Origin of the sequence: Leucobacter luti, assembly GCF_004217175.1 — a bacterium.
Lineage (GTDB): Bacteria > Actinomycetota > Actinomycetes > Actinomycetales > Microbacteriaceae > Leucobacter > Leucobacter luti.
Window position 1 is genome coordinate 243,342 of sequence record NZ_SHKI01000003.1, and the last position, 54,564, is coordinate 297,905.

Below are 54,564 nucleotides of genomic sequence, written 5' to 3' on the forward strand. Positions count from 1 at the left end.
CCCGAACCACCGGCGATCCCGCGCACCCGGTCGACGGCGTCGGGATCGCTGCCGAGCACCGTGTCGGTCGCCCCGAGCTGGCGAGCGATCTCGAGCCGGTCCTCGGACAGGTCCACGGCAATGATCTTGCTCGCGCCGGCGAGCTTCAGCCCCAGAATGATCGCCTGGCCCACGCCACCGGCGCCCACCACGACCGCGGTCTGCCCGGCGCGCACGTCGGCGGTGTTGAGCACGGCGCCGATCCCGGTGGCGATCGAGCACCCGATGAGCGCGGCGACCGGCGCCGGGACCTCGCTGGGCACCTTGACCACCGCTGCGCGCGGCACTAGGGCATACTCAGAGAACGTACCGACGCCGAGGTACGGGCGCACCTCTTCGCCGTCGTCGGCGGTCAGCGGGGTGGTGCCGTCGGGCAAGCCGTTGCCGATCGCGCCGCTCTCCGCGCACAGCCAGCTCTTCCCATCGACGCAGGCCTCGCACCGCCCGCAGGGCGCGTACCAGGAGAGCACCACCTGATCGCCGACGGCGAGGTCCACGTTCTCACCCACGGCGGCCACGATGCCCGCGCCCTCGTGCCCGAGTGCGATCCGGTGATCGAACGGCCAGTCACCATTGAGTACGTGCAGGTCCGAGTGGCAGACGCCTGCGGCGGTCATGCGCACGAGCACCTCCCCCGCGCGGGGATCGCGCACCTGAATCGGCGCGATGTGGGGTTCTGCGTCGCCGCCGGCGAACAGGATTGCGTGTGCAGCGGTAGTCATATGCTCTCTCCTCATTGAAATCGTGTGCGGTGGGTGCGGCTCGTCAGCGTGCGTGCGCGCTCATCACGTGCTTGATGCGGGTGTAGTCCTCGTAGCCGTAGATCGACAGGTCCTTGCCGAGCCCCGACGCCTTGTAGCCGCCGTGCGGCATCTCGGCGGGGATCACCTGATGGCAGTTGATCCACACCGTGCCGAACTCGAGGGCGCCAGAGAGCTCGGTCGCGCGGCCGTGGTTGCGCGTCCAGAGGCTGGCCGCGAGCGCAAGGTCGACCCCGTTCGCAAGCTCGATCGCCTCGTCCTCGGTGTGAAACTCCTGCACGGTGAGGATCGGGGCGAACAGTTCAGACTGCACCACCTCGTCGTCCTGGCGCACGCCTGAGAGCACGGTTGGTTTCAGGAAGAATCCCGGCTCGGTCCAGTACCCGCCTGCCTCAACGACCACGTGGGCCGGCAGGCGCCCCAGCACCCCCTGCACCCGCTCAAACTGGGCGGCGCTGTTGAGGGGTCCGTGGAAGGCGTCCATAGTGTCGGGTCCGCCGGTGCGGAGCGTCGCGGTGTGCGCTTTGAGTCGCGCAAGGAACTCTGTCGCGACCGATGCCTCGACGAGGATCCGGGTCGCCGCGGTGCAGTCCTGGCCCGCGTTGAAGAATCCGGCCGCTGCGATGCCGCGCACGGCGAGGTCGAGATCCGCGTCGGCAAAGACGATTGCCGGGGCCTTCCCTCCGAGTTCGAGGTGCACGCGAGTGATGTTGCGGGATGCCGCGGCCATGACCTCCGCGCCGGCACGCACGCTCCCCGTGATCGCGACCATATCGGCGGCGCGGTGCTCGGAGAGCAGTCGACCGGTCGCGCGACCGCCAACCACCACGTTGAAGACGCCCGGCGGCAGCACCTCGGCGGCAATGCGCGCGAGCGCGACCGTGCTGCTCGGGGTCGTCTCCGCCGGTTTCAGGACCACGGTGTTCCCGGCGGCGAGCGCCGGCCCAATCTTCCAAATCGCCATCATGAGCGGGTAGTTCCACGGCGTCACCTGGGCGATCACGCCGACGGGCTCGCGCCGGATGAGTGAGCTGAAGCCCTCGGCGTACTCGGTCTGCGCGAGGCCCTGCGGTGCGCGTCCGAGGCCGGCGAAGAACCGCAGCTGATCGGCGGAGCGGAGCACCTCGAGTTCCCGTGTCACGGCGAGTGGTTTTCCGGTCTCGGTGATTTCAAGCCGCAGGAGCTCTTCGGCGTGGGCTTCGATCGCGTCGGCGAACCGCAGGAGCACCGCCTGGCGCTCACGCGGCGTGATCCGCTTCCAAGCGGGAAACGCCGCGTGGGCCACTGCAAACGCGCGCGTAACCTCGGCCTCTGACGCGGCACGGTACGTCTCGATCGCTTCTCCGGTGGCGGGGTTCACCGTGGTGAAGCGCTCGCCGGTCCCCGGGACCGCGACGGAACCGATACGGTTCACGATCGTTTCGCTCACGTTCCCTGCCCCCTCGACCCGGTGATGTGTGCAGCTCCAGGCGGGGCTCGAACGAGGCGCCGCTGCGACTGCATTTAACGTTAGGTCGGGATTCGGGATCAGTCCCGAGGCAATGGCACCGGGATCAGCGCGGCAGCTTGTGCGATTGCATAATTGCTCGCGCCGGTTCTGGGGCGAGCGCGACCGTAATCCACGCGGCGTCGCGCGGAACGGTCGGGTCGAAGCCGGTGAGCTCAGCGAATGCACGCAGGCGATTGATCACGGTGTTTCGGTGGCAGAAGAGGCGCTCGGCCGTTTCCTTCACCGATCCGGTAGCGAGGTAGGAGCCGACCGCCTCGAGCAGCCGACCACGCTCGTGCTCGGACACCGTGCGCAGTGCCGCATCGATCGCCTCCGTGTAGCGGGGGAAGACGCCAGCGAGGTGGGCGCGCGCCACGGTTGGCCAGACCTCCTCTTCGGTGGCGAGCACGAGCGGCACCCTGGGTGCGTGGCGCGCGACCTCGCGTGCAACGCGGGCGGCTCCGGGGACCCCAGCGAGCCCCTGAACGTCGCCGACGTACCCGCCGATGCCGGGAGCGTCCCTGCGCCAACCGTCGGTTGCTCGCTGCTCACGGAAGAGGATGAGGTCGCTCGCGCTCTCCGAAATCCCCACCCCCCGGTCAGCTCCGTAGCGCGCGATCATGGCGGCGGTTGCTTCCCCCATCACGGCCACCACCTCAAAGGTCGCGTCGGAGCGCATCCGGAGCCGCGTCGCCACGAGCTCGATATCGTCGGCCACGAGCGGGGTCTCGCCGAAGAGTCGCAGGATCATGCGCTGCCGCTGCGCGGCGTCTGTGCGGTCGATGCGCGAAGCCTCGGCGCGATACGCCTCGCGGAGCGCGTCGACGTAACCGTCGACCGTGTCGAGGAGGCGCATGGCGTTGGCGGCGAGCACCGCGCTACCGTCTTCGCCGGCGATGCGCTGGACGCGCAGCCACATCACCCGGAAGTCGATGCGCACCGCGCGCAAGAACGTGGAGAGCGGCACTCCCTGCTGAGCCCGGCGGGCTGCTAAGCGCTCGATCAGGCCCGCCGTGCCCGGTGGGTCGGGTTCGCTGCGCAGCCGGCGGATGAGGACCTCAAAGGTGTGCTTCGCGGTGTCGGCGATGTCCTGCTGATCTACTTGATCCCCGGGGTATGGTTCGGTTGCCCGAAACTCCCGCAAGAAATCCTCAACGAGATCCGGGAGCTCGTGGGTGAGCTGGCCCAGGATCCAGTCCCACGTAATGGGCCCGTTCGTCTCACGCTCGGCCCGATCAATCCCCCCGGAGTGCATACGCACAATGTTACCCGCGAGAGTGAGGGGCTTTGCCCAGCAGTGGGCCTGACGGCGGCCGCGATGATGGAGGCAGCAGGGCCGCGCGACCCGCGCGGATCGAATCCAGTCAAGGGAGCCACGTTCATGCAGATTGCCGACGCCGGGAACGATCACGACCTGGTCATTCTGAACGCGAACGTACTGACGCAGGATCCTGCTCAGCCGCACGCGTCGTCGATCCACCTGCGCGGCACCCGGATCGTGGCGGTCTCTGAGGCGCCAATCAAGGTTCCAGGCGCACGAACGATCGACGCCGGCGGCGCGACCGTCGCGCCCGGATTTAATGATGTGCACGCGCACAGTGTGTGGTTCGGGCTGACCCAGATTGAGCTCGATCTCAGCGCAGCGACCACGCTCGCAGAGTTTTACGAGCTCATCGCCGCATACGCGGACGGTATGGGCGCTGACGAGTGGGTCATCGCGGCGGGATTCAGTCACATCCGGCTCGGCGAGCAGTACCCGGATCGCGACGCGCTCGACGCCGCTGCTGGCGGGCGGCCCGTGTGGTTGAAACACAACTCGGGGCACGCGGCGTTCGTCAACGGGGTCGCGCTGCAGCTCATTGCCGCGGAGCGCAGCCTCACCGATCCCATCGAGGGCGGACTGGTGGTGCTCGACGAAGCGGGTCGGCCAACGGGCTTGCTCGAAGAGAACGCCATGTCGCTCGTGCAGAACCTCCTGCTGCCCTACCCGGTGGAGACGCTCGTGCGGGCGCTTGAACTGGCCACCGAGCAGTACGTGCGCGAGGGGATCACGAGCGTGACGGACGCCGGGATCGCAGGCGGCTGGATCGGCTACTCCCCGCGCGAGTTCGCCGCGTATCAGCTCGCACACTCGCGCGGTCTGCTCCACACGCGCATGCAGCCGATGTTCATCATCGACGCGCTGCACCCGGTCCCGGGGCACGGGGAGGAGCCCGCAGTACTCACACTCGACGGCGGAATCCACACCGGGTTCGGCGACGATCGGCTCCAGCTCGGCCCCGTGAAGATCTTCAGCGACGGCTCGCTGCTCGGCTCAACCGCCTCCGTGACCGAGCACTACATCGGCTGCCCGGGCAATCACGGCTACCTCCAGGAGAGCGCCGCCTCGCTGCGGGAGCGCGCACTCGCTGCCTACGCCGCGGGGTGGTCGATCGCCATGCACGCTATCGGCGACGCCGCCGTCGATCAGGCGATCGCTGTGATCGGTGAGGCCCAGGAGCGCTACGGCCGGCGCGCGATTCCGAACCGCATTGAGCACGCGGGCATCGTACGAGACGATCAGCTCGACCTCCTCGCTGACCTCGGCGTCGCGGTCACCCCGCAGCCGTATTTCCTGCACGAGTTCGGCGATGCAATGGTCGACCGGATCGGGGCGCACCGGGAGCCGCAGCTCTACCGCGCGAAATCGTTCGTTGACCGCGGGATCATGCTCCCCGGGTCCTCGGATCGCCCCGTCGCGCCCGGCAAGCCGCTCGCGGGCATCCAGTCGTTTGTCGAGCGGCGATCCGCGGCCGGCACCGTGATTGGCGCGGCAGAGCGACTCACCGCTGCAGAGGCACTCGCCGCGTACACGATCGGCTCTGCCCGGGCCACGGGTCAGGCCGCGAATCGCGGGTCGATCGAGCCCGGCAAGTATGCTGACCTCGTGTTCCTGAGCGAGGATCCCCTCGTGGTCCCGAGCGAGCGAATCAGCGAGATCGAGGTCGTCGCGACCGTGGTCGGCGGGGTCGTGGTGCACGGCGCGGACCGACTGGCGTAGGCGTACCGCGGCCGCCGCACCCCAGCCGCACCCCAGCCGCACCCCAGCCGTGAATCTGCCCCCAGAACCGGGGCTGAGCGCTTGCGGGCAGGGCCCGCACCCTACGCTTGAGAGCATGAACTGCCCCACGGACGGAACGACCCTGCTCATGAGTGAGCGTCAGGGGATCGAGATCGATTATTGCCCCCAGTGCCGCGGTATTTGGCTCGATCGCGGAGAGCTCGACAAGATGCTTGAGCGCGCGCAGTCGGAGGCGGAGGCGTTCGCCGCGCAGCAGCAGGCCGCGCAGCCGGTGGCCGCCCCGCAGCCCGTGCAGCAGGTGCAGGCCGCCCCGCAGCAGCAGTACCAGCAGCCGGTGCCGCAGCAGTACATGGACCCTCGACACGGCCAGCGCGGCGGCGACGATCGCCGCCGCGACGGCTACTCCGGCGACGGTCGCTACGGCGACCCGCGCTACAAGAAAAAGAAGAGCCCGTTCGACTTCCTCGGCGACATCTTCGAGTAGCCCCGCACCGGGCTCACGAGCGCGGCCCTCTGAATCGTCAGGGGGCCGTTGCTGTGCGCGCGATCGACTCGAGGATCGCGGTGATCCCCGCGCGGTACACGGTGAGGCCGTCGATGGCGAGCAGCTCGTCGCGGTGCGCGCGCACGTGCGGGAACGACGCGAGGTCGACCGAACCGAACGTGCTGATCCACGGGATCGAACCGTCACGAGCGGTGTCCCGGCGCACGAGCGCCTCCTGCGCGAGCGCGGCGCTCTGCGCGAGCGTGAATCCCGAGACCGCCGCGTACGCCGTGATCAGGTCGCGACCGGTCAGACCCGCCGTTGAGAGCATCTCGAGGATGAACTCGTCGGAGGCGACATCGCCCGGCCCGACCGGATCCACCATCGCCCACTCCGCGCCGATCGCGGGGTGCTCGAGGCTCAGCTCTGCCATGCGCGACACGAATCGCTCAAGCCTGCCGTGCCAATCGCCGGTGCTCGCCCGAGCGTCGGCGGTGGCGATCCCCGCGAGTCGGTCGAGCGCCGCGCGCGTCAGCTCGTCCTTGTTGCGGAAGTGCCGGTACATGGCGGTCGCGTCCACCCCGAGCGCCTCGCCGAGGCGTTTAAACGTGATCCGGGCCTGCGGTTCGCTGCTCGCGAGCTCAAGCACCGCGTCGACGATGGTGCGCTGGTCAAGGCGGCCTCGCTTCATGTGTGCCACCTCCGTGTGCTCGCGAGTGCGCCGCGAATGTGGCGCAACAGGGTCCCAGACAGTCTAGTCCGACCGCCCCGCCGGGACCTTCGTGGCACACACCGCCCGCACCGGGCGGGAATCTCGCGCCGCGCGTGGTCAAATAGACCCATGACCCAGCTCCTCGCGCCATCCTCCGCCCCGCGACTCGGCGCGTTCGCCGAGGGAGCGCTCACCTTCCGGCTCCTCGCGCTCGGGTTCCGGATCATCGCGTTCGCCGTGATCCTGACCGGGATCGTGCGGATCACCGGCGCCTTCACCGCAGACCCCTCCTGGGGTGCGCTGCGGTTCTACACGGTGTTGAGCAATCTGCTCTGCCTCGTTTGGGTCGCGCTACTCATCGTGCGCACGGTGCGCGACATCGCGGCGACCGGCCCACGCGGGCACTCGACCCCGTCGGCGCGCTGGAGCGGTGCGATCATGATGGCGATCACGGTGACGTTTCTCGTCTACCTCATCGTGCTGGTCCCCGCGACGTTCACGCAGGACAGCGACTACGCACCGTTCTCGCTCACCGACAACCTGATCCACATCATCACGCCGATCCTGCTGATCCTCGACTGGCTGGTGTTCGTGCCGAAGGGGCGGCTGCGCTGGTTCGACCCGCTGCTCTGGGCGCTCATCCCCTACGCGTACCTCGTGTTTGCGCTCGTGTACGGCGGTCTCGGCGGCGAGTTCGCGCCGGGTCTGCGATACCCGTACCCGTTCCTCAATGTCGATGCGCACGGGGTCGGCGGCGTCGCGCTGTGGATCCTGGCGCTGTCGGTGGCCCTGATCGGCGTCGGCTACGTCTACGTCTGTATCGACCGACTGCTCGCGCGGGCGGTGCGAGCGCTGAGCTCGCGCGGGTAGCGCCCACGGGCAGCGCCCATTGACTACACGTGAAGCGCAGAATAGTCTCACAGGTGTTGTGTGTGGGCGAGGGGGCCCCGCCACTGCCCGGTATCTCGCTCCCGCGCTGCGCACCGCAGCATCGGGGGATGACGTGGGATCGAAGCTGTACGCAATCGGGGTGGGCGGGCTCGCCGCACTCCTCGCACTCTCGGCCGCGGCACCGGCGGGCGCGGAGCCGCGCGTCGCCGCGGCCCCAGCGGTCGGCGACTTCCCGCCACCCGCCATCCCCGATGCCGGGTGCACCGCGGGCACCGTGTTTACTGTCTCGGCGGCGGAGGGCACGGGCGAGGGCTCCTTCTACCAGGCCGTCTGGGCAGCGAACGAAAACCCGGGCATCGACAGCGTTGTGATCCCCGCCGGCATGACCGTGGTCGCCGACTACACCGTCCCGCTCACCGAATCGGTTCGCGTGTGCGGCGCCGACGCGGCCACGTCGAAGATCCTCCTCGCGAGCCCGGATCCCGAGCACCGCCTCGAGACGCCGCCCGCAGACGCGCTCACTCCCCGGTTCAACGATCCCGAGTGGATCCCTGACTACTACGGCAGCCTGCTGGACGCCACACTGCTCGTCGACCGCCCGATCTCGGCAAGCATGTCGTCACTCACCATCGATGGCCAGCTCGACCCAGACGGCAGCTTCTTCGAGGCCGTCTTCGTCTCGAGCAGCACCGACCGCGACGTGCCGCTCGTGTACCGCGATCTGACACTCTCGGGCCTCGGGAGCCTCGCCAAGGTGCGCGCCGACAGCGGCTCGATCTACGCGGACGGGCTGCGCGTTGACTCGACGATCTCCGGAAACCACACCTCACTCATCGACACCCAGACCCTGCACGGCGAGCTCTCGCTCACGAACAGCACGCTTACCGGGCTCGACACGGCGGCAGTGACCGTCTGGGACGGGTACCTCGGCGACGATCAGCGCATCACGCTCGACCACGTCACCCTCAGCGACGGAAACGCCAGCAACACGCTCAACCAGGCCTCGCTCATCGCCGTGCCCGGCGTGCTCGGCCGCGGCGAGCTTGCGGCCGATATGCCGAGCGCCACTGATCCGCTCCTCGTGCTCAACGAGGTCACTGTGACGAACGTGTTCCCCGAGCCGGATCTGCCCGCCGCGCAGCCCTCGGTCGTCGCGCTGCGGCAGGTCTACGGCGACGTCCTCGTGGCGAACACGAGCATCTCTCAGCCCGCGCAGGATCGCGCCCACGGCTACGGCCAGGCCGCGATCGCGCTGCAGGGCGTCTCGGGGCGTCTCGCAGTGGTGGACTCGTCGCTCACGGACCTGCTCGGATCGGCGATCGACTACCAGGCGACCGGCCGGTGGGAGCAGAGCGACCGCATCGGGCTCACGATTGAACGCAGCGACGTCGCGCGCGTGGGGCGCCTCGACGACGGATCGACCCCGGCGGTCACCGCCCACATCGCCACGAGCGATCCGCTCACCGAGCCCGTGCTGCAGCTCACCGACTCGCAGTTCGTCGAGCTGAGCACCAGCGAGGGCCCCGGCGGCGTCATGGTGAACTTCAGTGCTGCGGTGCCCGCGCGGGCCGCGGTCGCCCGCGTCGCGTCGGAGACCGTCCCCGCGGTGAAGGTGAGCGGCACCACGTTCGCGAACAACGGGGGGCGCGAGGCAAACGACCTCGTGGCCGGCGTGTTTGGCGACTGGGACGCCGACGCCGCCGCGGTGGAGATCGAAAACTCCACGTTCTCCGGCACGCAGGGCGGCGAGGGCTACGCCGAGCAGGCCGTGCAGGTCTACTCCGCGGCGGGCGCCCTGCGGCTCACCGAGGTCACGATGCACGGCCTCGGCGTGGCACAGGCGGGCATGGGCGAGGACAACGTGACCATGCAGGTCGCAAACTCCGCGATCCAGACCGGCGACGGCCTGAGCGCCATGCGCGCGGAAGACGCTGCCGTCCCCGTAGCGACGAGCACCACGGTCACCGACGCGAGCGGCGCGGCGCTGGGCGCCGACGCGGCAACGGCGGCCGCGATGGGCCTCTGGGAGCTCGCCGAAAACGGAGGCCAGGCATTCCGCGATGGCAGCACGATCCTCACCCACCTCCCCGCGACGTCCTCCGTGCTCGTGGACAGCGCGGCGGCCGCGGCGGCAACCGCCACCGACCAGCGCGGCGTCGCCCGCCCGCAGGGGCCAGCGCCCGATCGCGGGGCGGTGGAGGTGGTGCTGAATGAGGTCTCCGCGATGCTGGGGCTCGACGGATCCGCTCGGGTGACCGCCGGAAAGCCGGCCACGCTCACCGCGTCGCGCACCGGTTCTAGCGCGGGCGAGGTCTCCGCGACCGTGCGTCTCTCAGGCGGAGCCGCAGCGCGCGCCGCCGACGGCGCCGCGATCGCCGGGACCGACTACGTGGACGACACCATCGTGGTGCGCTGGGCCGACGGGGAAACCGCGGACCAGACGTTCACCATCAAGACCCTCGCACGCGGGGAGGCCGGAACGCGCACCCTCACCGCCACGCTCGAGGACCCGAGCGGAAACGCCGTGCTGGGGGATGACACGAGCGCGACGGTCACCATCGTTGAGCGCGCCGCGGCGAGCACTGACCCGGCCGAGCCCACCGACCCGAGCGAGCCGGGCACGGCCCAGCCGCCCGCCGGCGGAACCGACGGGCTCGCGACCACCGGTGGCGAATCGCCCGCCGCCTGGTTCGCACTCGCGGCCGCGCTCGCCGCGGCCGGCGGCGCAACCCTCGTCGCCTCCCGCCGGAGCGCACGCTCCAGGGTGTAGTTCCGTACACGCAGTGGGCCGGGAGTCACCCTGTGACTCCCGGCCCACTGCGTGTAAGGTCTACTCGACCTCGGGGGCGCGCACCGCGTGGCGGTCAGCGACGAGTGCATCGCGCACGCGTCGGCGCAGCACCTTGCCGATGAGCGACTTGGGGAGTTCCTCCCACACGATGTACGTGCTCGGGCGCTTGAACTCGGCGAGCTGCTCGCGCGCCGCGGCGCGCACGGCCTCCTCGTCGAACACGGCCCCGGGCTCGAGGATCACCGCGGCCGTCACCACCTCGGCGCCGCCGCCGCGCGGCACACCCACCACTGCGGACTCGGCGATGCCGGGGACGCCGTTGATCACGCGCTCCACCTCGCTCGGCGAGACGTTGAAGCCGCCCGTGATGATGAGCTCCTTCTTCCGGTCGACCACGGTAACAAAGCCGTCGTCGTCCTGCACCACGAGGTCGCCGGTGCGCAGCCAGATCCCGTCGTGCATCGCTGCGGCGGACTCCTCCGGGCGGTTCCAGTACCCGTGGAACACCTGCGGGCCGGCGATCAGCAGCTCCCCCACCTCTCCGAGTGCGACCTGCCGGCTCGGATCCTCCGGGTCGACGACGCGGATGTCGGTCGAGGGGAACGGGATCCCGATCGCGCCGATCCGCCGCGACTCGGTGAACGGGTTGGCCAGCGCGACCGGGCTCGTCTCGGTGAGCCCGTAGCCTTCGTTGAGCATGCTGCCGGCGAGCGCCTCCCAGCGGTCGACGATCGCGGGGGTGAGCGTCATTGCGCCCGAGATCGCGTACACGACGCCGCTGAGGTCGAGCTTCCCGTCGCGGGCCACCCGCGCCAGCCGGTCGAACATCGGGGGCACGGCCGGCACGAAGGTTGGCGGGAAGCGCTTCGCGGCCTGCGACACGAGCTCGGGGTCGAAGGTGGGAAACAGGACCGCGCGCGAGCCGGTCTCCACCGAGTAGATCACCGAGAGCAGCACGCCGAACGAGTGGAACATCGGGAGCAACCCGTAGATGCTGCCCTCGCCGCGCGTGAAGTCGGGCATCCACGCGGCCCCCTGGCGGGCGTTCGCCCACAGGTTGCCGTGCGAGATCATCGCGCCCTTCGGCGTGCCCGTGGTTCCGGAGGTGTACTGCAGGCAGGCGATGTCGTCGCGGCCGGGGCGCGGGTGGCTGGCGGGCAGCGGCCGGGCGCGCTCGAGCTGCGCGAACGGCACCGTGCCCGTCGTCTGGGTGGTGAGCTTTGCGCGCGACTCGCGCGCCTTGCTGATCGGGAGCCGGAGGGCCGCACGAGTGGCGAACGGCATGGCGCGGGTGACGTCGAGCGACACGATCGTCTCGATTCCCAGCTCGGCGGGCAGCGCCTGCACGCTGGCGACCACGTTGCTCCACGCGACCACCACGGTGGCCCGGTGGTCGCGGAACTGCACCTCGAGCTCGTCGCGGGTGTAAAGCGGGTTGTGCTCCACGACGACGGCGCCGAGCCGCAGCACCGCGTAGAACGCGATGACGTGCTGCGGAGCGTTCGGCATGATGAGCGCGACGCGGTCGCCGGCCTTCACCCCGAGGTCGGCGAGACCCTGGGCCACGCGCGCCACGCGGTCGCCCAGGTCGCGGTAGCTGACCGTCCGGCCGAAGAAGCTGATCGCGTCGCGGTCCGCCCACTGCGTGCAGCGCTCCTCGAGCAGATCAACGAGGGAGCCGGTGACCGGCTCGACATCGACCGGGGTGCCGGGAGCGTAGAACCGGTTCCACGCGCGAGTTTCGTTCAGGTGCATGCCTCAAGGGTAACGGGCACCCGAGTAGGGTGTGCGCGCCGCCGAGCCGCGCCCACAAAAACCCGCGGGGCTCGGCTCGCGCTCAGCCGAGCCCCGCGGGGCAATTCGCGGATCGCCTGATCCGCTGGGTGGGGCTAGAAGTCCCAGTCCTCGTCTTCGGTGGCCTCAGCCTTGCCGATGACGTAGGAGGAGCCCGATCCCGAGAAGAAGTCGTGGTTCTAAAGGCCCCTTATGGGGAGGGGTGAGTTTGGCTTAAATAAAGGGATCCCGCCCCGTAGCTTCCCACTGATTCCGGGCCGTGCCCACAAAAATGTGGGCAAAATGTGGGCACGGGATCGCCCCCAATGGCCTCGCTTCATTCCCGTTGATGCTGTTGTTCGATTCGAGCCGCCAGCCTCCCCAAAGATCAACGTAACCTCCGCAACAACGACGACGAGCGCGTCAAGATCGCGGGCGAGAGCGCGGTCTCGGAGACAGCGAAAGCGAGGCACGAGCCACAGGCAGGCACCCACATCAGGACCCGATTTCTCGAGCACTAGCGACCTATCCACAGGACTGCGCAGCGTCTTCTCGATAGACGCAAAAGAACCCTCACCCAATATCTGGGCAAGGGTTCAACGTTCAGCGCTTAGTACTAGCTACTGCGTGCCAGCCTTGTCGGCCTCAGCCTTAGGTTCTGGCGCCTTCGGTGCCTCAGGATTGGCGACCGGCTTCTGCTTCTCTTCTTTGTTGGACATGCTGTCCCACTTTCTGTTTGAGCCCCGAGAATCCTCGGCCCTCAAGCCTGACCATACGCGAGTAATGCGCCGCGCACTGTCACCCTGACAGTCTTGACAGGAAGCCCAGAACTCGGCGCTGGGTCAGCTATGGGCGCAACGCTCCGCCTTCATCCAACCATTCTGAAACCTGCCCTGCTTCGCCTTCACTAGTAGCATCCCCCGCTTGGCGAACAGGCAAGTCCGCCTTGGGCGCAAATACAACGGATTCTGCCAGTTCAACAACCGCAGCTTCTCGCGCGGTCTCCCTTTCGAACAGGTCTTGGAAGATCGCCGTGGCTTCGCGTTGGTGCTGCTGAACCAGGTTACTAATTTCCAGAAGTAGATCCGCAATCACCTCCGCAAGCCCGTCACGCAGCAATTCGAGCGACGAGTTCTCGATCTGAAGGCGCCGGTCAGCAACCGTCAGTCTGACGTCCGGATACCCCCGGCCAGCAAGATAGACACGAGACCCGGCACTGACGATTGCATCCACTTCCTCCTGCTCTGGGCGGCGGGTAAAGATAGCTTCCACCGTATACAGTTCTGGCGCCTGCTCACTTTGAAGAGTGTCTGGCAAGGATCCGACGAGGACCGTGCTTAACCCCAGAGAAGTGTCGTTGGTTTCTAATGATGAGTTCATGAGATCTCTCCTTACTTTCACCCCAGCAACCCTGGCTACGAAAAGACGAGCAGCGAAACCAAGAGAGCCTCACTGTCCACACTTGCAAGAGGGGACCCTGCGACCATGAAGTACGTCTGAGAACGACGTGAGAGTCACTGAGTATTGAACCGGGCCCCTATTGCCCACAGTACGCTGCTTCTGGAACGCAATACCAAAGTCACAGGAAGCACGGCCCCCTCGCCCGAGGCTGTTAGCCCGGCTCGGGTCCATTAACAGCCTTTCAGAGACGGTCTTTAGCGTGCTCGGCTCCGTGAGACTCGCCCACCGGCATCGCAAGGACCTCTTCTGCAACTGACAGAGAGCCTGAAGTGGCTGCAAACTCGGCCACAAGTTTGCGGTTTGGACCCGGAAGGGCTCACTCTGCCGCTAGACGCTGCGTGTCACTTGGCATGCGGGCAAAGCGAGCATTACTGTTTTCGCTGAGTGCCTGTCGCGTTTAGTCCCTATCCCCGGAGCATGCTTACGCGGCGGGCACCGCTGTGTTTCAAAACCGTGCAACTCTTGACCAAACTCGATGCACGCGCATCATTCTAGGTAGAGTTTCACTGAATGCCCGCCGGATCCCCGCATCATTACTGATGCTCGGCGGGCTTTCTTGCATCCGGCATCCTTGACGGGCGCCGGAGTAACACCTAGGCTCACGACAAGTGCCCGTCGCGTCTCGTCTACCCCGGACCATGCCCACGCGATGGGCATGACCATTCCCCCAGAACAGAGCGCACTGCCTCGCTCGGTGCTGAACTCGCGAGGTACCTGCTCAGCAGGGCAGGCTAGGCGGGCAGGATGAGTTCGGGCCCGTCCCCACGGAGCGGCTTCACCGCATACTCTCGCAGCTGCTCGCTGATCGGGAGAGACGCGTCAGAAACAGCACCCATCAGCAGTTGGTCACCAACCGTGTCCGGGTCCAGCCAGTCTCCAAGGAGCTCATCCGACATGAACACGGGCATACGATCATGCAAGGGCTCCATCACCCCGGCTGACGCGCGAGTGAGGATTGTTGCAGTGAGGTGCCAGCCCTCATCGTCGCCGGCGTCGGGCTCGTGCCACCAGGAGTAGAGGCCCGCCATCGGGATAATCGGGGCTGGACCAAAGATCGCGTGCGGGGTGCGCTGCGTTTTCGGGCCAGTCCATTCGTAGAACCCCGTGACAGGGATGATGCAGCGGCGGTTCTTCACCGACGCTTTGAAGCTCGCTTTCTCGGCGGCCGTTTCTGAGCGGGCGTTGAACGTCGGGAACTTCGTTTTCAGTTCTTTCGACCAGATAGGAACGAGCGACCAGTATGCGTACTCGAAGCGGTGCGTCCCGTTCTTGTGGTCAGTGAACGCTACAGGCAGAGGTTGGGTGGGTTTCAGGTTCCAAGTCGCCTGATACCCCTCGGGGCGTTGCTCGAGCCAGCTGGCAAGCTCCGTCCCCTTGGCAACGTCCATGTTTTCGTCGTAGTCAACGATGACTCTCCCGCACATGCGTTCAGAGTACGCGCATCCTTCAACGACGAACAGTCACCGCATCGCCCAGAGTTACGCCAGACGGGCAGCGAAAGGTGTTGCTTTCCGCGCGGGCGTGGACCCGCGCCGACGCGATTCGAACGGTTATACGTTCCCAGCCTCGCCAGTGAGCCGCTCACGCAAGACCGATGCGCGCAGGATATCTCCCTCGGAAAAGCGAACTGCCGCCTCATCGCCGGCGTCTTGTGCTTCCTTGATTCGAGCAAACGCATCAGCAATCTCAGTGTCGAGTCCACCCGTCACGATGTCCTGAATGAACAGCGGGAGCCGCAAGAATCTCTGATCAGCCATTACTCAAAGGTAATACATAGATACCGGGGCTTGCCAGCCCCTTTTGCAGCACACGGGGGAAGAATGGTGCCTGGCGAAAGCGGCAAGATAAGGACAGGACCAGCGTGGCAATCAGGGCAAGTGAAGAGTTCGGGGAACAACACTCCCGCTTCGACGCGTCCGCCGCAGAAGACACACTCCGCGAGCTCGAAGAACAATACGCCGCCGGCCAGATCGAACGCCACGCCTACTTCGAGAAGAAACAGTCACTCGTGCGACTCTTCCTCAAAGCCACCACGAACCCCACGCGCCGACACCGGGAAGAGAACTACGACGGCCTCTAAACGCAAAAGAGGCCCCCTGTAGTGTCCCGGAGGACACCACAGGGGGCAATGAGTACCGCGACTACTTGGTGCGCCAGCCGGCCTAGCTCTTTTCTAGTTCTCAACAAACTCGATACTCCGCTCGTTGCCTGCACGCAACAACCACTAATCCCGAGGCCCACTGCGTATCCTCTCGGCGAAGCGACATACATACATCTCGCTACCTGGCCCGAGGCTGTTCTTGTGCGCTCTCCGCCGAAGTCGCAAAGGCAGCAAGGAGCCAGCATGTGCGACAGTCGGTGGCCCAGCCTCTGCTTTCATCGGCAACATGAACCAAGGACCACCTTTTCTGCGCAGCAAGCACTCAACGCGCCCCTCATTGGTACGCTCGGCAACAAGGGTGGGGGCCATACAGATCTGGAGATAGTGCATGAAAACAACGAAGCCCCTGATCGCGACGATGCTTGCGGGCGCTCTTCTCGCGACTGCCACGCCTGCGATCGCGTCCGTGCCAGACCAATCCGACACCGCTCAATCAATTGAGCTTTCGTCAGGCCAGGCGCAAGAACTACAGGAAGAAATGCAGTCAAATGGGGTACTCCCATCTGACCAGGGCCCCCTTCTTGAGGGACTTGAGGCGGGGGTGCTCCCTGAAGCGGATAGGCCCGGTGAAGTAGAGCCGGTCTCAGTAGAGGAGATCGTGGATGGAGACTCCACAGAGGTCCGATCGACCTACTCTGATGGCTCGATAGGCATTCTCACGGTAAGTGGTGGAGAACACACTACGGACACGGCGTCGGGAGTGATCCAAACAAGGGCCGCTGCCCCGATCACGTATGTCAAGGGAGCCAGGATTGCATACGACGGCATTAGCTTTGCCTACTCGTTCAAAGCCAACTACCACTACCGAAAGACAACTCGCATCACAAAGGTCAGCCAAGCCGTTGTGCACCGTGCGATCGGGCACAGCATTTCTGGAAAGTCCTTGCGGGTAATCACGGAGAAATCTACCTCGAAGTCAAACCCGGCAATGGCGCAGTTCAGTTTCGACATGACTGCTTTCAACGTTCTCTGGTCTCGAACCGTTACCCTCACACTCAAAGGCCATGGGTCCTGGTCCAACGTTTCAACAAATCTGTAACTCCAAGACGATAGAGAAAGGTTGCATGAAATGACATTCGCTTTCTACGACGTCCTTTGGACAGCGGTTTTGGTTCTGCTCGTCGCGGGCGCCGCCTGGCTGGTCATACGAACGATTCGCAAACGGTCAAAACGAGACCGCTAGCACTAACCCAGCAGGCTCGAGCCGGCAAGCACCAAAGCGCCCCCTCACCTACCCAAGAAGGGCGAGTGAGGGGGCGCCAGCTTACTCTCCGTGGCGCGGCTCGTACGTCGGGTTCGTGGGATAGCCGAGCAGCCACCCAAACCACGCCCAACGCTGCGACAGGGCACGCACGAGCGCGTAGTACGAGGCCGTGAAGATCGTCGCGAACAGCAGCGTTACGGACTCCGCCGTTGCCGCGTCAAGCTGCAGGCCAGCCTGCGCGAGATAGGACAGCACCAGACCGACAACGGCCGGCACGACCGTCCGTACGAGCGCCTTCAGTACATCGCCAACAGTTTCAGTCATCAGTTCTCCTTCGGTGGTTGCAGCGTGTTCTCGATGTCTTCGACGCGCTCGTTCAGGGCCGCGTCTCCGGTCTCCATCAGCGTTTGTAGAGCGTCGACCTTGTTCTCAATCCGCACCGTCGCATCTTTGATCGACGTGCCCGAGTTGAAATGGGTTTCGTGGTGGATGTCTTTCACCTGCGACTCGATACGCACCACCTTCTGTTCGATGTCGGAGATCGTGCTGAGTTTTGCGGGTAGGTCAGCGAGCGCGTTCACCGTGGCGACAAAGCGGTTCAGCCACGGCCACATCTTCACTCCGAAGAACGCGAGCGCGATGACCGCGAGCGCCCAGAATCCGAGCTGCACGGCGCTCAGGTCTCCAAGGAGCACCCGCAGTTGGTCCTCGCTCACTTTTCCCAGTAATCAGTGACGGTGCGGATCGCACTGACCTTCACTGGCTTCGCCCCCACGGGCCGCACCTGCACCCGCAACCGCGTCTCCGTGTTCGCACCCTTCGCGGAGAGGTCGACCGGCCACGCGTGCACGCCCTTGCGGTCATAGCGGGCGATCACCGACCCTGACGACTTCGCAACGCGCTCCGTCTTCGTGTTGACGGTGTCATACACGAACCGGGCCTCGAACTCCCCATCCGTGTGGATGATCGCGTTCGTCGTCCCGACACGACGCTTCGCACCCGGGTGGAGGATCGTGACGTGCCGCTTCTCGTTGATGTGCAGCGTCGTCCACTTACCCGGCGCGCACACCTGCCCACCGTTGTATTCCTTTGTGCTGTGCCGTTCCGGCATGGGGTCCTCCAAGATGATCGGTGCGGGCGGTGCCGGCACGATGATGTTCGGTATCGAGACAGGCGCGCACACGCGCACCCCGTTGAGGTCTTCCGACCAGAACCGGAAGACAGAGTTGAACGCCCGCTCAACCTCTTCGATCGTGCGGAACCACTCCCCACCGATGCCCTCACTCGGGGACGAATAGAACCCGCGCTGCCCGATCCCGAAAGCGTCGGGAGTCGTGACGACGACGTGCCCGTAATCCTCATACGTGTACCGCTGCTCGATGTAGTTCCAGTACGTTCCCCAGTGGGAGAACCACACCACCGCGAGCGCGTCCGTAGGAAAGTTCCGGTCATAGTGCCGATACTGGGTTTGGTTCGCCGCCGACGTCGCCGAGTGCGGGCCACCCCCAGCACCCACAACCTTCTGCGCCTGAATCAAGCAACCACCGGCCGCTGACTTCGCCTCAAAGTTCGGGCTGATGAGTGTTCTGTAGGCCATGAGAGCTCCTGAAATAGGAGAGCCCCGCGGTTAGGCGGGGCTCGAATCGTCGGGGGCTGGGTTTCTGAGGGCTCGGACCGCGGCGAGGATCATCCCGTCAGTGATGACTCCCGGGTCCGCGCCTGGCTCTTCGTTGCCAGCCGCGAGCGCGGACGCGTAGGCCGCATCCCACCCGGGCTGCGCGGACAACTGCCACGCCTGAGCTTGCGCCCAGAACTGGGGGTCGGGGCTTTCTCGGTTGCTGCGCACGCGGTGACGCGGAGCAGGATGTGGGTGTCGCCAGCGAGGCGAGCCTGCGTGAGATATGACATGTTTTGCTCCTTCATGAGCCCACCGGGTTACGGGAGTAGATAGGTGACCGATCCATAGGCGTCCACGTTTGACAGCGCTTCCGAGAAGATGACCTGCACAGCACCGCCGGAAACACGCATCTGCCCGAAGCGGCTGGTGCCACCCGACTTGTACGCGTTCCCCACACCGAGGGTTCCGGCTGGCGCGTACTCCGACCCGATCGCGGCAACAGTGAGATACGTGTTCGCCGCGACTGTGATCGGGAACGCCGACATTTTCACCATGATCGAGTTGCCCTTGCGGACAACTGTCACAGGCGCCCCGATCGAAGACGGGAGCATAACGTTGCCCACGGTGTCACCAGGAAACGCCGCCTGCGAACCAAAGGCGAAGCGATCGCCTTGGTGGACGATAGAGCTCAGCACGTTTCCCAACGCGTCGTATACCGTGATCGCGGTCCCGAACACCTCAAGCCGTTCACCAGATTCAGCTGTAGCCAAGCGTCCAGAGAAATAGTTCTCGGCACCGTTCAGGCGCGCAGTTCGGGCGCCGAGTGAGTTAAACAGTTCAAGCCCGTCATCTTCAGTGAGACGCCACCCCGCGGTGGGCTCGACCTGAGCGAATACCGCTGTCTTGATCTCCCATTCCAGCGTGGCCCGTTGCGCGTATGCAGTTGGGATCGAGTCTGTGTAGGAAGCTGGATAGCCCCCATACCCGAGACCGACAAGGGCGCTTGTACCCACCCACTCGGCGTCCTGCACGCCGGACCTCGTGCGCCTGCTCCACGATGCACTCGTCGTAGTTCGGTTCAGGCCCGTCCCCGCTGCCGTATACGTTGCCCGTACCCGATACCGAACCTCCCCGGTGTACGAGGCGTTCCACCACGCGTTCAAGCTGCCTGCAGATAGCTGCGCACTACTGATTGGCACCGACACCAGAACGGCAAGAGTGTCAGCACGTACGATTTCGACAGATGCGGCAGCAAGGAACGAACGAGAATACTGCCCCGGCACGGTGTACTCGAGCCGAATATTCCACCGCTCCCCTGCGGCAACCATAACTACCGAAGAGTTTGTCAGGTAGGTAGTTCTCGAAACATCAGCGTTGCGGGCAGGTTCGGTAACCTCCGCGAAGGACGGGTCAAACCTACCGCCGCTCCCATACGTAAACGTAAGCGCGCTCTGGTTGACGAACTTGTACGGGTTGTTGAACCCGCGCGAGGTCTGCCTCATCCACGCATAGTTCGGCATGACCGCCGTACCGGTCTTTCGCACAAACGTGCGGGACCGTAGCTCGGCCACGACCGACCCACGGTTTCTGGTAGTCACGGTCACGCCCGACGCATTCGGCATCGTCCATGACTGGTCCCAAGTGATCGTGTCACGTTGCAGAACCGCTGCATCCCCCAGGTGCCCAGACGCGATCCACGCAGTGTCAATCTGTGACTCGAAAGCTGGGTCTGCGAGCTTGTTTGCGCCGGTCCCCAACCGCGACGACGAGGCAATGGTTGGCGCTTCGATGTACCCGCCGAAGAACTGCCCATTCCGAATTACCTTCGCATCGAGTGCATCAGTAGACAGGTTGGGAGCCGAAACGATTCCATCCGCGAGCCGGATCGCCCCTTCATCACTCGGCACAATGAGTTCGTCAGCGAGGTACTGGGCGTGCACCCAAGCGCCACCGTCCCAAACATTTGCCTCGTAGGGCTTCCCGTTCTCACGTACCCGGACGAGTTCCGCACCAACACGGACCCCGTCATCAGGGAGAGTGGGCACGATCTCGCCGCCGTCGATCTGCCGATACCTCGCGTTGCCAAGCGCAGTTTCCGTCGCGTAGGACGCATCCACAGCTGCCTGCTCCGCGGCTTCTTGCGCCTCGTCCACCGCGCGGTTAACTCCGATGGCGTCCATTGCGGCTTCGTGGGCCACTTCACCAGCATCAGCGATTTCTTCCCACCGATCCGTGCCCTCCTGGATCGTCTCGTTGACGAGTTCTGACGCATCAATCTGGTCATCGATATCAAGGCTGGGGCCTTCAAGATAGATGTCGAGGTTGTCTGCCTGGTCCTGGTCCAGAAGGTCGAGCGCTTCCTGCTGCAGCTCAGACAGTTCCCCAGCTTCGACCCCGCCAACCAGGGCTTCGTCCATCGGCACCGTGTTGTCGCCCACATCAATCGTGGATCGCACGACCTGCCCTGTGCGGGCCTGCGCAGCCCGCTTACGCGCCTCGGCAGCCCGCGCTTCAGCGTCACGCCACAGCAACACTTTGCGCTTCAGTGGGATGCTCATACGTCTCCTAGCTTCAGGTCCGCCTCGTCCAGGCCGATCCACTCGATCTCTTCGATCCGGCGCCACAAACGAACGCGACCCAGATGCTCAATCTCGGCGTCGATGAGGATCTCGTCTCCCACACCAAACGTGCCCTTCTCAGCGTTCGGGTGAGAGGCATCCACGCGGATCGCGTCCACGCTGAGGCGCCGCATCCGCCGCCGCAGCTCCGCACGGGCCGCTACCTCCAACGAGGCCTTGCGGGTGATGTGCTTCATATCGACCGCGACAAGCTTTCGACGGCGCGTGTCCGTCGCCCCCACAGTCACTCTGAGCGCGTCACGCCCCTCACCCGCACCGATCGCGAGGACCGTGTTCGCGTACTGCGACACATCGGACTCGACCACGACCGGCTCAATGATGTTCGCCTCGCCCACGAACCTGAGATTGGTTTGCCGGCGACCCACGCGCGGCACCAGGCGGATCTGCTTCAAAACCCTCGTACGGTCAGCGTTCCAGCCAGACCACTCGTACCATTCCCACCCGGCTTCATCGATGGCTTCTTGCATCTCCTGCGAGCTGTCGGGGGTGTCCCACCACAGAATCTTCCACGCGCCACCGTCTTTCTGAGCCTGCTCCTTCGCAGCGTCGTGCTTGTCTTTGGCAAGATCCAACGCTTCTTTCGGCGCTTCCTCAGCCTCTTTCAGCGCCTCGTACTGTGCCCGCAACGGCTCGATCACGACAGCCTTGTTGGCTAGGACTACCTTGATCTGCGCGTTCTTCGTATCGACAGGAGCTTTTGCAGCCTCCCGAACCGGGTTCAGCGCTTTCACCACTTCAGCTTGCGCGTCGATCGGTTCCTTCATCGCGTCCACCGCAGCCTTCGCAGCAGCGATCTGCGCGTCAGGGGCTTTCGCTTTCACGAGCGCGTTGTACGCGTCCCGCTTCAACGCCCGCTCCTTGTTCAGCGCCGTATACGCATCTCGAGCGGGCTTCTGCTGCTTCACGACCGCCGCGTACGCGTCCCGCAACGGCTTCGCTTCATCGTTCAAACGTTTGATCTGAGCGTCGTACGGAGCGGACCGTTTCTTAAGCTCCGCATACTTCGCTTTGCGCTTATCCGCCGCAACCTTGTGAACCTGCTTCGCGGTCTCCCACACCAGCTTCGCGGCCGCAGCTTTCTCATCAGAGTCAGTGCCCCGCACCACACCCGTCATGCCCTCAACGGTCACCCCGAAGCGTGATGAGGTGAAGCGCTGCAGGCTCCCCCAGAGCTCCCGCACCACAGAAGCCATATCGACCTTCACACCGCGGTACTCCCCCTCGTAGGGGTGCCCCGAGAGAGGCGAAGAAAACCCCGCCCCCTCGATCTTCCAATCAAACCCATCCACTTCCGAACGCGTCACCACCCACGTTCCACGGATCACCCCGTCAGCTTCCTCATGGATGAACGTCGCGTACGGGTCGATCAGCTGATCCGTCCCAGCAAAGCGGTATGCGTCCGCCACCGGGACGACGGTGCCCGAGAACCTGCCCGCCCCGCACAATGCCTGCCCTGCCCCAGAAACACTGATGGGAAGCTCCAACTCGAGGAACTTCCCATCAGAAATGCGCTCAACAATGTAGCGAAGCATCTCACCCCCTTACTAAGACACGTCAGGAACAAACGTCGCAGTGAAGTCGACGTTCGTAGCCCAATCCGCTGCCGGCCCCTGCGCCGCCGTCCCGGCATCACGTCGCGCCCGGGGATAGAACTTCTGCAGGGTTCCACGCATCGACCCGGGAACCGGCATCGTGTACGCAACCCGAATCGGGCCAGGCCGGTCCGCCGCCCACTCCGTGTGCTGCGACTCCTGATGATCAGGGTGAGCGTTCGCCCCCAACTGGAACCAGAACCGCCCCCGAGCCGGCGAACCGTCCACATGCTTGTAGCCAGAAACCGTCATGATCACTTTCACCAACCGCGCATCGTCAGGAATATCGACCGACAACACCCCGGCAGTCTCCGCGAAATGCGGCCACGTCTCCGCAGTTGGCGACTCAATCAGTTCCGGCGTGGTCACCCCAGTGGCCTGGTACGCACGAACCTCGGTCGTTTCGATCGCCCGCTGCAGCTTGCGCAGATCACGAATCATCGCGTTCGTGACCGTCGCTGTCGACGCCGGATACGTGATCAACGCCAACGCATACCCAGTGACGTTCACCAACGCCGGCACATCATCAATCGTGCGTGCAGCCGCCGGCACATTCTGAACAACCGACAGCTTCACCGACTGCCCCACCGGCCACTCCTCCACCGGAGTGTAGAACTTCGGAAGCCCCGGATCCAGGATCTCAAGAAACACCATGTCATGCCGCCCACCAGACGGCACAGACGACCCAGTGCCCGGGATCCCATCCCCGCCATCCCCCAAATAGTTCTGCGCCGTCACCAACGGAAACCCATACGTCTCCCGCTCAGCACCAGGAGCTCGCGACTGAATCAGAGCGTCCCCCACCGCGATCTTCACCCCCGGCCCCGGAGTGTCCATCTGCGTGATCTTCAAATCACCCGACCGCACCACACCAGACCCAGGCCCCGCATCCCGCTGCGTGTTCCGCCGCAACTCAGACCCCGGAATAACTGTCCCGTCAATGTACGAAGCTTGCCCAAAATCGACCATCACACACCCCTAAAAACTCGTGAACGCCGGAGCAACCCGAACATCCAAAGACGAAGAACCCGTAGGGTCATAGCCGCCGAAAAACACTTGATACGAGCCAGGCCGCAACGCCATATCCGACAACCGCGACCCCGCCGGCGACAACGCACCCGGGAACGCCGCCCCGTCACGCTTCACCCACCCATCACTCGTGTTCACCGTGAGGGTCTGGTCATAAGCAAGCTGCCCGGTAAACACCAGGCGCCCCACACCCACAACCTCGATAAACGGGTCACGGATCGGCCCATGCAGCTCGAACACCGGCCACGCCGCCACATCACCACCAACAGTGACCATGTACGACGACTCCCCGCTGCCACCGCCCAGAACGAACGGCACCTCCGCCGAGATCGGCAACCCACCCGTGAACACCGGCACAAACCGGATCGTGGTGGCCTCCTCAGCCCCGTACCAGTGGTCATCGGTGGCGTCGAACACCAGCACGGGTTCATCCGTGCCGTCCCACAGTCCGGAATCATCCGGCATGAAATCTCGGGGCCGGCCGCGCGCGACACGATCACCGACCCGCAGCTCCGCCACCGCCCCAGACTGAGACCGCAACGAATCCGCAGACCACACCGCCGCCAACGCTCGCACCAGCGAACGCACATCAGCTTCACGCTCCGCACGCGTCCCGCCCTCACCAAGCACAGCAAGACTGAGCTCGTGGGACGGTCCCGCTTTGTAGTCTCGGCCCATCTGCCGGCCATCACGCCGTACCCGGTCCCGGTCCGAAGTCCGGTAGCCCGCGGTGCCGCGTTTGAAGTTCGTAATCGCGTAGGGGGTGCCCTCCCCGAACTGGAAAGACACCCCCGCGTAGGTCAAAGACCCACAACTCAGATCAGTCATGAACGCTCCTTACACATACGCGGCGAACCGCCCAGCGGCAGCCTGATCTTCGAAGCCGCGATCCACCGCAGCATCAGCACGGTCATCCATCCACCCCTCGAACTGGCGATCCCCGATGAACACCGTCACCGGGCCCCGGGAACCATCACGATCCGCAGCGATCGCGTCCCATTGCGAATCAGTCAGGATGTGCTCCGGCCGGCCAGTCTTGTTCTCCACCAGCGACACACCAGGCTGCAACCAGCCCCCGTTGTCGTAGAGCGTGGTCCCCGCGTCCGTGCCGATCTTCGGCATGAACACATCGATCGCGGTCTTCGCGGCTTCCTTCGCGAGCCCCGCCGCAGCATCAACCCACATGCCACCCTCGGGGAACGCGCCCTTCACCTGCGACGCCGCCCAATCGATCAGCCCATCCAGCAAGCCCCCGCTATCTCCGAGGTCCTTCCCGAACAAGCCCATGTACGGGGCAGGGTTCACATGGTTGCCGTAGTTCCCCGCACCACCACCGGGCGCGTGAACCATGTAATGCAGGTGCGGGCCGGTCGACATGCCAGTCGAACCGACATACCCAACCCGCTGCCCAGCCTTCACCGGGGTACCCGCCTGCGTTGCGAACCGCGACAAGTGCGAATACCTCGTACCCAGCCCATTCGTGTGCTGGATATACACCTCGTTGCCGCCCATGTTCACACTGCCGGCAAGCCCAACAACACCATCACCCGCCGCGAAGACAGGCGTACCCATCGGCGCGGCAAGATCGATACCGTTGTGGCCCGCGTTGCCCCACGGCTGCGACACCGAATATGAGCCAGCAGGGAGCGGGTTCACCAGGCCGCCCTTGCGGTAGCCCGGGATCTCTCCGTACCGGTTCATGTGCTCGAGCACACCCGGATGATTCCGCATGATCTTCGACGTTGACTCGGCACGCGTCACGAACTCGCGTCCGTGCACGATACCCGCCGCGGTATCCACACCCACATCGCCGGTGTACCCACCAACACGGAACCCCTTGGGCAGTTTCACCTTCGGGATGTTCACGCCGGGGATCATGTTGATCGTGTCGATCAGGCCGTTGATGACCGTCTCAACGACGAACTTCACCGGCTTCTTCGCGAGATCCTGGATACCCTTCCAAGCCGTCCCGATCGCGTCACGAGCTGCCTCGAACGCTTTCTTCGGATCCGACGTTATGACCCGAACCATCGTGTCAATGACGCCCTTCACGGTGTTCCATACGTTCGAAATCACCGCGGAGACCGCATCCCACGCCGGCTTGATGTACTGCTCGTACATCATCCGTGTTCCGAGGCCCAGGAGCTCCCATTTCTCCCGGATCCAGTCCACAACCGGGGAGATGACGTTCACCCAAATCCAGTTCAGGGCATCGCCGATCGCTTGGAATGCGGGCTGGATGTACGTCACCCACATGTACTGGGTCGCGAGGCCAAGCAGTTCCCACTTTTCCTTGATCCAATTCACGACCGGAGAAATGACGTTTGCCCACAGCCACTTAAAGCCTGAGCCGATCAGGTTCACGATTGGCTTGATGAAGGTGAGATAGACGCCTTGGATAACTCCACCGACGATTGCAATGCCAAGCCGGATCGCGGTGAACACCGGCGAGAGGATGGTTTCCCAGAGCCATTTGAATGCCTGACCAAACCAATCCACGACCGGTTTGATAACCGCCCACACGTTCTGAAACGCCTGGCCAAGCCAGGGAACAGCGTTGGTGACCGCAGTGGTAATGATCCCAACGACCCAAGTGAGCGCCTCAGCCAAGAAGCCAATGACCGGCGTAAGTAGATCGGCGATAAGGGCGATCAGGGGAGTCAGGGCATTTGCCAGGATCACAATGATTGGCGAGAGAGCGTTCATGATCGGGGCGAGTGCCCCGACAAGAACGTTCACCAATGGAAGCACCGGCTTGAGAAGAGTCAGTACAGCGTCAGCCACAACGCCGAAAAGCTGCGCGAGAACCGGAAGCAGGTTCCCGAGCGCCCCGGCAAAGATCTCCACGAGTTGCAATAGGGGCGGCATGAGCGCAGGAAGCACCTTCGCGAGCGCACCACCAATGACCCCTGCTACCTGTTGAAGCGCATCACTCACGACTGGCAGTACTGGCGCAAGTGCTTCGAAAATCAGGCCGAGTGGCGTGAACATTGAGAAGTCGACGCCGTTATTCAGTGAGGTGATCAGCCACTCAATCGCCGGGGCAAGGAACTTCCCGATCTTTTCGCCAACGGATGCCGCTATTGTTTCGAGCGGCCCCAGCGCGTTCGTTGTAGCCTGCAATACGGGAGCCAGCGAGGACCAAACGCCGCCAAGCGCGCCAGCCCCAATCCGTCCGAGCGAAGACATGAAGTTCGCCCACGACCCGGAGACAGTGTTCCCCATCTCGCTCGCAACGGTGCCCGCCGCAGTGGTCATCGCAGTTTCGAAGTCCTTGAACCCGATCTTGCCTGCCGAGGCCATCTTGAAGACTTCGTCTGTAGTGACACCCATCTGGGTTGCCAAAGCCTGATAAATCGGCAGGCCGCGGTCCGCTACTTGCTGCAGCGAGTCATTCTGAGCTTTCCCGAGCGAGGCGACCTTGTTATAGATCGAACCCATCTCATCCATGCCAGAACCCGACGCCGCCGCTGAGTTCGCAACCGACTTGAGTACGCCTTCAAGCTCTTTGCCTGGTTTGATGCCTGCGGCAACAGCCCCGGCCGCTGTGGTCGCTGCCGAATCGAGCCCGAACGCTGTGCCTTTAACTGAGGCCAGCGCGTTTGCCATGATCTTGTCGACTTCGGAAGCAGAGTTTCCCAGGCCTCGCAGCTTCGCCGTGGCCTGGTCAATGCTGTTCAGCCGCGAGAAGCCCTTTACTAACGAGGCTCCGATACCCGCTGCAAGCACGCCACCCACTGCCGCAGCGGAGTACTTGAGGGACTTCTTAATGCCGTCAGCAAGACGGCTCCCCATCTGCCCGCCAATGCTGGACATATCGACACCACCGAGGTACTTCCGCACATCGTTCTTGACGCCTGGCATCGCGATCTGAAGGGTCACATAGGCGCTAGCGATTTCGGCACCAGTTTTTGCAGCCATTGCCACCTCCGGGAACGCAAAACGCCCCCGCAGTAACCCGCGAGGGCGTCTATCTGTATGAAATTAGATTTGGCGCGGTATGATCCCGCTATGACTCAAAACGTTGCTCTTCCGCCAAAAGAAACCGGCATCGCAATTGGTTTGACGCTGCTAGGTTTCGTGCTCGTGGCGGGGATGCAGCACTTCTATATGGGCAAGATCGGCCGCGGTATCCTGTGGTTCCTCACAGGAGGGCTCTTCTTCGTGGGCACGATCGTTGATCTATTCACGATGTCCCAGCAGGTAAAAAACGTGAACGCGCGACGCGCAGTAGGTATCTCTTAGTCGCTAAGCACAGCGCGAAGAAGGGCGAGCCGGTCAGTATCAGAGACAGTCTCGCCGGGCCGCGGTTCCACGAATGCGCGCGCCGTGTAGTAGGCATCGCCAGAGGTCAGGGTCCAGTTTGCAGACGCAAGAAAGCCCCGGTCAATGCCGGGGCTTTCTTGACGCATCTCGAGATGCGTCGCTAGCTAAACTTGGCCCACGAAAACGCAATTTCATTCTTGGCGTGATTTAGGTTTCGAGTTCCAATCGAATTTGCGAAACTAATGTCGTTAACAGCAACGTCTATCGGAACCAAAGCCGCCATAACGTCAAGCGCCTGCTCCACACCGAAGTCCTCATCGGGAGGGACCGTAAAAGCGACAACGCATTCCTCGGCTTCTCCAGAGTCATCAACATAGAACTCGATGGCTATCGAGATTGATGCCTTGAGGGCGGTGTCAGCGTCTTCATCAGTCGAGAAACTGATCGAACGTCCGATCTCTTGGCGCGGGCTTAGGCGAGCCTCTTCGTAGAGTTCGCGGCCCAGCTCCGTAAGCGCATCAATGAACTCCGCAGAACTCACAGACTCAAGCTTTACTGCGTCCCCTTCCGTGGGCATGAGTTCGCCACGGGTGTCCAAATCTTCAAAGTACTTGTAAGCATCGTCACGTGCCCCCTTTGAATGCTTAGGGGAGTACGCCAAGAGCCAGCAAACATCGTTCTCCAAGTCATGAACAGTCAACGCGCGTCCTCGCCCAACGTGAAGAGTCTTCACGTTGGGATACGCGTTCACGTTGAGCATGTTCTCGCCCTCGCCGGGAGAGCCACACCTCTTGTTAAAAAAGGTTCGCAGTCCAACATGCAGGGACCCTAAAAAACGAGCATCTCGGTTCGCGTGCGCTGCGTCAAGTCCAAAGTCGTCGACAAGACAGCGTTCAGTTACGCGAAACCTTGTCAATGGAGCGGCTCGTAGCTAGCGTGAAGCGAGTCGGTCTGCGGTTGCTCGCGCGCGCGCTTTAGCGTCAGCCGTCTGCTTTTCCTGCCGTTCGACTGAAGTCATTGCCCGACGCTGCTCGATCGCTTCGCGGACCGCTTCAATGCCCATTGCCCGGACCTTCTCAGCGGTCCCGTTGCTACGCTCCATACCCGAAGCGCTGACGCGCAGAATAGCGGGGGATGAGTTTCGCGTTGCGGTGAGCATGTCTCGACACTACTACACGATGTTGTGAAACCGGCGTGTCGTCCGGGAAATGTAGGTAGCCTAACCCGTTAGCCAACATCTGACCTCTATTCAATGCATCTATCACATACATCGGTCATCGGGCAACCATAACTGATCGGCACACGACGGGTAGACCTGCTCCGGGCGGGGCGCTCAGCCACTAGCTCCGCCAAGCGCTCGGAGCAACGCAAGCCTGTCAGCATCAGAGACAGCCTCGCCAGGCAGCGGTTCCACGAATGCGCGCGCCGTGTAGCGGTGCGGGGATGGCGTGACCCGAAACTTGCCACCAGCTCTCGCCGCCATCCGCGCACCCTCCGCGTTCACTTTCGATTGGACGGGGGCGGACCGCATGAGCTTGTTCAAACCCTGAAGCTTCAGCTTCACCCGAACATCTTTACCCATACAGGCCGCCCCTCATCGTCCACGCGCCCGGTAGCGCCTAGCCTTCGCCAACGCTTGTTCCCGTTTACGTTCCGCGTCCCGCACACCATCAGGCATCGGGCGCGGCTTGATTTTCTTCTTCGAGTTCACCTGAGCCAGAATGTGGGACAACTCCCACAAGCTCGCCGTTTCAGCGGTGACCGCGAGTTCCCCACCGAACCACTCCCCCACAGCACCTCCGCGAGGGAGATACGCTGCAGCGTTCGCGACCGCCCGAACCGATCGCGCTTCTGACCACAAGTCGTCAAGATCGATCCCATAGAAACGGATCAGGTCAGCTTCAAGTCGGTCCGGGCATTCGCGGAGCAGACCGGCGAGGGTCGCTAGTTTTTTGCGCCCGCAGCCTCCAGCGCCTTGCCAAGGAACTCGGCCACCTTCTCCATGTCGTCGGTGCCGAACCCGTCCTCGATCGCGTCCAGCAGGCGGTCGTAACCGTCATCACCGATGAGGCGTTCGATAGCGGCAGCGATCGCGTTCTTCTCCAGCAGGCGAAGGAGACGCGCAGACGATGCGGCGCCCACCGGAACCTCGAACTCGGCGCCTGCGTACTTCACCTTCACGGTCGCAGTGTTCGCGGGCTTATGGTCTGCGGGCTTCTTTGCACTCTTGGTACGGGTGGTTTCAGTCATGGTGACTCCATTTCGTTGAAAGTATGGGTGTGACTCAGAGGAAGAACCTGGGGCGCGGAGTCACCACGCGCCCCAGGCGGTCTAGCTAGGCGTCTTCCGTGTACGCCGGAGCGTTCGTCAGGATGTACGCCTCACCAACGATCTCCGCGGTGAACTCGTACACCGTCATGTCGTCGTTCTTGTGCGAGATGGTTCCGCGCTCGGTGATCTGGATGAGCTCGCAGCAGAGGAACTTCACCACGTCACCGTCAACGAACTTGAACACCGCGGAACGCTCGACCGTGCCGATGCCCTCGGGCAGGTCGACCTTCGCTACCGCAGTTGCGCCAGAACCGGTGACAACCGGTGCACCATGATCGAAGTACAGCTCCGTCACGCCCGGCGTCTCCTCGAGACACTGGAACTTGATCGTCTTCTCCGTCGAAGTCACCTTCACCCGAAGCGTCGCACCGCCCTGCCAGCCCTTGAACTTCGCGGAGTCCGTCGTCACCTCGAAGTCGATGCCATCCTCCGACAGCCACCCGAGCGACTCGAACGGTGTGATTGGATCCGTCAGCGTAGTGGGGAGCGTCGAACCCTTCGGCGCAAGGAACGTCTCTGATTCGAGATCCCCATAAACGCGCACATTCTCGCGATTCTTCATCACTTACCTTCCTTCGCTGCCAGCGCGGCCGGCTTGTCCTGCTCGATGTGAGCGCGGACCTTGCCCTGACCAAGCAACACCCGCTTCTCCCCGCGAGTGACGTCGACCACGTCGCCGCCCTTGTATGTCTTGCCGTCCCTCACGAGACGATTTGCAACCACGACTTTCACCACGGCCACACCTCCCTGAAATAGGAAAGGCCCCGCCAAAAGGCAGGGCCAGAAACAGAAAAAGCCCCCAAGTTAGGGGGCTTGCTTGCCGCGCAACCGCAGCTCGAGAGTGAATTGGTAACGCGGGGAACCATCAACCGGGTCAGGAGCACGCGAGAGCCCGCCGACCTCTCGCACCCGATACACCGGAAGCTCCCCCAACCGGGTGAGCGAGTGCATCCGCCGCTTCGTCAGCGCCGCCAAATCATGCGCGGCACCCCACGACTCCGCCCAGCAAAAGAACGTCACCATCGGACGATCAGCGACCATCCCAGCCGTGCCACCAACCCGAGTGACCTGCACAAACTCCGGAGGCCGCGGACTATCCACCGCCACCGACGCCGGCACACGAACCCTCGAAGTGACTACACCAATCAGTGCAGCCTCAACATTCAGAAACTCGTACGCCTCCATCAGCCAACCACCCGTTTCAGGTTGATGCGGCAGCCAGGTGTGAACCCGAACGGCCCAAAGTCGTATTCCTCAGGCCACCCCACCGCCAGGTAGGCGACCCCCTGAATCGTCACCCTGTCCTTCGGGACGGCGAACGGCTCACGACAGTACAGGTCAAGGTCACGTTCGACACCGGAGTGTTCCGGCCTGGTCTCCTGATCCGTCCCCGGGATCGCCCACCCGTACACCCGCTTCTCGACAGGTGCCGCGAATGTAACAGCAGGGACTCCCATCGAATCCCTGCCACCCTCAACACGCGCCTCATGCAGCACAGTGAACCGCTCAGGGATACTCCCCCGCTTACCCATGGCCAAACCCACCAGACCACGACGTTGGCACCGTGTTTACGACGAACGCCGCCCGCTTCCCGCCACCAGTGAGCTCACGAATCTGCTCATCTGTCAGAACCATCACGCCAGGGTTGTTCCCCCCGAACGTTTCTGACTCCGTGTAAGGGCCGGCCGTGGAGTTCATCTGCCGAGTACCGCGTGGGTTCTTCAACCGCTCAATGACCAAAGCGACCGTGATCTTCACCACGCGTGCCAATGGCAGCTGCTCCGACCCGATACGCTGCGGCACGTCAGGGACGCGCGCCACGATCGTGTCCTCAGCGTCTTCGATCAACGCTTTGAGCTGCTCCGGGGTTGCCGGGATCTCTTCCTCAAGCAACCACCGAGCCTCAACATCTTCCGGGGTTGCCCAAGGCATTACTGCTGGGTCTTCCGGGGACGTCCACGCGGCTTCGAGGGTGCAGGCTCAGGCTCCTCCGCAAGCGGATCGAACTCTTCCCCAGCTTCCTCACCCGGAGTTTCCTCCGGTGCAGGCTCAGGCTCCTCACCAGTCAGATGCACACCAGCGCGAACCCCCTTAGGCACTTCGTCACCCGCCACCAGCACGTGACCGTCAACGTGGACGGCCCCCTCAAAATCGTCGCGAATCCTCGCCATGTTTCCTCCCGGAATCAGTGAGGGCGGGACAAGCGTCAGCCAGCCCCGCCCTCGCAGGTCATCTAGAGAACCTTCGCCGCCAGTGACAAGTTCGGGTTCGTGAGCACCGGCAGGCCGATAGCTGCACCGTGCACCCACACGCCAATCGGGTCGATCGTCTTGTATGCGCCGACGACGAGGCCACCCTGCTCTTCGGAGGGCAGGTTGTAGTCCGGCTCCGACGCCTCGAGCGTGGTGCCCCAGAACGAACCGCCCAGGTCGGTGCCCTCGGCGTTGTTCGGGTCAGTCGCTGCGGGGAGCAGGTACACCTTGTCCTCTGGGGTGACGCGGGTGTTCGCGCCGCCAACCTTCACACGCCGATCGAAGATCTCGAACGCCGGCAGGCCGAACGCTTCGAGGATCGTGTTGAACGTTGCACGAGTGATCACCGTCGGCGCCGGGCCGCTACCCGCGACGAGCGCGCGCACTGCGGCCGACTTCAGGGCAGCATTGAGCACCTTCGTGGAGGTGAGGATCGTTCCCGGCTCTTCACCGTTCTCAGCGACGTACGCGGCACGCCACGCCTCGATGTCCTTCAGCGGGTCCGCGTCAGTTGCCGACCACAGGTTCGCTGCAGTGGCCGAAAAGTCCGGGCGGCGTTCGAAGTCGGCGTTCGCGATGAAGCCGCCCTCGTTGATCGCGACCTTCGCGGTGTCGATGACGCGGCCACGCTCCAGCTCGAAGCGATCCGAAACGGACCGTGCGACCTGCGCAGCGTACTTCTCGAGCGTGGGACGAACAGACTCGTCAGCAACGTTTCCGTTGCGGCGCAGCTGGTCGTACTCCGAGTTGCGAAGCTTCCGACCCAGCGGGGGAAGCTCGAGCGTGACCCGCTCGCCGCCCTTGACGTCACCGATCGAGGTCTCCGCGTCGTACGCACGGTACTCCGCAACCTCGGTCAGGCCGCCTTCGCCGCGAACGAAGCGTGCAACGATGTCGGAGATCGTTCGGTTCGGGAGCCAGCGCGAGAGAGAACCCTTCTGCGCCTCGTAGTCCTCAAGCGTCTGGCGGGCGTACCCGGTCAGCTCTGCGGGCTCAACAACATCAGTCCAAAGTGCCATGTGCTAATCCCCTTCCTTAAACAAACACGAACGAGGTCGCGTTGGTGGGTGCGGTGAAAGCCACCGGCAGCTTTGCCACGATGACGCGGCCGTGGTCGATCAGCGGCGCCACGATGTCTCCGCCGCCCCCCTTCACAGCCTGATCAGTGAGCAGGAAGCCCACGAACACTTCGCCTTCCGCAGCGGTGTACGGTGCAACCTTCGTGCCCGCCTTGGCAAGCGGCGTACCCGCAGGGATGATCCCTGCGGTAACCGTCGCTGTGGCGAGCTTCGAGCGGTCAATGGTCACCGTTCGGGCGTTGTCCACGCCGTGACGGGAACCGAGCCACGACAGCTTCGAACCGCCGTAGCTTTCCTTAGTGAGAGTCAGATCCATCAGGATCCCCTTCCGTGTCGAGTTACTTGGAACGGGCTTTTGCCCGCTCCCGTCCAGCAGCGAAGGAGCCAGCGGCAGCCTGGTCTGTACCAGTGCCCGAACTTGGGACGTAGTTCAGAGGCGGCTTGGGGGTACCAAGAAGTGGCGCGAGAAGATCGGCATGAGCCTCCAGCTCTTCCTTCGTGCCCCCACGCAGCGCACCAACCGGCACATTCTTGGCCGCAGCAACCGATTCGGCAACCTTCGCGAGTGCCGCAGCAGCTTCAGCATCAGCTTTCGCCGCCGCATCAGCCGCTTCACGGTCCGCGATCACCTTCTCAGCCGCCACCGCCCGAGCCTCCGCCTTCTCAAGGTCCGTGCGGTTCTTTTCTTCGAGCTCATCGAGCCGAGCCGCCTTGGCCTTCACATCGTCGTAGTCGGCAAATTTGCCCCGTTCCCGGTCGAGCCGCGCCGAGATGATCGCGTTGAGCTCTTCCTGAGTTGCAGGAGGCGTGAATCCTGCGTTGTTACCGCCACTGGGGGTTACCGGATCTACCTGTTCGGGCATGTGTTTTACTCCTTCACCTCGCTGTTGACCGCCGCGAGTGCTCAGCGTGCGCCCCAAAGGGCATGAAAAAAGCCCCCACTACTGCGGAGGCTCTTCCCGCCCTCAAGAGAGCGGGAAGAATAGTTACCGGGTGCCGTGGTAGCGGCGCCACTCCGCGAGAATGTCTTTCGTCGCGGAGAGCGAGGTACCGGCACCGTCGTTGTTTGACTGCTGATACATTTCCTCGAAGTCATGCCGGGTAGCAGCCGCAAGAGAAGCCATCTCAGTTCCCGGGTACAAGGGCACAACAACGCAGTGGCATTCATCGTGGCTGGCTGTCCCCGACCATGACACACCGCCCCGTTCGTACTGCACGGCGCCACCTGCTGAAACTCCCGACTTGTACGCCATCCACGGCGGACGGGAAGCGAGCATTCCGCAGAACGCGCAACAACCCGGCCGAGGCATCCGCTGGAACTTGATTCCCTGCTGGCCACCGTTAAGCAACATCGTGTCTCGAGATGCATCCATGATCGACCTTGCCACCGATCCCGACAGCCGAGATTCGACCGTTGACTGCACTGACTCATCAAGCAGCGGTGCGACTGCCCACCTTGCGGTTGCTTCCACCTTCGCCGGAGGAATTCCAACAGGTGCAGTCTCAGCGTAGAACACGCCACGACGGCCTGCTTCCATGCGTAGATCCTCAATAAACGCTGCCGCGAGTTCCCCTGACGCGGTCAGGTATGGGGCCAGCACCTCCGGTAGCGCCTCGATGAGAGCATCACGCACCGAAGCTACTGGCCCACCTGAAACAGCCCGCAAAACAGCGGCCACGTCAGTATCGGCCAAGGCCCGCAACTGCATCAGTTGAGTGCGATGTTCGTTGACCATTGACGAAGCCGACATGGCACCACCTCGCTACTCGTCCGCCTGCTTGATCGTGATCGGTTGGCCCGGGATGAATTTCAAACCTGGCAGGCCGGCACGGTCAGCGGCATCGTTGGCGTCAACACCTGCACGCCGAAGCACTCCAACAGCGTCAGCCTTGACTTTGAGCACCTGCGCCGCGCTCAGTTCGTCAGCCGGGCTGACCGGCTGACCGGCTGGCTGTGCAGCGCTTGTCTGAGCAAGACGTTCCACCAGCGGAGCAATACTCGAGCGGCGCCGATGCGCCTTCAACCGCTCCACAGTTGGGCCGTCATGCCCGAACCCTTCGATGGCAACATCAGAATCAGCCATCCACGGAAGAGCAGCGATCTCCTTGCCCATTGCATCAGCAGTCGCCGCCCGCGTCGGCGTAGAAGGATCCCGCCACAACGGCGAGAACCCCGAAACCTCCGCGGCAAGCGACAGCGAAAACTCACTCCCAGCAAGCACAGCAATCGCGTTCAGGGCGAGGCTTGATCGGGCAGCGTTCAACCAATCGATCTCGGTCTCTGCGATCGACACCAACTCAGCTTCATGGGCGATGATCGCCTCAGCCGATGATGGGTTGTCGTGCAGGATCCCAAGGAAGCTCGACGGGATCGATGTCTCGCCGGAGAACATCATTGCCACAGTCCGGAGGTGATCCGAGTGGGGCTGCATCGACATCTGCGCAAACTGTCCAACGGTTACCCGCTGATTCTCGTACTTGTCCTCGTCATCAGGGACTGCAAGCAGTGCGCCCAACATTGATTCCCACCCCGTGCGAGGCTCTCCGTTCTCGCCAACAAACATGTCCTCAGTCGCACCCAGCATGTACCGCTGCGGGGAAGAGAAGAACTCCGCCGAGACTTCCTGGCGGAGCATCACACGCACTGCCATATCGGTCAGTGCCATCACTGGGCGGGTAATGCGAGACCGCCCAAAGAGCTGGTCTGCCTCGCCGCCGATCACATATGCGGTGCAGAGCACCCGGCCTGGGGTCGTCGGGAACACATCAACAACACCCCAGTCACGCCCCCGTTTCCGGATCGCCAACGTTTGCCCTGGCAAGCTCATGTTGAAGCCACCATCAACGACCTCAAGTGCCGCGACAATTCGACGCGACCTCGGGTCCTGCAACGCGGTAGCCGTCAACGCCGAACATACCGAATGCACAACCTCTGGCTCACCGATGCTCGTGTCCCCCGCCGACGTGAATACGAACGACACCCCATGACGCGCTGCAGCACCGATCGCCATCCGCTCAACCAGCTGCACGTCGGTGGAACTGAAATGCCTGTTCACATCCTCGAGCACTGCCGAGTCATTCACCGACGCGAACAGGCGCGGACGCAGCCGACGGGTAAGCACACCGCACGATTTCTCCGGCCACCCAAGGACAGCCTGAAACGAAGCCATATGAGGCGGGATCGAGAACCCCACCTGGTCCAAGGTCTTCTTGCTGTCGGCGTATCGAACCAAAAGCCTGTTCCGGCGCTTCAACCTGTTCAGCTGATCATGGAGCTTATTGAACGTCTTCGTCTCGTCATCAGAAAGGACACGAAAATCCGTCATGAAATCACCGGCCCATCACAAGTAGTTTCCGTTGCCCACCCTCGGCAGGCTTCCCGGACCGTCGATGCAAACCAGCAAACGCAAGCGTCGCAGCCACCAACGGTGAAATATCCACAGACGACGAAGCCGCCCATTTCCAAAGAGTCGATTCCCCGTCTTTACGCCCAGCACCCGAAACCGCGTCGTTGAGTTCCTGCTGCCCGGTATGCACAATCCGCATCTGTGAGATCGCGTCGAACAAGGCGCCGCACGCGCGAAGGTACTCGCGATACTTCACAGCCCACACCCGGATCCGCAGCCGGCGTAGTTCCCCCAGGATCGTCCCCGTCGCGGCGAGCTCATCAATCACGATGGCCACCGGGTTGTACTGAGCTTTCAGCTCAGCAAGCCGATCAGCAACCCAGTCAGTACCGACACGACGGTCAATGAGCACCAACGAGGTCCGCCCATTTCCAAGATCGCCCGCCATGACAATCGAAGCCGAATCGCGAGATCGCGGAATATCAACCGCGAACGCTACCCGCCCGATCTCGCGTGTCTCAGTCTCGACGGTGAGAGCGTCACCGGCGGACTCAGCCCAAGGCTTCTGCGGGATGATCCCGCTGCCACCCAGCTTCGCCCAGATGCCGAGGCGTTCACGCTTGAACCCCTCGTCACTGCCAGTCTCGCCAACGAGGGTGTCGTACTCGTCTTGAACGAATTCCTCCGAGATCCGGTAGCCAAGACTGGGGTTCGCCTCATACCAACCGTCTCGGTCAAGCGGATCAGTATCGTCAGCGGTCGACCATTCGTAGTAGGCGAGGCGTCCAGTGGATTCCTTTTGCGCCTGCGCCCGAAGCGAAGCCAACAAATCAGAGTCGAGCATCCCTGCAGACGATGTGAACCAGACCTGCGGATTGCCCTCGATCGACTTCGCCGCCATCGTCGGCAACAGTGCATCCATCTCAGCGGACTTCAACGCGTACGCCTCATCCAGAACTACAAGATCGCCAGTGAAACCACGGCCAGAACCGCCAGAGCGAGCCGCGAACTGAAGTTTGTTCCCGTTCTTCATCGTGATCGCAGGGTTGTTGCCCGTGCGGAACCCGTCAATCTCTCGCAGGTCATCGTCGGCAGACATGCCGGCGCCGCCCTTCACCTCCGCAAGGAGCGGAGAAGCCTTGATCCGGTTCATGAGCGCGATCATCGAGTTGTTCGCCGTCTTGAACTCATGCGCGGTGTGAATGATCACGCCCTCGTTGAACAGCAGCAGTCCGGCGAGCTCACGTGCCTCAAGTACAGCGTTCTTGCCGTTCTGACGCGGGACTACCAAGCAAGTGCGAAACGCCGACCAACGGCCATCAACTCGTTCCCCCAGCGATCCACGGAGCACATGCTCCTGCCACGGATACAGGCCAAGCCCCGCGACCGCCGCAAGATCCACAGCATCATCAGCCGCCGAAGAATGAAACAGAGGGTACGACTCAATTCGAGGAAGCTGCGAGCCTCTCCGCACGCTTTCGAGCGATCTCGTCAAGAGCACTCACCTCCGGCTTACTCGCACTCTCGAGACGCCTAATCAGCGACACAATCTCCATGCGTTGTTTCGCCAGCGCGGCAGCACCCTGCGCAACACCGGAATCCATCTGAGCTTTAATCCACGCCAACGTGTCATAGGCCTCATCGAGTTCATCGATCGTCCGCGACGGCCCCACCAGATCAGGAACCGCCGCAAGCTGCGCACGCACCCTCGCAGCCTGATCAGCACGGCGCTCATCAGACCGACGCTGCTTATCCGCAGCCACCTCCGCAAGACACTCAGCACACGCGTCTTCACCGTTACGACGGTGCCGGCGGTACGCAGCCAACGTGCCACAAGGCTTCAACGGAGCAGCCACATCAACCTCCTTGTCAGTGCCGCACCACGAATGTCAGACCGCACACATGCCCTGTGCAAAAAGTCACTATGCCGCGAGCCTGACTTTGGGGGCCAGGGGGAGGTGGAGCCCCCAGGGGTGCGATTGGGCCTGGTTGGTACCTTGTGTGTTGGTTGTCTGCCTGGTTACCAGTTGAGTGCCGTTTTTGGTGGTTGGTCAATGGTTGTGACGCGGTTCGAGCGGCTGCTGTTGCATGAGCGATGTGCTGCTCGTATTTCGCCGTATAGATGTCCGCCTTTGGAGCGTGGTTGCACGTGATCGGCTGTGAACGCGAGTCTGTGCCTCCATGGCAGCGTGTAGTCGATGGGTTTGCGGCACAACCAGCAGTCTTGCTTGAGTGCTTTGAGTGCTGATGTTCGTTTGCGGTAGGTCTTGTCATCGAGGCCTCGCATCGTTCGATCCTCCTTGGCTTCGTGCTTCACGCATGTGCGGGCCCCTTCGCCCTCGTGCTCCTCGCTGGCTTGTTGTCGGCGTGTGGCACGACGTCGAGTGCCTTGCCCCTACCCGTGGGGGCCGTTGTGCGGCACGGAGGCCTCGCATGTCAGCCCCGGAGGCATCAACTACGACCGCCCCGGGCGTTCGAACGACACCCCGGGGGAACAGATTGGGCACCCCGGGGTGTTCATCGCGCGGTTGTCATGCGGCGAGGGCGTGAGTGGCAGGCGTGAGGTGCGCGTATCTCGCGTCATCCGGCGCCCAATGTGTGACAACTGGATCGAGTTCTCGTCGATTCCTGTCTGCCCGCCATTCGCTCATGCTGAGATCTCGCTTGTCACTGTTGCATGGACCACATGAAGGGAGGATGTTGCCGATGTTGTTGGCGCCACCACGTGCTAGAGCAACCACATGCTCGGCTTGCACTTCGGTGAGTGCGGTTGGTGTTCGGCAGTATGCGCACGCTTTGTCGAACTTTGCCCACAGTCGAACTACCTCACCCCAGGTGTAGGTGCCGCGCGCACCGTACTCGCGGCCTCGGCGCCGCGTGCGACTTGCCCTTGATTTACATGCATTCTGGCAGTACTCGGTTGTCGCACGGTTGCTTTGGAAGGTGGCCTCGCACCACCCGCATTCGATTGTGAATGGGCTGGCTGGCTTTGGTGGTGTCCATTCGCATGTCTTTCCGGTCATGCGCGCCATGTGATCTTTGGGGAGGTGCTGCGTTCGGGGCCCGTACTTGTCGTAATCACGGCAGAGGTATGAGCAATACGCCGCGGCGTATCGTTTCTGGTTGCGCTTCTCGCGGCTGAACACTGTGCCGCAGCAGGAGCAGTCGATGCTCTCGAATGCTCGCCAGCTACTGCGCGGGCATGGTCGGCCTTCCGCTTTGCGTCGAGCCGTGTAGGCCCGCATTGCTGCGGCCTTCGCGTCTTTGCAGAGGTGGCACCTGCACCCTGCTGAGTACCCCGAAGTGGATCCGCACCGTTCTTTTTCTCTGCATTCACGGCATGTTATTCGCGCTGCGCTGGTCTTCGAGCGGGTTACGGTCTTGCCGCAATTTGTGCACGAGTCTTGCTGTGGCATCGTTGCCTCCCATGTCGGTGGGGGAAATGGAAAATGCCCACCGCGACAGCGCCAACTGTCCGTGGGCTCTCACCTCCGACAAGGTGATCGGTCTATGCGTTTAGCGGTTCAGTCGGCCGCGGATCTCTTGAAAGCGTGGAGCTGATCTGCGCGGTCAACTTCTCCGCACTCTTCTGCTGCTAGTTGCGAGCTGTACTTGGCCCCGCATTCAGGGCAGCTGGCGAACGTGTCACTCGCCATTGACTCGGCCCCAGTCCTCGGAGGTAAGGATGGGTTCCGGCTTCCCGGTCTCGTTCACCACTATCTGAGTTGAGCCACCGGTATGCCCAAGCATCTGATGCTGAGCGACATGATCGCCTGCTCCGACGGTGGGAGTCAGATGGGAGTAGACCGTTTCGCCGGGAGGCTCAGTGATTGATGGGATCATTGGACTTTCCACGAGGATCGGCACCCAGAGGATGTGCATCCATTCGTCGTGGCCGATGCTTTCGACCTGTGGCCCGCCCTCAGCGAGTAGCCAGGGCAGAGCTTCACTGTCGATGGTGAGCTTGTGGCTGTCGACTTGGTAGCTGCCCGCGAGGTGAGCGCCAGTGCTTTCGAAGGTGCAGCGTCCATTTGTGCACATGGGTGTCACTCCTTGGTGGTGGGGATCTCGGCTACTCGCACAGTGATGCCGCTGGGCCAGGCCCTGAGCTTCACGGTGCGGGGTTCCTCCGCGCGTTCCGGTGCGCTCATCGTCGCCTCCTGTGGGCGTGTGCCCCTCGCACTCGCACCCGTATGGTGTGTGCGTCGCCTTGTGTGGTGCGCTGGGGTGGTGCGGTGCGGGGAAGCTGCCGTGCGTATTCTCGTAGGCATGGGCGAAAAAGAGTTGCCAAGGACTAGTCGACCGGCCGAGTCCGCGTTGCGTGCTGTTGGGGTCACGGACCTGGTTGAGCTCGCGAAGTGGACACGTGCTGACTTGGCAGCGCTGCACGGGGTAGGTCCGAAAGCTATCCGGATTCTGGGTGAAGCGCTCTCGGCGGCTGGGCTGGCATTCAGCGGCGAATGACCCCACACACGGCGGGGCCTCCTGTCTGGGTGGCGGGGTACATTGCGTGCGGGTGCCCCTCGTCGTTGAGGTGCCACCCCTGTCGGGTTTGGGCCCGCCCCCGTTCAATGTTGGGGGCTTCCTGCTGCCGGGTCGCCCGTTCCTGCAGGGGCACAGCAGCAAGTCGCCCGCGGATTCCGGCACCTGAGCGCCTCCTCCGATTCAGGCTGTACATGCTGATATGGTTGACGCCCGCGCCTTCAAAGATGAAAGTAGCCACAATGATCAAGATGTCCGGCAATGGTTTTGATGCTGACGCGATTATGCAGAACATGATCAATGCGGCTCATGAGAAGATGGCGCAAGCGGCCGCAGATGGTGCGATCGAGCAAGGCGTTTCCAGCGTGGCAGAGGCAGAAGCTTTAAAGTTCGACCTGAAGTCAGATTCCCCCGAAGTGGATCTTGAGAAGGTTGAGCGCTTAGCACGCGAGATCCTCGTCCGGCGCTTGAGCTAACCCACCTCCCGCCGTCGACGGCAGCCAGAGCGTTGCTCCGCCAGTCCAGTCACCAGTCGGGGTATCGGTCGCCGCGGTATTGTTCGTCGCAGCAGAGCAGGGCGGCACGGGTTGATGGGTAGCGTCGGCCGCAGTCTTGGCATGCGGGCTGGTCGCTCATCGTCGCCTCCTGTGTAGTTTGTGGAGTAGCCCCGTGTACAGGTCTGTGTGGAGGTGTGCGAGCGTCTCGTTGAAGTGTGTGAGGTGGTCGCGTGCCAGTGCATCGTCGGGCAGTGTTGCGCCGTAGAGTGCGTGGGCTGCGTGGGCCATCTCGTGCGAGATTACGTCGTGGGTGAGGTGCTCTTCGTTGAGCTGCACGAGGATCTGCGTTGCGCGTTCTTCTTCATCCCACCATGCCTGGGTGACTCCCTGAGCGCGTTCGCTGAGCGTCTCACCAGTGAACGCTGCAGCCGCTGCCAGCATGGCCTCCGCGGTCGCGTGCACGTGCGCATGGACGGTAACTCGGCTGCCGAGCGCTGTTGACGCCAGCCGGTAACAGTCACTCATCGTGCGCCTCCGTGGGTGTGTGTCCCTCGCACTCGCACCCGTCTACGACGGTTGCCCGCCACGGTGACGTAGCTTGATGGTGCGCGTTGGCGCGGTGCGCCCTCCCCGGTAAGTGAGAGGGCGCACCATCCTGCTTGGTACTACTGGACTACAGAGCCCACTTGTAACCGCGGAACGAGTAGCGTGCCACCTTCACGGTGCTAGACCCTGACGGGACCGTGATGCGTACGCGGAGTCGCTCGTTGCTGTTGAGGTTGTTGGCGATGATGAGCTGTCGTCGAGCGCGGCCGTTGGGCTGCAGGGTGACGTCGATTTCCTCGAGCATCGTCTCGGTCTCGGAGCCGTTGGCGGCGATCGTGATCCGGTATGAGGTGAGTGCGACTCGAGTTCCTGCGACGCCGGTGAGGTCGTAGGTGGTCTCGATCATGTACTGGCCGGCGCCGGACGCGATCGCGCTTGCGCCGGGGCCGGTTTCGACCCAGCGCTTGGTGCCGCCTGCGACGCTCTGGGTTCCGCTGCTGTTTACGCCGTAAATGTATGCCACGGGCTTGTCCTTATCGATTGGTTCGGGGGTGATGGGGTCATCGGGGAGGTTCTTCGGGCGCAGGTATCCGAGTGCGCCCTGGAGGGTGAGGTATTCGCGGTGTGCTGGGCCGGGGTTCTGGGTGAGGCTCGGCACGTATCCGTCGACTGGTGGTGCTAGTGCGACGGCGACATGGGACCAGGGGTAGTGTGCGCTGCCGTAGCTCCAGAACACGACGTCGCCCGAGCGGATGCCGTCTGTGCCGTAGTGCTTCGTCATTACGGCGTCGACCCCGTTTGTGGGGAAGGCGGTGAAGACGCTGTCGGTGAAGTCGCTGGGTGCGTACCCCATGTGCTGTGTCCCGCCAGCGACGCTGACGAGGTAGCTGAGCCAGATGTCATGGCACTGGTAGATGGGGTTGCCGTACCCATCCATGTCGATGTACTGGCCGTCTAGTGCGGCGGCCCAGTTCTCAACGATTTGAGACATGGAGCTCCTTTCGAGATTGTGGTTGATGTGTGGTGGTTGTGTCTGTGCGGTCCGCGAGGTTGTGGGGTTTCGGATGCAGAGACGTGTTGTTGGCATTCACCGCGCACTCTGACCGCTTCGTTGCGTGTGGTGCTGTGTCGGTGGTGGGGTGAATGCCAAGTTGGTGCCCGCGGGTGCACGGGAAGAGTGTGGGAACGACAAAGCCCCCGAGCGGAATCGCTCAGGGGCTTTGTGTTCGGTTCGTTGGCAGTGCATCGCGGCGTCACCTTGTGTGGTGCGCCGTGGTGTGTGCCGGTGGCTCGGGGAGGCTGGGTTTGTAGCGCTCAAGCTTGACTAGTCAGTTTGGTAGCGTCCCTTATGTGGACACCCTGTTATCGACCATCGCGATTGCCATTTCGCTTTCAGCCGCTGTATTCACAGGACTCACCTACAGGCGAAGTGGGCGAGCGAATCTCGCCGAAAACGAGTTGCTCGACGTGCGGTGGGAGGTGGAGCTAGCTCGCGTAGATCCTCAAACCGCATCGTTGAAATTCACGAACGTTGGAACCACAGTTGCGCGAAGTACACATTTTGCGGCAGATCGAGCAAATGACGGCAAAAATAGCTGCTTCACTTTTCCAGACACGTTCGCAAAGAAGGTAGCGCCGGGAGCGTCGCACGTTGTCCGCTCTCATAAAGCGCTTCAGCCCGTAGAGATTGATCCTGCGAATTTGTTGTTTGAAGACCCATATCTCCAGTGGTCCGTGACATGGGTGAGCCCACTGGGTAACCGCGAAACATATAAGCACTACGGCAATCAAGTGTTCTAGTGATATTTCCGCAGAGACAAGAAGTGCCCGGGGGCGCACAGCGATGACGTGCGCCCCCTAGAAACACGAAAGGCCCCGATCGTGAGATTCGGAGCCGGTAGCGGAGCATAAAACTCCACCATCTATATTCATTATGACACATCGGACACTTAGCGTCTACCTTGCCCGCGAGTCTCTCGTTTTGCTTGGTCGATGTCGTCTCGGTTGAACAATCTGACGCCTACGGGTTCCCATGCTCGGATACGTCCGGTGGCTGCCCAGCGTCGGATCGTTCGTGGGTCTCTATGCGCTCTTTCGGCGGCTTCGGCGAGCGTCAGCCAGGGTCTTGCGTTTGCGGTCATCGTCCTCCTTTTTGAACATGTCCACGAGCTGTTCGAACTCTTCCATCGTCATCCGGTAGCCGCAGGTGCAGGTCACGATGGAGTGGTCACCCTCGAAGCGTGGCGGGCGCACGGTGAGGGTGAACTGTTCGCATTCTCCGCACATGAGTTCGCGTATGCGGCGGGGCTTGTCTTCCATCGGCCACCGGGCCATCGCGGTCCCAACCTCGCGTCCGAGGTCGAGGAGCAGTGACGCGCCGAACTTGTCGTGTGCGGCTTCATCGACGCCGGGCCATTTGTTGAGCTCGGCTGAGATGCGTGTGATCTCGTCGTGGGCGAGTTTCGTTGCCGGGATCGGGATGCCGGGTGAGGTGCCGGAGTCCACCCGGATGTCCTCCACGGCGAAGGTTACGTTGCCGGCGGTTCGGAGCCACTGCATGAATGGTGATGCGGGGTGTGATTGTTCGTACGCCCACCGGGCTTTGTCGTAGTCGCGCATTTCGAGGTAGCCGACGCCCTCGGTGGCGAGGTGCGCGCGCTCAGTGTCCTGCATCAGTCCTCCTTCGAGGCTTCGGTGAGGGCGAGGCCCAGCACTGCGGCCTCCCCTTGGCTCATGGTGACTTGCTCGCCGTGCAGGCTCAGGGTTACGAGTTCCCCGGTGCCGTGCACTCGAACGTCTCCAACTTCAACGTCCACGTCCCGCTCCTTGTGGGTATAAGAAAGCCCCGACCGTGGCCGGGGCGTATAGATAAAAGCCGCCCACCTGGATAGGTTGAGCGGTATGCAAACAATCTCGTTGGTAGCGGCTCTTTTGGGTCTTGCGCTATCCCTTTGGGGTGCTGTTTGGCTGTGGTTTGGACTTGACCCTGACAACGAGCGCTACAAGGACGACGGGATGGCATACCCCGGTACCCAGGAGTCGCAGGTTCTCCCCCGCTATATTGCAGATTCGCGCCGTCCGACGCTTCTGGTCGCGGTGGGAGGCGCGGTTCAGGTCGCGGCTGGCGTGCTGGCGCTAATCAGCGCCACCGTCGCCCCCTGCTAGCAGCGCCAGTACAGCGTCGGCGATGCGTTCCTGCTTCCGCCCAACAAATGGCACGTTCTGAGCTTCCGCAACCGCTTCCGCGATCTGTTCCCGTGTGGGTGTGACCAGTGCAGCACCCCACACAGCGCCCGCACCAAAAGCTTGCACGTAGGTTGCCCACTTGATCGTGCGGTCATTCGGGGCTGAGAAGTCTGGCTGCCCGAAATTGGCTGTTGCTTCCGCTTCTGCTTGTGCGGCGGTACGCACATCAGGGGCGGTCACTACCATTCGCTTTCGGGCAGCTCGCCAAACATGCGAAGCCATCGCTCCTGAATCCGGGCCAGCACGTCGTGTGCCATGTCTCCTTCGCCGTCGGCATAGTTGGCGAGCTCTTGCCCGACAAAGTTCTCGTACTTGGTGTTCGCACTCATTCGTTCTCTCCTTCTGTCAGGGCGCGCACGGTCGGGCACGGCCAATCGACTCGCTCGCCGTCTTTAGTGCGGCATTCGTCACACACTGCGCCTACCGGCATCTGGTCGCAGTAGAACTCACCAACCTCGTCAGCACATTCGTGGTGGTGTTCTTCGCGGTGCTCGTAACTGATGTCCGGGCATGAGTCTTCGAGCTCGAAGAGCCCGTACCGCCGGTGCAGCGCTTCTACTCGCGCTATACGGGCAAGAGCTTCGTCACGTTCTATCTTGAACACGTCTCGCTCCTCGGCGGCTCCCATGAAGCGGGATTCGATACCCCCAAGACGATCCGCCTCTTCGTGCGCCCTTCTCACACGCTCGATCAGTTCCAGTACGTCACCCTCAGTGAGTTCGTCCCAGAACCTCTGCCACGGTCGCCCATCCGGGTCCTTGATTGCGGCTTCCGCTGCGGCTTGCAGCTTGTCCAGGTCAATCATCGTGCCCCTCCTTCGTTTCGTCGGTACGTGAGCGCTTGGTTTCGAATTGCTTCTCGCGCCGCTTCGAATACCTCGCGCACAATTTCATCGTTGCCCGGGTTGCCGCACCGGCATTGCTTCTTGTGGCATTCGTGGTGCATCGCGATTGCGGCCCCGCGGCTGAAGTTCACTCGCAGATTTTCTGCGGCTTGGTTCAGTGCTTTCTCTGCGGCTGCACGCTCCACCTCGGCAAGCCCCGTATCAGTGAGTACATGCACGACCTGACCGCGCTCGAATTCCACAGTCGGGCCTGTGCCGTCGTAGATTCCTGGCCCTTCCGGCATCTCGACCGAGACTTGCCACGGGTCGCGCCCGTTGGTGCTGTACCCACGGATTACGCCCTTCCAGTACGGCGTGTGCTCGCTCATCGCCCACCACCTTTACCAGCGGCAGTCTCCTCATCACAGTTCATAGCTTTTCTCTTCCGATCCAAATAGGGTTTACAAATCAGCAGCACCGACCGATGAGGAACACATGACCACTGAGAAGCCCACGCCTTTACCGACCGGTCCCGCACGCACGGCTCTCATCGCCGGGATCTTGAGCATCGCGCTCATCGTGATCTACTTCGTCACTTCGGCAGGCGCGTTCACTTTGTATGCGAGCATTGCCGCCGGTCTTGCAGGTGTCATTCTCGGCATTGTCGCTCTGAGACGGCATCAGTTTGTTGGCGTTTCCATCACCGGCCTGGTTTTGGGGGCGTTGGGGTTCCTCACAGGCGCATCGATCATCGTCTTTGCCCTCGTTTTCGTGGGAGCGATCGGGTAACTCACTCATTGCCCACCACCCCGCAGCCACTCGGCAGCATCGTTCGCCTGCACCGCTGCAATAGCGTTGTTCGTTTCAGCATCAAGCCCAGTGGAGTACGTGAGGCCGCGCACCAGCACTTCGGCGAGCTTCGCTTCGTCTACCTGCGCCGTTTCCTTGTATCGCCGTTCCCAGAAGTCTCCGCGCTGACGCTGCGCGTCGAGAAGCTGCTTCAGGCTTTCCAGCTCGCCAATCATCGCGACCCCGGTGCAGTCGTGCGGCTCCCCAGCTTCCTGATGTTCGGCGGCAACTCCCGCACGTGCAGCGATCACCGCAGGGTCCGACTCGTCATAGCCCAAATCCCGGAAGAGGTTAATCCCGCCGGGCTCCTGTGGGGTGGCACCAGCAGCGGCCACGAGGGCAGCGAGCGCCCATTTCTTTCGAGCTTCAGCGACCGTGCCGCCGCGCAGTTCCGACCATGTCGGCCAGTGAAGACCGGACGGGGCGATCAGACGCTCATGGTTGTAGATCGCCTCAGCCGCGGCTTCGATACGTTCGGGTGTTGGATTAATCATCGTATTTATCGCACCATTCACATTCGCCACAGCTCTCTCCTTCTTAGTGGTCCTCCCATTCGCCGCCGACTTTGAACCAGGGGCCGTCGCTAGCGTTCTGGCACCCGTCTGAGCGTTTGGGAATACTTTTTGGGGCGGGTTGTTGCTTCGCCATGGTCGCTATCGCCGTCTGCCACATAGCCCGGGTTCCTCTCCGGGCGTTGTCGCGTTGTCGCTGGCCCCTGAATGCGTTCATGCGTTCTCTCCCTGTACCGGGAGCCACTGGCCAGCCTTGCGGCGGCGCACGACAATTCCAGTGTTCGTCCGAGTTGACTTGTTCCACGCCGCAGCGCGAATCTCCGCAGCCCGCTTGCTCGACTCAGTAGCACCAACGCCGGGGTCGGCAGTATGCCCGGTGCCGTACTCCCATTCGGGTTCGGGTGCCGCTTCCTGGGGGTGTGCGGCCAAGTGCCCACGAACGTAAGCCTCTCGCAGCGCGAGGAGCACCCCAGTGGTGGTGTACTCCCCGGCGGGGTACTCGAGTTCGGCTCGTGCTTGTGCTGCTTGCTGGTCGGCTTCCCGCTCAGTGGCGCTCAGGCTGTTGTTCGTCATCGTTTCGTCTCCTTCTGTAGGCTCACTCGTCGGATCTCGCGTTCGACGTACCAGGCCGCTTTCTGTAGGTCGGTCAGTTCGTCCGCGCCAGGTTTCGATCCGGCGCGTGCGAGGTACTTCACCGCGTTGCCACGGTTGAACGAGAGGTGCTCGGTCAGGTCGATCACTTCGACCGGGAACTGTCGGTAATGGTCCGGGTTGATCTGGTCACTCATCGCACACCCACCAATGCGTTCAGGTCCGGTGCCGTCCACCCGGCAGGCTTCAACACCTTCCCGTCCGGGCGACGATGCACCACACCATCCACGAGCTTCGCCATGTTCGCCTCATGGATCGCGTTCACGGCCGCGTCGAGGTCGTACCCACACTCCAACGCCGCCCCGTACACCAGGTACAGGATGTCGCCGAGCGCATCCAACACTTCTGCCGGGTCTCGTTCCCTGATCGCGTCCAGCAACTCCGCCACTTCCTCGCTGATGAGTTTGTGGTGCAGTCTGAGTGCCGCGTCGGGGGCGAGGTTCGGGTATGCGGCCACGTGCAGGCCGAAGTGGTGACGGAACTGCGCCACCATATGAGCATTCTTAGAACGCATGGATCATTCCTTTCGTTGGGTTACAGTCGTGGCGAGCGCCGCGACTGCTTGCTGTGTCACGACACCGTTTCCGAGCATCTTGAGCTGCTGAGTGCGAGACAGCCCCAACACGGGATCGGTCACCCACCCTTCAGGGAGGCCCATGAGCCATTCCACGAACGCCGCCGAGAGCCGCCGGCCACCCTTCGGACCAAGCTCAGTCGGATCGGGTGCAGGCCTGCCGAGCACGGCCTCCCAGCGTTCTATAGCGGCCGCGTATGGCCCCCATTCCGCGTTCTCCGGGAGTTCGATGCTGCCCTGTTCGCGGTAGTCGTCGCTGCGTTCCCCGCCAAAGCCGTAAGCGATCTCTGTAGCTGAGCCGCCACGAGTCGCACGGGGCGTTGGGAGCATCGCGTTCGGTGACGTATGCGCGAGCCGTGTCATCAAGTGAGTGGACTTCTCCGGCGGGCGCCCAGACGTTCGGGGCATCCCGAAGTCAGCGTCACCAGCCTTCGGCGTCGGCAGAAGCGATACTGCGGTTCGGAGATCATCTCCCCCATCGCCGTGAGCGCCGGCACCGTTTGCCTCATTAGAGAGCGGCGTGGGCAGCAGCTTCCCGCCTGTCTCGAGTAGCCCGTTCTCTACGATGATCGCGAGATCAGTGACCACCTCACGTCCTGGCTTCTTGCGCAGGTGATCATCAGGCGAGTTCCCCGACGGCTGAGCCACCGGTGACGGCAGCAGTTTCCCGCCGAGTTGCGAGAACAAAGACCCTGAATCGTCCGTGAGGGGCGCCGACATCTGATGCTCGTATGCCACACCATTCCGCATCGAACCCGAGATCGTGAAGGTCCCCGAGTACACGTCCGAGCGCTGTGAGATTACGTCCACTTGGTCCGTCTCCCACACATCCCTCGCACTGTTCCAGGTAGCAATGCGCCGCATGAATGTCCTCCTCGCTGGTCGCTGTGGCTGAGTATGCGCCTCTCACGTTTTCCCACACCACGTATTTCGGTTTGAGTTGCGCGATCGCTTCGCGCATGTTGACCCACAAATTGGAGCGGGTGCCGTCGGTCATGCCTGCACGCCGCCCAGCAGCGCTGAGGTCTTGGCAGGGTGAGCCGCCGTCGATGATGTCCACCGGTGGGACGGTCGACCAGTCCACTTTCGTGATGTCGCCAAGGTTCGGGACACCTGGCCAGTGATGCTCGAGCACTTTGGAGGGTGCGTCCTCGAACTCGCAATGCCACGCGATCTCAGCATCAAAGATCCGCTCAACGGCGAGACTCAGCCCGCCGTAACCAGAGAACAGAGAGCCTACTTTCAGCGCCACCAAGGCGACCTCCAAACTTGGATAGAGTGCGAGACATGAAAAGTGCTGCAATGACGCCGCTCCTGGCGGCTTCTACGCCTGACGAGCAACTAGTTTTAGTTACGGGCGTTTCGATACTGGCTACGGCTCTGCTTGGCCTTCTGGCCTGGCTGAACGGTCATCGTGCAACAGTCATCGCAGAAGATGCGATTCGAAGGGACCAAACACACAGGGACGCGGAACTCGCGCTTAGAAGCCAGGCAGAACGAGATAGCGTCGCTCTAGCCGTACTGGAAGCATTTGCTTCAATCGAAGCAGTCAGAACAGGCACCCCACCGACTTATGTAGACGCCCAATCGGCCCTTGAACGGGAACGGTCCAATCTCGTATCTAGAGCGAATGCAAAGATCAGCCTGTATACAGCGAATACCGACGAAGCGCTGTTACTTGATTGGTTCGAAGTAACGATCAGCCGGATAGATTCCAATGATCGCTTCGATGACGACTCCATCCCAATGAGGCGGAACGCATTCATGTCCCAGATGCTGGCGTCCAAGGAAGGTATCTCAAGTTGGGCCCGCCGAGAGATCTCAGCCAAAGCTCTGTGCGGCATAAAATCGTGAGGGGCCAGCGCTAGGCCGGCCCCGGATATGCGAAAGCCCCGTGTGTGCGGGGCTTAGAGAGTTGGGCAGGAACCGGGTTTGTGGTCGGTCCTGCGTAGAGATGTGTGCCTAGAAAGGCTGTTCGTCGTCGAATCCGCCGAACCCCTGTGCGCCCGTCTGTGGCGTGTTCACGGGTGGTTGCGCCCATTCACTCTGCCCCTGGGGTGAACCGCCCCCAAAGCCGACCTGGTGGCCCTGCGCGGGCTTACGGAGCACGACCGCGCACTTCGGCCAGAGCACCTCAAGCTGCCCGCGAGCCTCACCGCCCTTGTCGATGTACGCCACCACTCGCCCTCGTCCACGCAGCGTCACGAGCGTGCCCTTCGACAGCTGTGAAGCGAACGCGGTGGCTTCGTCTTCCCAGAACGTGGCCCGGATCCAGGACACGATGTCGTTGCCGGCCTGGTCCTTCGCGTTCTCCCACTGCCCGGACTGCTGGTTCTTTCGGCGTTCGTTGTGCGCGACCGACACCTGCAGGTACGGCTTTCCCGCCTGCGTGGTGCCCTGCACGGGGTCTGTCGCGATGAACCCTTCGACGTCGACGTTCAATTCACTCATTCGTTTTCCTCCTCGTTGTTGAGCCGTTCGACCAGCTCGTGTATGTGGTCCGGCCGGAATGGTGGCCGGGTTTCCCCAGTCATGCGGACTTCCTCTCTCGTTTCGCGGTCGACGCTGCGGCCCGCTCGTTGAGGATGTCGCGGAGCTCCGCAACCCGACGCTTCTCGGTCAAGTACGCCTGCCCGTTCACCGCTGCCTCATGGTTGGCCGCGGCAAGGAACCCGCGCATCCGGTCCGTCTTCGCCCGTTCTTCCCGCAGGAGGTCCGCGCACAGCACCGCGACCGCTTGGGGACCGTCGACGCCGAACCGGGACGCAACCTGCGCATACACAGACGTGATCGCTTCCGGGTCGCCCACCTCGACAGCGTTCACGAACTGCACGATCATCGGACGCGCCAACATCACCTCACGATCACCAATCACACTCGCCTCCCAACGTCGAGCCGCAGCCGCTTACCGTCCTCGGCCGCAGCGATCTCCCGATTCAGCTGCTCACGCTCTGCCGACTGATCTGCCCGCCAAGCGTCAAGACGCGCAACCACCTCAGAAGGCAGCTGCTTCGACTCATGCCAATCACGCGGCACCAGACCAAACCGGCGAGCCATCCGCACATCACGCGCCAACTCCACCGGAGCCTGCGCCTTCCCCGCCAACTGCTCCCACGTCGAGATCAGATCACCGATCTGCATCGATCTCCCCACCCGCGCGTAGTAATGCCCGATCGAGCATTGAGCCTGATCGAACGTCATCTCCGGAGCTTCGGTGAGGATCGCGTACATCCACAACTGCACCCGCTCGCTCGTCATCCGCTCAGCCGTCATGTACTGGTCACCGGCAGCAGCGAGTGCCACCACTTCCCCGATCTGGGCCGCGGTCATCGCTGGACGGTTCATGATTCGATCTCCTTCCCACCGAAGCTCATGTCGGCTGCGAGAGCGCGAGCCTTCTCGACAGCGCTCATCCGCTGGGCAGGCTGGAACCCCTTCTGCCCCGATGCCTGACGTTGCTGCGCCATCTCGGCGCCCTTCTTCAGCCAGTTCGTGAAAGCGGTGTTCCAGTTCTTCATTCGTCGCTGCTTCTCGGCCGCATGCTTCCTGAACCGCGCTAGCTGGTACTCCGGGTCCAGGCCCAACGACTTCGCATAATCGAAGTGTCTCTGGCCCGGGTTCCAGTCCGGAGAGAGCAGTTCACCTTCCGCGTTCGACCCGTTCGGGTCGGACAAAAGAAGTCCCTGTTCCTCTGCTCCCTGATCCCCTGTTCCCTGCTCCCTGTTCCCTGTTCCAGGCGCGAGGATCTCCGGAGACTCTCGCGAGACACTCCGGACTGCCGCTAGTTCCGCATCATGACGCGGAAGTCGCTCCTTCCCCGGCTTATCAATGCGCTGATGGTCCTTCCACCGGCAAACCTCGAAATAATCGCGATCCGCGACGGTGTATCGAACGATCTGACCACCTTCGGACAGCCTCGCGAGGCCTCGCGACACTCTCGCGAATGTCTCGCTAGGGTCTCGCTCAATGTCATCCGCAAACAGATCAGCCGCGATCATCGGAACCCGATCCTCACCCACCCCGTTGTCGTCCACATAGACCACAACCCGATGAACAACAACCGGTCCTCAATAGCCAACCGTGAGACATCCTGCGACCGCCAAAACTCCGGCTTGATACTCCGAATCCGCACCCTCCACCTCCTTCCTTCTAGTACGGGTGCGGGTCGATCTCCACCCGTGTCCCGTCATCGTTCAGATAAAACCAACGCCCACCCGGATACCGAACAGGCGTTGACAGAGCGCGCTCAGCGGTCTTCTGATGAGTGGAATCACCACGCACCCGAACACCCCGCGCTTCAAGCTCGGCACGATCAGCACCAGACTCTTTGAAGCCGTTGCAGACACGGCACGCAGCGATCAGGTTCGACGGCTGATCCAGCACCCCCGACTTCGCACCACCATGCCCACGATTCGCACGATGGTCCGCATCCGTCGCTACCTTCTGGCAGATCTGATCGAACGCGAGAACACAAAGGCCGCCATCACGGAGAATGACAGCGGCCTTGGTCCTCGGCTTGATGCCCTTACTCATCTATTGGTCCCCGCACCCAACCAGGGAAAAGGTCAGAGCACCACTTGGCCACGCCCTCCATGCCTGCTTCTGGCCCGTAGTAGGAGAGCCCGTCTGGCACCGTGACCACCCACCAGAACTCGTGACGTTTGCGGCACACGAAGCACCACTTATCGCCCTGCGATTCCCTGCTGTGTTCCTTCATGCTGGTGCCGCAGATCGCGACCCCGCCAGCTTGGGCACACCAGTCAGCACTGGCCTGCACGCTCATAGCCCCAACGCCTCACGGACCTCAGGACGGAGTGCGCAGCTCATGACGTCGCCAACGTTGCCGTACTCAACTTCGTAGATGTCGTATCTGGCTTCCCCACCACCCGGGAGTTGCACGGGCTGCGCGAGCGCGATCAGGTTGGCGATGCGCTGCTGCTCCACCAGGGCAAGCGTGGCATGTACCTGCGCTTCCGCCTGGCTGAGATGAGCCTCAGCAGAAGATTCGGTCGTGCGTGCGTAGCTGATGCAGTTGCGTGCTTCTGCTGCGTGGTCGATACGGTCACTCATGGTGCCTCCATTACTGGTTGTGTGGTGCATGCGCACCGATGAGAAAGGCCCGGGACAACGCCCGAGCCATGACAGTTACTGCACGACGGCAGCGGATCAAACAGGGACCCCATCTGGCACCACCTCCGCGTCAACCACGTCGTGCTGGATGGTGAGGTCCTCAATGCCGTCAACCTTGCGCACAGTCGCCTGGTCAGCGTCGGCCGCGAGGGCAAGCGGCGCAGCCTCGACGGATTTCGGGAGTAGCTTCTGCAAGACCCGCACCCCCGTCTTCTTGAACATCTCGCCCTCGTCGCTCCCCCACGGGGTCTTCTCCCAATAGCGGGGACGATGC

General features: G+C 62.9%; 65 protein-coding genes (2 of these 65 running past the window's edge). 10 read left to right on the forward strand and 55 right to left on the reverse strand.

Annotated features, from left to right (window positions below; all coding sequences use genetic code 11):
• The 3 genes from EV139_RS04175 to EV139_RS04185 all read right to left on the reverse strand — a co-directional run.
• Positions 1-761, reverse strand: the 5' portion of a protein-coding gene (locus EV139_RS04175) for a zinc-binding dehydrogenase (RefSeq protein WP_198677446.1). The gene continues 352 nt to the left of window position 1, outside the view; the window shows 761 of its 1,113 coding nt (coding positions 1-761); its start codon is at positions 759-761; the stop codon falls past the left edge of the window.
• Between the two features lie 43 nt (positions 762-804).
• The gene (locus tag EV139_RS04180; protein ID WP_130453067.1) at positions 805-2,229 is read right to left on the reverse strand and encodes an aminobutyraldehyde dehydrogenase; all 1,425 of its coding nucleotides are present in this window, start codon (positions 2,227-2,229) and stop codon (positions 805-807) included.
• Positions 2,230-2,353: 124 nt separating this feature from the next.
• Positions 2,354-3,544, reverse strand: a complete 1,191-nt coding sequence (locus tag EV139_RS04185) for an RsbRD N-terminal domain-containing protein (RefSeq protein ID WP_130453068.1) — start codon at positions 3,542-3,544, stop codon at positions 2,354-2,356.
• Positions 3,545-3,670: 126 nt separating this feature from the next.
• Here EV139_RS04185 and EV139_RS04190 point away from each other — a divergent pair, with 126 nt between their 5' ends.
• Together EV139_RS04190 and EV139_RS04195 are read left to right on the forward strand one after the other, a co-directional pair.
• A complete protein-coding gene (locus EV139_RS04190) occupies positions 3,671-5,329 on the forward strand; it encodes an amidohydrolase (protein WP_198677447.1) in 1,659 nt (552 codons plus the stop codon).
• 115 nt (positions 5,330-5,444) lie between these two features.
• Complete coding sequence (locus EV139_RS04195; protein WP_130453069.1) at positions 5,445-5,834, forward strand: TFIIB-type zinc ribbon-containing protein; 390 nt, start codon at positions 5,445-5,447, stop codon at positions 5,832-5,834.
• A 37-nt stretch (positions 5,835-5,871) separates the two neighbouring features.
• Here the strand turns inward: EV139_RS04195 and EV139_RS04200 are convergent, their stop codons facing one another.
• On the reverse strand, positions 5,872-6,525 hold the full coding sequence (locus EV139_RS04200) for a TetR/AcrR family transcriptional regulator (RefSeq protein ID WP_130453070.1): 654 nt from the start codon (positions 6,523-6,525) through the stop codon (positions 5,872-5,874).
• A 150-nt stretch (positions 6,526-6,675) separates the two neighbouring features.
• Here EV139_RS04200 and EV139_RS04205 point away from each other — a divergent pair, with 150 nt between their 5' ends.
• Together EV139_RS04205 and EV139_RS15805 are read left to right on the forward strand one after the other, a co-directional pair.
• Complete coding sequence (locus EV139_RS04205; RefSeq protein WP_198677448.1) at positions 6,676-7,416, forward strand: Pr6Pr family membrane protein; 741 nt, start codon at positions 6,676-6,678, stop codon at positions 7,414-7,416.
• A gap of 133 nt (positions 7,417-7,549) precedes the next feature.
• A complete protein-coding gene (locus tag EV139_RS15805; RefSeq protein ID WP_157992982.1) occupies positions 7,550-10,207 on the forward strand; it encodes a choice-of-anchor Q domain-containing protein in 2,658 nt (885 codons plus the stop codon).
• A 60-nt stretch (positions 10,208-10,267) separates the two neighbouring features.
• Here the strand turns inward: EV139_RS15805 and EV139_RS04215 are convergent, their stop codons facing one another.
• The 4 genes from EV139_RS04215 to EV139_RS04230 all read right to left on the reverse strand — a co-directional run bounded on the left by EV139_RS04215 (position 10,268) and on the right by EV139_RS04230 (position 15,219).
• Positions 10,268-11,983, reverse strand: a complete 1,716-nt coding sequence (locus EV139_RS04215) for a long-chain-fatty-acid--CoA ligase (RefSeq protein ID WP_130453071.1) — start codon at positions 11,981-11,983, stop codon at positions 10,268-10,270.
• Between the two features lie 864 nt (positions 11,984-12,847).
• Positions 12,848-13,381, reverse strand: coding sequence for a hypothetical protein (locus EV139_RS04220; RefSeq protein WP_130453072.1), 534 nt, complete (start codon positions 13,379-13,381; stop codon positions 12,848-12,850).
• An 812-nt stretch (positions 13,382-14,193) separates the two neighbouring features.
• Positions 14,194-14,886 carry an SOS response-associated peptidase gene (locus EV139_RS04225; RefSeq protein ID WP_130453073.1) on the reverse strand — a complete coding sequence of 231 codons (693 nt, stop codon included), beginning with the start codon at positions 14,884-14,886 and terminating at the stop codon, positions 14,194-14,196.
• 126 nt (positions 14,887-15,012) lie between these two features.
• Positions 15,013-15,219 (reverse strand): hypothetical protein, encoded by a 207-nt coding sequence (locus EV139_RS04230; protein ID WP_130453074.1) that lies wholly within the window; start codon positions 15,217-15,219, stop codon positions 15,013-15,015.
• 104 nt (positions 15,220-15,323) lie between these two features.
• Here EV139_RS04230 and EV139_RS04235 point away from each other — a divergent pair, with 104 nt between their 5' ends.
• Complete coding sequence (locus EV139_RS04235) at positions 15,324-15,542, forward strand: hypothetical protein (RefSeq protein ID WP_130453075.1); 219 nt, start codon at positions 15,324-15,326, stop codon at positions 15,540-15,542.
• A gap of 409 nt (positions 15,543-15,951) precedes the next feature.
• Positions 15,952-16,662 carry a hypothetical protein gene (locus EV139_RS04240; protein WP_130453076.1) on the forward strand — a complete coding sequence of 237 codons (711 nt, stop codon included), beginning with the start codon at positions 15,952-15,954 and terminating at the stop codon, positions 16,660-16,662.
• 225 nt (positions 16,663-16,887) lie between these two features.
• Here the strand turns inward: EV139_RS04240 and EV139_RS04245 are convergent, their stop codons facing one another.
• From EV139_RS04245 to EV139_RS04280, 9 genes are all read right to left on the reverse strand, one after another.
• On the reverse strand, positions 16,888-17,151 hold the full coding sequence (locus EV139_RS04245) for a hypothetical protein (RefSeq protein ID WP_130453077.1): 264 nt from the start codon (positions 17,149-17,151) through the stop codon (positions 16,888-16,890).
• The gene (locus EV139_RS04250; RefSeq protein WP_130453078.1) at positions 17,151-17,543 is read right to left on the reverse strand and encodes a hypothetical protein; all 393 of its coding nucleotides are present in this window, start codon (positions 17,541-17,543) and stop codon (positions 17,151-17,153) included. Before EV139_RS04250 ends, EV139_RS04245 begins: the two co-directional genes overlap by 1 nt.
• Positions 17,540-18,424 carry a hypothetical protein gene (locus EV139_RS04255; protein WP_130453079.1) on the reverse strand — a complete coding sequence of 295 codons (885 nt, stop codon included), beginning with the start codon at positions 18,422-18,424 and terminating at the stop codon, positions 17,540-17,542. Before EV139_RS04255 ends, EV139_RS04250 begins: the two co-directional genes overlap by 4 nt.
• 30 nt (positions 18,425-18,454) lie before the next feature.
• Entirely contained in the window at positions 18,455-18,613 is a 159-nt protein-coding gene (locus EV139_RS15810; RefSeq protein WP_157992984.1) for a hypothetical protein, read from the reverse strand.
• A gap of 149 nt (positions 18,614-18,762) precedes the next feature.
• Positions 18,763-21,003 (reverse strand): hypothetical protein, encoded by a 2,241-nt coding sequence (locus EV139_RS04260; protein ID WP_130453080.1) that lies wholly within the window; start codon positions 21,001-21,003, stop codon positions 18,763-18,765.
• The gene (locus EV139_RS04265; protein ID WP_130453081.1) at positions 21,000-22,616 is read right to left on the reverse strand and encodes a hypothetical protein; all 1,617 of its coding nucleotides are present in this window, start codon (positions 22,614-22,616) and stop codon (positions 21,000-21,002) included. The genes EV139_RS04260 and EV139_RS04265 overlap by 4 nt, the downstream gene beginning before the upstream one ends.
• A 12-nt stretch (positions 22,617-22,628) precedes the next feature.
• The gene (locus EV139_RS04270) at positions 22,629-23,330 is read right to left on the reverse strand and encodes a hypothetical protein (protein WP_130453082.1); all 702 of its coding nucleotides are present in this window, start codon (positions 23,328-23,330) and stop codon (positions 22,629-22,631) included.
• 324 nt (positions 23,331-23,654) lie between these two features.
• Positions 23,655-24,533 carry a hypothetical protein gene (locus EV139_RS04275; RefSeq protein ID WP_130453083.1) on the reverse strand — a complete coding sequence of 293 codons (879 nt, stop codon included), beginning with the start codon at positions 24,531-24,533 and terminating at the stop codon, positions 23,655-23,657.
• Between the two features lie 9 nt (positions 24,534-24,542).
• Positions 24,543-27,626: a peptidoglycan DD-metalloendopeptidase family protein gene (locus EV139_RS04280; RefSeq protein WP_130453084.1), complete on the reverse strand. Its 3,084-nt coding sequence runs from the start codon at positions 27,624-27,626 to the stop codon at positions 24,543-24,545.
• Between the two features lie 90 nt (positions 27,627-27,716).
• Between EV139_RS04280 and EV139_RS04285 the strand changes: the two genes are divergently transcribed.
• Positions 27,717-27,950, forward strand: a complete 234-nt coding sequence (locus EV139_RS04285; protein WP_198677449.1) for an NINE protein — start codon at positions 27,717-27,719, stop codon at positions 27,948-27,950.
• 181 nt (positions 27,951-28,131) lie between these two features.
• Here EV139_RS04285 and EV139_RS04290 read toward each other — a convergent pair whose 3' ends face one another.
• The 16 genes from EV139_RS04290 to EV139_RS04365 form a co-directional block, all read right to left on the reverse strand.
• Positions 28,132-28,731 carry a hypothetical protein gene (locus EV139_RS04290; protein ID WP_130453086.1) on the reverse strand — a complete coding sequence of 200 codons (600 nt, stop codon included), beginning with the start codon at positions 28,729-28,731 and terminating at the stop codon, positions 28,132-28,134.
• 1,184 nt (positions 28,732-29,915) lie between these two features.
• A complete protein-coding gene (locus EV139_RS04295) occupies positions 29,916-30,221 on the reverse strand; it encodes a hypothetical protein (RefSeq protein WP_130453087.1) in 306 nt (101 codons plus the stop codon).
• A gap of 85 nt (positions 30,222-30,306) precedes the next feature.
• A complete protein-coding gene (locus EV139_RS04300) occupies positions 30,307-30,864 on the reverse strand; it encodes a phage tail tube protein (RefSeq protein ID WP_130453088.1) in 558 nt (185 codons plus the stop codon).
• Positions 30,864-31,037, reverse strand: coding sequence for a hypothetical protein (locus EV139_RS15815; protein ID WP_198677450.1), 174 nt, complete (start codon positions 31,035-31,037; stop codon positions 30,864-30,866). The genes EV139_RS04300 and EV139_RS15815 overlap by 1 nt, the downstream gene beginning before the upstream one ends.
• A gap of 449 nt (positions 31,038-31,486) precedes the next feature.
• Entirely contained in the window at positions 31,487-31,759 is a 273-nt protein-coding gene (locus EV139_RS04305; RefSeq protein ID WP_130453089.1) for a hypothetical protein, read from the reverse strand.
• A gap of 67 nt (positions 31,760-31,826) precedes the next feature.
• Positions 31,827-32,195 (reverse strand): hypothetical protein, encoded by a 369-nt coding sequence (locus EV139_RS04310; protein WP_130453090.1) that lies wholly within the window; start codon positions 32,193-32,195, stop codon positions 31,827-31,829.
• A 340-nt stretch (positions 32,196-32,535) separates the two neighbouring features.
• Positions 32,536-33,573: a major capsid protein gene (locus EV139_RS04320; RefSeq protein ID WP_130453092.1), complete on the reverse strand. Its 1,038-nt coding sequence runs from the start codon at positions 33,571-33,573 to the stop codon at positions 32,536-32,538.
• A gap of 16 nt (positions 33,574-33,589) precedes the next feature.
• Positions 33,590-33,949, reverse strand: coding sequence for a potassium transporter (locus tag EV139_RS04325; RefSeq protein ID WP_130453093.1), 360 nt, complete (start codon positions 33,947-33,949; stop codon positions 33,590-33,592).
• A 22-nt stretch (positions 33,950-33,971) separates the two neighbouring features.
• Positions 33,972-34,496: a hypothetical protein gene (locus EV139_RS04330; RefSeq protein WP_130453094.1), complete on the reverse strand. Its 525-nt coding sequence runs from the start codon at positions 34,494-34,496 to the stop codon at positions 33,972-33,974.
• 123 nt (positions 34,497-34,619) lie between these two features.
• Positions 34,620-35,369: a VG15 protein gene (locus EV139_RS04335; protein WP_130453095.1), complete on the reverse strand. Its 750-nt coding sequence runs from the start codon at positions 35,367-35,369 to the stop codon at positions 34,620-34,622.
• A 27-nt stretch (positions 35,370-35,396) separates the two neighbouring features.
• Complete coding sequence (locus tag EV139_RS04340; protein WP_130453096.1) at positions 35,397-36,959, reverse strand: phage portal protein; 1,563 nt, start codon at positions 36,957-36,959, stop codon at positions 35,397-35,399.
• Positions 36,960-36,963: 4 nt separating this feature from the next.
• Positions 36,964-38,382, reverse strand: a complete 1,419-nt coding sequence (locus EV139_RS04345) for a terminase large subunit (RefSeq protein ID WP_130453097.1) — start codon at positions 38,380-38,382, stop codon at positions 36,964-36,966.
• A gap of 40 nt (positions 38,383-38,422) precedes the next feature.
• The gene (locus EV139_RS04350; RefSeq protein ID WP_130453098.1) at positions 38,423-38,836 is read right to left on the reverse strand and encodes a hypothetical protein; all 414 of its coding nucleotides are present in this window, start codon (positions 38,834-38,836) and stop codon (positions 38,423-38,425) included.
• Positions 38,837-39,000: 164 nt separating this feature from the next.
• A complete protein-coding gene (locus tag EV139_RS16275) occupies positions 39,001-39,267 on the reverse strand; it encodes an HNH endonuclease (RefSeq protein WP_130453493.1) in 267 nt (88 codons plus the stop codon).
• Between the two features lie 244 nt (positions 39,268-39,511).
• Positions 39,512-40,396 carry an HNH endonuclease gene (locus EV139_RS16280; RefSeq protein WP_130453099.1) on the reverse strand — a complete coding sequence of 295 codons (885 nt, stop codon included), beginning with the start codon at positions 40,394-40,396 and terminating at the stop codon, positions 39,512-39,514.
• A 229-nt stretch (positions 40,397-40,625) separates the two neighbouring features.
• A complete protein-coding gene (locus tag EV139_RS04365; RefSeq protein ID WP_130453100.1) occupies positions 40,626-41,021 on the reverse strand; it encodes a hypothetical protein in 396 nt (131 codons plus the stop codon).
• A gap of 683 nt (positions 41,022-41,704) precedes the next feature.
• Here EV139_RS04365 and EV139_RS04375 point away from each other — a divergent pair.
• Positions 41,705-41,938, forward strand: coding sequence for a hypothetical protein (locus EV139_RS04375; protein WP_130453102.1), 234 nt, complete (start codon positions 41,705-41,707; stop codon positions 41,936-41,938).
• 156 nt (positions 41,939-42,094) lie between these two features.
• Here EV139_RS04375 and EV139_RS04380 read toward each other — a convergent pair whose 3' ends face one another.
• From EV139_RS04380 to EV139_RS04410, 9 genes are all read right to left on the reverse strand, one after another.
• On the reverse strand, positions 42,095-42,484 hold the full coding sequence (locus EV139_RS04380) for a hypothetical protein (RefSeq protein WP_130453103.1): 390 nt from the start codon (positions 42,482-42,484) through the stop codon (positions 42,095-42,097).
• Between the two features lie 148 nt (positions 42,485-42,632).
• On the reverse strand, positions 42,633-43,496 hold the full coding sequence (locus EV139_RS04385) for a hypothetical protein (RefSeq protein ID WP_130453104.1): 864 nt from the start codon (positions 43,494-43,496) through the stop codon (positions 42,633-42,635).
• A gap of 958 nt (positions 43,497-44,454) precedes the next feature.
• Positions 44,455-44,646 carry a helix-turn-helix domain-containing protein gene (locus tag EV139_RS16285; protein WP_130453105.1) on the reverse strand — a complete coding sequence of 64 codons (192 nt, stop codon included), beginning with the start codon at positions 44,644-44,646 and terminating at the stop codon, positions 44,455-44,457.
• Entirely contained in the window at positions 44,588-45,178 is a 591-nt protein-coding gene (locus EV139_RS04395) for a hypothetical protein (RefSeq protein ID WP_130453106.1), read from the reverse strand. Before EV139_RS04395 ends, EV139_RS16285 begins: the two co-directional genes overlap by 59 nt.
• Positions 45,178-45,321: a hypothetical protein gene (locus tag EV139_RS15825; protein ID WP_157992987.1), complete on the reverse strand. Its 144-nt coding sequence runs from the start codon at positions 45,319-45,321 to the stop codon at positions 45,178-45,180. The genes EV139_RS04395 and EV139_RS15825 overlap by 1 nt, the downstream gene beginning before the upstream one ends.
• Positions 45,322-45,640: 319 nt before the next feature.
• Positions 45,641-45,931, reverse strand: a complete 291-nt coding sequence (locus tag EV139_RS04400) for a hypothetical protein (RefSeq protein ID WP_130453107.1) — start codon at positions 45,929-45,931, stop codon at positions 45,641-45,643.
• Positions 45,931-46,080 (reverse strand): hypothetical protein, encoded by a 150-nt coding sequence (locus EV139_RS15830; protein WP_157992988.1) that lies wholly within the window; start codon positions 46,078-46,080, stop codon positions 45,931-45,933. The genes EV139_RS04400 and EV139_RS15830 overlap by 1 nt, the downstream gene beginning before the upstream one ends.
• Positions 46,077-46,556: a hypothetical protein gene (locus tag EV139_RS04405; protein WP_130453108.1), complete on the reverse strand. Its 480-nt coding sequence runs from the start codon at positions 46,554-46,556 to the stop codon at positions 46,077-46,079. Before EV139_RS04405 ends, EV139_RS15830 begins: the two co-directional genes overlap by 4 nt.
• The gene (locus EV139_RS04410) at positions 46,553-46,963 is read right to left on the reverse strand and encodes a hypothetical protein (protein WP_130453109.1); all 411 of its coding nucleotides are present in this window, start codon (positions 46,961-46,963) and stop codon (positions 46,553-46,555) included. Before EV139_RS04410 ends, EV139_RS04405 begins: the two co-directional genes overlap by 4 nt.
• Positions 46,964-47,069: 106 nt before the next feature.
• On the opposite strand from EV139_RS04410, the gene EV139_RS04415 reads away from it, so the two are divergent.
• The gene (locus tag EV139_RS04415; RefSeq protein WP_130453110.1) at positions 47,070-47,363 is read left to right on the forward strand and encodes a hypothetical protein; all 294 of its coding nucleotides are present in this window, start codon (positions 47,070-47,072) and stop codon (positions 47,361-47,363) included.
• Between the two features lie 5 nt (positions 47,364-47,368).
• On the opposite strand, the gene EV139_RS04420 is transcribed toward EV139_RS04415, so the two are convergent.
• The 6 genes from EV139_RS04420 to EV139_RS04445 form a co-directional block, all read right to left on the reverse strand.
• A complete protein-coding gene (locus tag EV139_RS04420; RefSeq protein WP_130453111.1) occupies positions 47,369-47,947 on the reverse strand; it encodes a hypothetical protein in 579 nt (192 codons plus the stop codon).
• Positions 47,948-48,148: 201 nt separating this feature from the next.
• Positions 48,149-48,508 carry a hypothetical protein gene (locus tag EV139_RS04425; RefSeq protein ID WP_130453112.1) on the reverse strand — a complete coding sequence of 120 codons (360 nt, stop codon included), beginning with the start codon at positions 48,506-48,508 and terminating at the stop codon, positions 48,149-48,151.
• Positions 48,505-48,723 carry a DUF3310 domain-containing protein gene (locus EV139_RS04430; RefSeq protein WP_130453113.1) on the reverse strand — a complete coding sequence of 73 codons (219 nt, stop codon included), beginning with the start codon at positions 48,721-48,723 and terminating at the stop codon, positions 48,505-48,507. The genes EV139_RS04425 and EV139_RS04430 overlap by 4 nt, the downstream gene beginning before the upstream one ends.
• Entirely contained in the window at positions 48,720-49,079 is a 360-nt protein-coding gene (locus EV139_RS04435) for a pyrophosphohydrolase domain-containing protein (protein WP_157992989.1), read from the reverse strand. The genes EV139_RS04430 and EV139_RS04435 overlap by 4 nt, the downstream gene beginning before the upstream one ends.
• Positions 49,080-49,103: 24 nt before the next feature.
• Complete coding sequence (locus tag EV139_RS15940) at positions 49,104-49,748, reverse strand: hypothetical protein (protein ID WP_198677452.1); 645 nt, start codon at positions 49,746-49,748, stop codon at positions 49,104-49,106.
• Between the two features lie 31 nt (positions 49,749-49,779).
• Positions 49,780-50,463, reverse strand: coding sequence for a DNA cytosine methyltransferase (locus EV139_RS04445; RefSeq protein WP_198677453.1), 684 nt, complete (start codon positions 50,461-50,463; stop codon positions 49,780-49,782).
• On the opposite strand from EV139_RS04445, the gene EV139_RS04450 reads away from it, so the two are divergent.
• Complete coding sequence (locus EV139_RS04450; protein ID WP_130453115.1) at positions 50,448-51,014, forward strand: hypothetical protein; 567 nt, start codon at positions 50,448-50,450, stop codon at positions 51,012-51,014. The genes EV139_RS04445 and EV139_RS04450 overlap by 16 nt on opposite strands.
• Positions 51,015-51,122: 108 nt before the next feature.
• Here the strand turns inward: EV139_RS04450 and EV139_RS04455 are convergent, their stop codons facing one another.
• The 7 genes from EV139_RS04455 to EV139_RS04485 form a co-directional block, all read right to left on the reverse strand.
• Positions 51,123-51,611 (reverse strand): single-stranded DNA-binding protein, encoded by a 489-nt coding sequence (locus EV139_RS04455; RefSeq protein ID WP_130453116.1) that lies wholly within the window; start codon positions 51,609-51,611, stop codon positions 51,123-51,125.
• Between the two features lie 79 nt (positions 51,612-51,690).
• Positions 51,691-51,999 carry a hypothetical protein gene (locus tag EV139_RS04460; RefSeq protein WP_198677454.1) on the reverse strand — a complete coding sequence of 103 codons (309 nt, stop codon included), beginning with the start codon at positions 51,997-51,999 and terminating at the stop codon, positions 51,691-51,693.
• Positions 52,000-52,031: 32 nt separating this feature from the next.
• Positions 52,032-52,505 carry a hypothetical protein gene (locus EV139_RS04465; RefSeq protein ID WP_130453118.1) on the reverse strand — a complete coding sequence of 158 codons (474 nt, stop codon included), beginning with the start codon at positions 52,503-52,505 and terminating at the stop codon, positions 52,032-52,034.
• Complete coding sequence (locus EV139_RS15945) at positions 52,502-53,158, reverse strand: hypothetical protein (RefSeq protein ID WP_198677455.1); 657 nt, start codon at positions 53,156-53,158, stop codon at positions 52,502-52,504. Before EV139_RS15945 ends, EV139_RS04465 begins: the two co-directional genes overlap by 4 nt.
• A gap of 151 nt (positions 53,159-53,309) precedes the next feature.
• Positions 53,310-53,693, reverse strand: a complete 384-nt coding sequence (locus EV139_RS04475; RefSeq protein WP_130453119.1) for an HNH endonuclease — start codon at positions 53,691-53,693, stop codon at positions 53,310-53,312.
• A gap of 246 nt (positions 53,694-53,939) precedes the next feature.
• Positions 53,940-54,230 carry a hypothetical protein gene (locus tag EV139_RS04480; protein ID WP_130453120.1) on the reverse strand — a complete coding sequence of 97 codons (291 nt, stop codon included), beginning with the start codon at positions 54,228-54,230 and terminating at the stop codon, positions 53,940-53,942.
• 96 nt (positions 54,231-54,326) lie between these two features.
• Positions 54,327-54,564: the final stretch of a recombinase RecT gene (locus EV139_RS04485; RefSeq protein WP_157992990.1), read on the reverse strand. The gene runs 545 nt beyond the window's last position; the window shows 238 of its 783 coding nt (coding positions 546-783); the start codon falls outside the window, past its right edge; the stop codon is at positions 54,327-54,329.

What these genes read in the sequence shown, in the direction of transcription:
- EV139_RS04185 (WP_130453068.1), bottom strand. Translation starts at nt 3,544, where the DNA reads ATGCACTCCGGGGGGATTGATCGGGCCGAGCGTGAGACGAACGGGCCC.
- EV139_RS04190 (WP_198677447.1), top strand. Translation starts at nt 3,671, where the DNA reads ATGCAGATTGCCGACGCCGGGAACGATCACGACCTGGTCATTCTGAAC.
- EV139_RS04195 (WP_130453069.1), top strand. Translation starts at nt 5,445, where the DNA reads ATGAACTGCCCCACGGACGGAACGACCCTGCTCATGAGTGAGCGTCAG.
- EV139_RS04200 (WP_130453070.1), bottom strand. Translation starts at nt 6,525, where the DNA reads ATGAAGCGAGGCCGCCTTGACCAGCGCACCATCGTCGACGCGGTGCTT.
- EV139_RS04205 (WP_198677448.1), top strand. Translation starts at nt 6,676, where the DNA reads ATGACCCAGCTCCTCGCGCCATCCTCCGCCCCGCGACTCGGCGCGTTC.
- EV139_RS04215 (WP_130453071.1), bottom strand. Translation starts at nt 11,983, where the DNA reads ATGCACCTGAACGAAACTCGCGCGTGGAACCGGTTCTACGCTCCCGGC.
- EV139_RS04220 (WP_130453072.1), bottom strand. Translation starts at nt 13,381, where the DNA reads ATGAACTCATCATTAGAAACCAACGACACTTCTCTGGGGTTAAGCACG.
- EV139_RS04225 (WP_130453073.1), bottom strand. Translation starts at nt 14,886, where the DNA reads ATGTGCGGGAGAGTCATCGTTGACTACGACGAAAACATGGACGTTGCC.
- EV139_RS04230 (WP_130453074.1), bottom strand. Translation starts at nt 15,219, where the DNA reads ATGGCTGATCAGAGATTCTTGCGGCTCCCGCTGTTCATTCAGGACATC.
- EV139_RS04240 (WP_130453076.1), top strand. Translation starts at nt 15,952, where the DNA reads ATGAAAACAACGAAGCCCCTGATCGCGACGATGCTTGCGGGCGCTCTT.
- EV139_RS04245 (WP_130453077.1), bottom strand. Translation starts at nt 17,151, where the DNA reads ATGACTGAAACTGTTGGCGATGTACTGAAGGCGCTCGTACGGACGGTC.
- EV139_RS04255 (WP_130453079.1), bottom strand. Translation starts at nt 18,424, where the DNA reads ATGGCCTACAGAACACTCATCAGCCCGAACTTTGAGGCGAAGTCAGCG.
- EV139_RS04260 (WP_130453080.1), bottom strand. Translation starts at nt 21,003, where the DNA reads ATGAGCATCCCACTGAAGCGCAAAGTGTTGCTGTGGCGTGACGCTGAA.
- EV139_RS04265 (WP_130453081.1), bottom strand. Translation starts at nt 22,616, where the DNA reads ATGCTTCGCTACATTGTTGAGCGCATTTCTGATGGGAAGTTCCTCGAG.
- EV139_RS04270 (WP_130453082.1), bottom strand. Translation starts at nt 23,330, where the DNA reads ATGGTGTTTCTTGAGATCCTGGATCCGGGGCTTCCGAAGTTCTACACT.
- EV139_RS04275 (WP_130453083.1), bottom strand. Translation starts at nt 24,533, where the DNA reads ATGACTGATCTGAGTTGTGGGTCTTTGACCTACGCGGGGGTGTCTTTC.
- EV139_RS04280 (WP_130453084.1), bottom strand. Translation starts at nt 27,626, where the DNA reads ATGGCTGCAAAAACTGGTGCCGAAATCGCTAGCGCCTATGTGACCCTT.
- EV139_RS04285 (WP_198677449.1), top strand. Translation starts at nt 27,717, where the DNA reads ATGACTCAAAACGTTGCTCTTCCGCCAAAAGAAACCGGCATCGCAATT.
- EV139_RS04290 (WP_130453086.1), bottom strand. Translation starts at nt 28,731, where the DNA reads ATGCTCAACGTGAACGCGTATCCCAACGTGAAGACTCTTCACGTTGGG.
- EV139_RS04295 (WP_130453087.1), bottom strand. Translation starts at nt 30,221, where the DNA reads ATGACTGAAACCACCCGTACCAAGAGTGCAAAGAAGCCCGCAGACCAT.
- EV139_RS04300 (WP_130453088.1), bottom strand. Translation starts at nt 30,864, where the DNA reads ATGAAGAATCGCGAGAATGTGCGCGTTTATGGGGATCTCGAATCAGAG.
- EV139_RS04305 (WP_130453089.1), bottom strand. Translation starts at nt 31,759, where the DNA reads ATGGGAGTCCCTGCTGTTACATTCGCGGCACCTGTCGAGAAGCGGGTG.
- EV139_RS04320 (WP_130453092.1), bottom strand. Translation starts at nt 33,573, where the DNA reads ATGGCACTTTGGACTGATGTTGTTGAGCCCGCAGAGCTGACCGGGTAC.
- EV139_RS04325 (WP_130453093.1), bottom strand. Translation starts at nt 33,949, where the DNA reads ATGGATCTGACTCTCACTAAGGAAAGCTACGGCGGTTCGAAGCTGTCG.
- EV139_RS04330 (WP_130453094.1), bottom strand. Translation starts at nt 34,496, where the DNA reads ATGCCCGAACAGGTAGATCCGGTAACCCCCAGTGGCGGTAACAACGCA.
- EV139_RS04335 (WP_130453095.1), bottom strand. Translation starts at nt 35,369, where the DNA reads ATGGTCAACGAACATCGCACTCAACTGATGCAGTTGCGGGCCTTGGCC.
- EV139_RS04340 (WP_130453096.1), bottom strand. Translation starts at nt 36,959, where the DNA reads ATGACGGATTTTCGTGTCCTTTCTGATGACGAGACGAAGACGTTCAAT.
- EV139_RS16275 (WP_130453493.1), bottom strand. Translation starts at nt 39,267, where the DNA reads ATGCGAGGCCTCGATGACAAGACCTACCGCAAACGAACATCAGCACTC.
- EV139_RS16280 (WP_130453099.1), bottom strand. Translation starts at nt 40,396, where the DNA reads ATGCCACAGCAAGACTCGTGCACAAATTGCGGCAAGACCGTAACCCGC.
- EV139_RS04365 (WP_130453100.1), bottom strand. Translation starts at nt 41,021, where the DNA reads ATGTGCACAAATGGACGCTGCACCTTCGAAAGCACTGGCGCTCACCTC.
- EV139_RS04375 (WP_130453102.1), top strand. Translation starts at nt 41,705, where the DNA reads ATGATCAAGATGTCCGGCAATGGTTTTGATGCTGACGCGATTATGCAG.
- EV139_RS04380 (WP_130453103.1), bottom strand. Translation starts at nt 42,484, where the DNA reads ATGAGTGACTGTTACCGGCTGGCGTCAACAGCGCTCGGCAGCCGAGTT.
- EV139_RS04385 (WP_130453104.1), bottom strand. Translation starts at nt 43,496, where the DNA reads ATGTCTCAAATCGTTGAGAACTGGGCCGCCGCACTAGACGGCCAGTAC.
- EV139_RS16285 (WP_130453105.1), bottom strand. Translation starts at nt 44,646, where the DNA reads ATGACCGCAAACGCAAGACCCTGGCTGACGCTCGCCGAAGCCGCCGAA.
- EV139_RS04395 (WP_130453106.1), bottom strand. Translation starts at nt 45,178, where the DNA reads ATGCAGGACACTGAGCGCGCGCACCTCGCCACCGAGGGCGTCGGCTAC.
- EV139_RS15830 (WP_157992988.1), bottom strand. Translation starts at nt 46,080, where the DNA reads ATGAGTGCGAACACCAAGTACGAGAACTTTGTCGGGCAAGAGCTCGCC.
- EV139_RS04405 (WP_130453108.1), bottom strand. Translation starts at nt 46,556, where the DNA reads ATGATTGACCTGGACAAGCTGCAAGCCGCAGCGGAAGCCGCAATCAAG.
- EV139_RS04410 (WP_130453109.1), bottom strand. Translation starts at nt 46,963, where the DNA reads ATGAGCGAGCACACGCCGTACTGGAAGGGCGTAATCCGTGGGTACAGC.
- EV139_RS04415 (WP_130453110.1), top strand. Translation starts at nt 47,070, where the DNA reads ATGACCACTGAGAAGCCCACGCCTTTACCGACCGGTCCCGCACGCACG.
- EV139_RS04425 (WP_130453112.1), bottom strand. Translation starts at nt 48,508, where the DNA reads ATGACGAACAACAGCCTGAGCGCCACTGAGCGGGAAGCCGACCAGCAA.
- EV139_RS04430 (WP_130453113.1), bottom strand. Translation starts at nt 48,723, where the DNA reads ATGAGTGACCAGATCAACCCGGACCATTACCGACAGTTCCCGGTCGAA.
- EV139_RS04435 (WP_157992989.1), bottom strand. Translation starts at nt 49,079, where the DNA reads ATGGTGGCGCAGTTCCGTCACCACTTCGGCCTGCACGTGGCCGCATAC.
- EV139_RS04450 (WP_130453115.1), top strand. Translation starts at nt 50,448, where the DNA reads ATGAAAAGTGCTGCAATGACGCCGCTCCTGGCGGCTTCTACGCCTGAC.
- EV139_RS04455 (WP_130453116.1), bottom strand. Translation starts at nt 51,611, where the DNA reads ATGAGTGAATTGAACGTCGACGTCGAAGGGTTCATCGCGACAGACCCC.
- EV139_RS04460 (WP_198677454.1), bottom strand. Translation starts at nt 51,999, where the DNA reads ATGATCGTGCAGTTCGTGAACGCTGTCGAGGTGGGCGACCCGGAAGCG.
- EV139_RS04465 (WP_130453118.1), bottom strand. Translation starts at nt 52,505, where the DNA reads ATGAACCGTCCAGCGATGACCGCGGCCCAGATCGGGGAAGTGGTGGCA.
- EV139_RS15945 (WP_198677455.1), bottom strand. Translation starts at nt 53,158, where the DNA reads ATGATCGCGGCTGATCTGTTTGCGGATGACATTGAGCGAGACCCTAGC.
- EV139_RS04475 (WP_130453119.1), bottom strand. Translation starts at nt 53,693, where the DNA reads ATGAGTAAGGGCATCAAGCCGAGGACCAAGGCCGCTGTCATTCTCCGT.
- EV139_RS04480 (WP_130453120.1), bottom strand. Translation starts at nt 54,230, where the DNA reads ATGAGTGACCGTATCGACCACGCAGCAGAAGCACGCAACTGCATCAGC.